General features: G+C 73.6%; 56 protein-coding genes and 1 tRNA gene (1 of these 57 only partly in view). 33 read left to right on the top strand and 24 right to left on the bottom strand.

All coding sequences use genetic code 11. The annotated features are described in order from the left end of the window. Nucleotides 1-700 carry the 5' portion of an ATP-binding protein gene (locus tag Ani05nite_RS31470; protein ID WP_203774428.1) on the bottom strand. It extends 575 nt beyond the left edge of the window, so only the first 700 of its 1,275 coding nucleotides appear in the window; its start codon is at nt 698-700; its stop codon lies off the left edge, out of view. Between the two features lie 231 nt (nt 701-931). On the opposite strand from Ani05nite_RS31470, the gene Ani05nite_RS31465 reads away from it, so the two are divergent. The 3 genes from Ani05nite_RS31465 to Ani05nite_RS31455 all read left to right on the top strand — a co-directional run bounded on the left by Ani05nite_RS31465 (nt 932) and on the right by Ani05nite_RS31455 (nt 2,633). Continuing rightward, nucleotides 932-1,007, top strand: a tRNA-Arg gene (locus Ani05nite_RS31465). An 86-nt stretch (nt 1,008-1,093) separates the two neighbouring features. Continuing rightward, nucleotides 1,094-1,969 carry a helix-turn-helix domain-containing protein gene (locus Ani05nite_RS31460; RefSeq protein WP_203774426.1) on the top strand — a complete coding sequence of 292 codons (876 nt, stop codon included), beginning with the start codon at nt 1,094-1,096 and terminating at the stop codon, nt 1,967-1,969. A gap of 106 nt (nt 1,970-2,075) precedes the next feature. Continuing rightward, nucleotides 2,076-2,633, top strand: a complete 558-nt coding sequence (locus Ani05nite_RS31455) for a hypothetical protein (protein WP_203774424.1) — start codon at nt 2,076-2,078, stop codon at nt 2,631-2,633. 115 nt (nt 2,634-2,748) lie between these two features. On the opposite strand, the gene Ani05nite_RS31450 is transcribed toward Ani05nite_RS31455, so the two are convergent. Then, nucleotides 2,749-3,624 carry a LysR family transcriptional regulator gene (locus Ani05nite_RS31450; RefSeq protein ID WP_203774422.1) on the bottom strand — a complete coding sequence of 292 codons (876 nt, stop codon included), beginning with the start codon at nt 3,622-3,624 and terminating at the stop codon, nt 2,749-2,751. Between the two features lie 70 nt (nt 3,625-3,694). Between Ani05nite_RS31450 and Ani05nite_RS31445 the strand changes: the two genes are divergently transcribed. Further along, nucleotides 3,695-4,060 carry a YybH family protein gene (locus tag Ani05nite_RS31445; protein ID WP_203774420.1) on the top strand — a complete coding sequence of 122 codons (366 nt, stop codon included), beginning with the start codon at nt 3,695-3,697 and terminating at the stop codon, nt 4,058-4,060. A gap of 14 nt (nt 4,061-4,074) precedes the next feature. On the opposite strand, the gene Ani05nite_RS31440 is transcribed toward Ani05nite_RS31445, so the two are convergent. Then, entirely contained in the window at nt 4,075-4,755 is a 681-nt protein-coding gene (locus Ani05nite_RS31440; protein ID WP_203774418.1) for a type 1 glutamine amidotransferase domain-containing protein, read from the bottom strand. 225 nt (nt 4,756-4,980) lie between these two features. Between Ani05nite_RS31440 and Ani05nite_RS31435 the strand changes: the two genes are divergently transcribed. The 4 genes from Ani05nite_RS31435 to Ani05nite_RS31420 all read left to right on the top strand — a co-directional run bounded on the left by Ani05nite_RS31435 (nt 4,981) and on the right by Ani05nite_RS31420 (nt 6,408). Then, a complete protein-coding gene (locus Ani05nite_RS31435) occupies nt 4,981-5,157 on the top strand; it encodes a hypothetical protein (protein WP_203774416.1) in 177 nt (58 codons plus the stop codon). Nucleotides 5,158-5,174: 17 nt separating this feature from the next. After that, nucleotides 5,175-5,363 carry a hypothetical protein gene (locus tag Ani05nite_RS31430; RefSeq protein ID WP_203774415.1) on the top strand — a complete coding sequence of 63 codons (189 nt, stop codon included), beginning with the start codon at nt 5,175-5,177 and terminating at the stop codon, nt 5,361-5,363. Between the two features lie 174 nt (nt 5,364-5,537). After that, a complete protein-coding gene (locus Ani05nite_RS31425; RefSeq protein ID WP_203774414.1) occupies nt 5,538-5,975 on the top strand; it encodes an ATP-binding protein in 438 nt (145 codons plus the stop codon). Nucleotides 5,976-6,036: 61 nt separating this feature from the next. Further along, a complete protein-coding gene (locus Ani05nite_RS31420) occupies nt 6,037-6,408 on the top strand; it encodes a hypothetical protein (RefSeq protein ID WP_203774413.1) in 372 nt (123 codons plus the stop codon). An 8-nt stretch (nt 6,409-6,416) separates the two neighbouring features. Here the strand turns inward: Ani05nite_RS31420 and Ani05nite_RS31415 are convergent, their stop codons facing one another. Genes Ani05nite_RS31415 through Ani05nite_RS31395 form a run of 5 tightly spaced genes read right to left on the bottom strand, consistent with a single transcriptional unit; the run spans nt 6,417 to nt 10,479 of the window. Continuing rightward, complete coding sequence (locus tag Ani05nite_RS31415; protein ID WP_239130821.1) at nt 6,417-7,361, bottom strand: quinone oxidoreductase family protein; 945 nt, start codon at nt 7,359-7,361, stop codon at nt 6,417-6,419. Continuing rightward, nucleotides 7,361-7,720, bottom strand: a complete 360-nt coding sequence (locus Ani05nite_RS31410; RefSeq protein WP_203774412.1) for a hypothetical protein — start codon at nt 7,718-7,720, stop codon at nt 7,361-7,363. The genes Ani05nite_RS31415 and Ani05nite_RS31410 overlap by 1 nt, the downstream gene beginning before the upstream one ends. Next, entirely contained in the window at nt 7,717-8,580 is an 864-nt protein-coding gene (locus Ani05nite_RS31405; RefSeq protein WP_203774411.1) for a DODA-type extradiol aromatic ring-opening family dioxygenase, read from the bottom strand. Before Ani05nite_RS31405 ends, Ani05nite_RS31410 begins: the two co-directional genes overlap by 4 nt. A gap of 13 nt (nt 8,581-8,593) precedes the next feature. Beyond that, nucleotides 8,594-9,373, bottom strand: coding sequence for a citryl-CoA lyase (locus Ani05nite_RS31400; RefSeq protein WP_203774410.1), 780 nt, complete (start codon nt 9,371-9,373; stop codon nt 8,594-8,596). Then, complete coding sequence (locus Ani05nite_RS31395; RefSeq protein WP_203774408.1) at nt 9,355-10,479, bottom strand: CaiB/BaiF CoA transferase family protein; 1,125 nt, start codon at nt 10,477-10,479, stop codon at nt 9,355-9,357. The genes Ani05nite_RS31400 and Ani05nite_RS31395 overlap by 19 nt, the downstream gene beginning before the upstream one ends. Nucleotides 10,480-10,670: 191 nt before the next feature. Here Ani05nite_RS31395 and Ani05nite_RS31390 point away from each other — a divergent pair, with 191 nt between their 5' ends. From Ani05nite_RS31390 to Ani05nite_RS31375, 4 genes are all read left to right on the top strand, one after another. Then, nucleotides 10,671-12,101 (top strand): amidohydrolase family protein, encoded by a 1,431-nt coding sequence (locus Ani05nite_RS31390; protein ID WP_203774407.1) that lies wholly within the window; start codon nt 10,671-10,673, stop codon nt 12,099-12,101. Between the two features lie 29 nt (nt 12,102-12,130). Continuing rightward, nucleotides 12,131-12,928 (top strand): IclR family transcriptional regulator domain-containing protein, encoded by a 798-nt coding sequence (locus tag Ani05nite_RS31385; protein WP_203774406.1) that lies wholly within the window; start codon nt 12,131-12,133, stop codon nt 12,926-12,928. A 70-nt stretch (nt 12,929-12,998) separates the two neighbouring features. After that, entirely contained in the window at nt 12,999-13,610 is a 612-nt protein-coding gene (locus Ani05nite_RS31380) for a GNAT family N-acetyltransferase (protein ID WP_203774405.1), read from the top strand. A 12-nt stretch (nt 13,611-13,622) separates the two neighbouring features. Continuing rightward, nucleotides 13,623-14,714, top strand: coding sequence for a DNA glycosylase AlkZ-like family protein (locus tag Ani05nite_RS31375; RefSeq protein ID WP_203774404.1), 1,092 nt, complete (start codon nt 13,623-13,625; stop codon nt 14,712-14,714). A 13-nt stretch (nt 14,715-14,727) separates the two neighbouring features. On the opposite strand, the gene Ani05nite_RS31370 is transcribed toward Ani05nite_RS31375, so the two are convergent. From Ani05nite_RS31370 to Ani05nite_RS31355, 4 genes are all read right to left on the bottom strand, one after another. Further along, complete coding sequence (locus Ani05nite_RS31370) at nt 14,728-15,027, bottom strand: DUF3040 domain-containing protein (protein WP_203774403.1); 300 nt, start codon at nt 15,025-15,027, stop codon at nt 14,728-14,730. Nucleotides 15,028-15,125: 98 nt separating this feature from the next. Then, nucleotides 15,126-16,394 (bottom strand): bifunctional glycosyltransferase family 2/GtrA family protein, encoded by a 1,269-nt coding sequence (locus Ani05nite_RS31365; protein ID WP_203774401.1) that lies wholly within the window; start codon nt 16,392-16,394, stop codon nt 15,126-15,128. 135 nt (nt 16,395-16,529) lie between these two features. Continuing rightward, nucleotides 16,530-18,662 carry an ArnT family glycosyltransferase gene (locus tag Ani05nite_RS31360; protein WP_203774399.1) on the bottom strand — a complete coding sequence of 711 codons (2,133 nt, stop codon included), beginning with the start codon at nt 18,660-18,662 and terminating at the stop codon, nt 16,530-16,532. A 73-nt stretch (nt 18,663-18,735) separates the two neighbouring features. Further along, a complete protein-coding gene (locus Ani05nite_RS31355; protein WP_203774397.1) occupies nt 18,736-19,812 on the bottom strand; it encodes a 3-deoxy-7-phosphoheptulonate synthase in 1,077 nt (358 codons plus the stop codon). A 271-nt stretch (nt 19,813-20,083) separates the two neighbouring features. On the opposite strand from Ani05nite_RS31355, the gene Ani05nite_RS31350 reads away from it, so the two are divergent. After that, a complete protein-coding gene (locus Ani05nite_RS31350; protein ID WP_203774395.1) occupies nt 20,084-20,488 on the top strand; it encodes a hypothetical protein in 405 nt (134 codons plus the stop codon). On the opposite strand, the gene Ani05nite_RS31345 is transcribed toward Ani05nite_RS31350, so the two are convergent. After that, on the bottom strand, nt 20,460-22,061 hold the full coding sequence (locus Ani05nite_RS31345; protein ID WP_275410667.1) for a sensor histidine kinase: 1,602 nt from the start codon (nt 22,059-22,061) through the stop codon (nt 20,460-20,462). The genes Ani05nite_RS31350 and Ani05nite_RS31345 overlap by 29 nt on opposite strands. Then, on the bottom strand, nt 22,039-22,776 hold the full coding sequence (locus tag Ani05nite_RS31340; RefSeq protein ID WP_203774393.1) for a response regulator transcription factor: 738 nt from the start codon (nt 22,774-22,776) through the stop codon (nt 22,039-22,041). Before Ani05nite_RS31340 ends, Ani05nite_RS31345 begins: the two co-directional genes overlap by 23 nt. Before the next feature lie 298 nt (nt 22,777-23,074). On the opposite strand from Ani05nite_RS31340, the gene Ani05nite_RS31335 reads away from it, so the two are divergent. Continuing rightward, nucleotides 23,075-24,640, top strand: coding sequence for an RCC1 domain-containing protein (locus Ani05nite_RS31335; RefSeq protein WP_203774391.1), 1,566 nt, complete (start codon nt 23,075-23,077; stop codon nt 24,638-24,640). A gap of 12 nt (nt 24,641-24,652) precedes the next feature. Here the strand turns inward: Ani05nite_RS31335 and Ani05nite_RS31330 are convergent, their stop codons facing one another. Continuing rightward, nucleotides 24,653-26,818, bottom strand: coding sequence for a hypothetical protein (locus Ani05nite_RS31330; protein WP_203774389.1), 2,166 nt, complete (start codon nt 26,816-26,818; stop codon nt 24,653-24,655). A gap of 137 nt (nt 26,819-26,955) precedes the next feature. On the opposite strand from Ani05nite_RS31330, the gene Ani05nite_RS31325 reads away from it, so the two are divergent. Together Ani05nite_RS31325 and Ani05nite_RS31320 are read left to right on the top strand one after the other, a co-directional pair. Continuing rightward, nucleotides 26,956-27,342 (top strand): tetratricopeptide repeat protein, encoded by a 387-nt coding sequence (locus tag Ani05nite_RS31325; RefSeq protein ID WP_203774387.1) that lies wholly within the window; start codon nt 26,956-26,958, stop codon nt 27,340-27,342. Next, on the top strand, nt 27,339-27,623 hold the full coding sequence (locus Ani05nite_RS31320; RefSeq protein WP_203774386.1) for a Smr/MutS family protein: 285 nt from the start codon (nt 27,339-27,341) through the stop codon (nt 27,621-27,623). The genes Ani05nite_RS31325 and Ani05nite_RS31320 overlap by 4 nt, the downstream gene beginning before the upstream one ends. Before the next feature lie 3 nt (nt 27,624-27,626). On the opposite strand, the gene Ani05nite_RS31315 is transcribed toward Ani05nite_RS31320, so the two are convergent. After that, a complete protein-coding gene (locus tag Ani05nite_RS31315) occupies nt 27,627-29,999 on the bottom strand; it encodes a M28 family peptidase (protein ID WP_239130820.1) in 2,373 nt (790 codons plus the stop codon). 100 nt (nt 30,000-30,099) lie between these two features. Between Ani05nite_RS31315 and Ani05nite_RS31310 the strand changes: the two genes are divergently transcribed. The 9 genes from Ani05nite_RS31310 to Ani05nite_RS31270 all read left to right on the top strand — a co-directional run bounded on the left by Ani05nite_RS31310 (nt 30,100) and on the right by Ani05nite_RS31270 (nt 39,923). After that, on the top strand, nt 30,100-30,447 hold the full coding sequence (locus Ani05nite_RS31310; RefSeq protein WP_203774384.1) for a hypothetical protein: 348 nt from the start codon (nt 30,100-30,102) through the stop codon (nt 30,445-30,447). A 148-nt stretch (nt 30,448-30,595) separates the two neighbouring features. Further along, nucleotides 30,596-31,792 carry a PP2C family protein-serine/threonine phosphatase gene (locus Ani05nite_RS31305; protein WP_203774383.1) on the top strand — a complete coding sequence of 399 codons (1,197 nt, stop codon included), beginning with the start codon at nt 30,596-30,598 and terminating at the stop codon, nt 31,790-31,792. Further along, nucleotides 31,789-33,384 carry a sensor histidine kinase gene (locus Ani05nite_RS31300; RefSeq protein ID WP_203774382.1) on the top strand — a complete coding sequence of 532 codons (1,596 nt, stop codon included), beginning with the start codon at nt 31,789-31,791 and terminating at the stop codon, nt 33,382-33,384. Before Ani05nite_RS31305 ends, Ani05nite_RS31300 begins: the two co-directional genes overlap by 4 nt. A gap of 28 nt (nt 33,385-33,412) precedes the next feature. Beyond that, a complete protein-coding gene (locus tag Ani05nite_RS31295) occupies nt 33,413-33,868 on the top strand; it encodes a response regulator (protein ID WP_203774380.1) in 456 nt (151 codons plus the stop codon). After that, nucleotides 33,861-34,667, top strand: coding sequence for an inositol monophosphatase family protein (locus Ani05nite_RS31290; RefSeq protein WP_203774378.1), 807 nt, complete (start codon nt 33,861-33,863; stop codon nt 34,665-34,667). The genes Ani05nite_RS31295 and Ani05nite_RS31290 overlap by 8 nt, the downstream gene beginning before the upstream one ends. A 7-nt stretch (nt 34,668-34,674) precedes the next feature. Next, nucleotides 34,675-35,448: an SDR family NAD(P)-dependent oxidoreductase gene (locus tag Ani05nite_RS31285; RefSeq protein ID WP_203774376.1), complete on the top strand. Its 774-nt coding sequence runs from the start codon at nt 34,675-34,677 to the stop codon at nt 35,446-35,448. Between the two features lie 64 nt (nt 35,449-35,512). Beyond that, on the top strand, nt 35,513-36,526 hold the full coding sequence (locus tag Ani05nite_RS31280) for a coiled-coil domain-containing protein (RefSeq protein WP_203774374.1): 1,014 nt from the start codon (nt 35,513-35,515) through the stop codon (nt 36,524-36,526). Between the two features lie 27 nt (nt 36,527-36,553). Continuing rightward, entirely contained in the window at nt 36,554-38,065 is a 1,512-nt protein-coding gene (locus Ani05nite_RS31275) for a fused MFS/spermidine synthase (protein ID WP_203774372.1), read from the top strand. Nucleotides 38,066-38,174: 109 nt separating this feature from the next. Then, nucleotides 38,175-39,923 carry a serine/threonine-protein kinase gene (locus tag Ani05nite_RS31270; protein WP_203774370.1) on the top strand — a complete coding sequence of 583 codons (1,749 nt, stop codon included), beginning with the start codon at nt 38,175-38,177 and terminating at the stop codon, nt 39,921-39,923. Between the two features lie 13 nt (nt 39,924-39,936). On the opposite strand, the gene Ani05nite_RS31265 is transcribed toward Ani05nite_RS31270, so the two are convergent. Further along, entirely contained in the window at nt 39,937-40,611 is a 675-nt protein-coding gene (locus Ani05nite_RS31265; protein ID WP_203774369.1) for a potassium channel family protein, read from the bottom strand. Beyond that, nucleotides 40,604-41,899 carry a TrkH family potassium uptake protein gene (locus Ani05nite_RS31260; protein ID WP_203774477.1) on the bottom strand — a complete coding sequence of 432 codons (1,296 nt, stop codon included), beginning with the start codon at nt 41,897-41,899 and terminating at the stop codon, nt 40,604-40,606. Before Ani05nite_RS31260 ends, Ani05nite_RS31265 begins: the two co-directional genes overlap by 8 nt. A gap of 220 nt (nt 41,900-42,119) precedes the next feature. On the opposite strand from Ani05nite_RS31260, the gene Ani05nite_RS31255 reads away from it, so the two are divergent. Together Ani05nite_RS31255 and Ani05nite_RS31250 are read left to right on the top strand one after the other, a co-directional pair. Further along, nucleotides 42,120-43,358, top strand: coding sequence for an MFS transporter (locus Ani05nite_RS31255; protein ID WP_203774368.1), 1,239 nt, complete (start codon nt 42,120-42,122; stop codon nt 43,356-43,358). A 39-nt stretch (nt 43,359-43,397) separates the two neighbouring features. Next, nucleotides 43,398-44,123, top strand: a complete 726-nt coding sequence (locus Ani05nite_RS31250; RefSeq protein ID WP_203774367.1) for an SDR family NAD(P)-dependent oxidoreductase — start codon at nt 43,398-43,400, stop codon at nt 44,121-44,123. Nucleotides 44,124-44,157: 34 nt separating this feature from the next. On the opposite strand, the gene Ani05nite_RS31245 is transcribed toward Ani05nite_RS31250, so the two are convergent. Next, nucleotides 44,158-44,493: a nuclear transport factor 2 family protein gene (locus Ani05nite_RS31245; RefSeq protein WP_203774366.1), complete on the bottom strand. Its 336-nt coding sequence runs from the start codon at nt 44,491-44,493 to the stop codon at nt 44,158-44,160. A 77-nt stretch (nt 44,494-44,570) separates the two neighbouring features. Next, nucleotides 44,571-44,972 carry a hypothetical protein gene (locus tag Ani05nite_RS31240; RefSeq protein ID WP_203774365.1) on the bottom strand — a complete coding sequence of 134 codons (402 nt, stop codon included), beginning with the start codon at nt 44,970-44,972 and terminating at the stop codon, nt 44,571-44,573. A gap of 225 nt (nt 44,973-45,197) precedes the next feature. Between Ani05nite_RS31240 and Ani05nite_RS31235 the strand changes: the two genes are divergently transcribed. The 4 genes from Ani05nite_RS31235 (at nt 45,198) to Ani05nite_RS31220 (ending at nt 49,145) form a co-directional block, all read left to right on the top strand. Then, nucleotides 45,198-47,339 (top strand): RecQ family ATP-dependent DNA helicase, encoded by a 2,142-nt coding sequence (locus tag Ani05nite_RS31235; RefSeq protein WP_203774476.1) that lies wholly within the window; start codon nt 45,198-45,200, stop codon nt 47,337-47,339. A gap of 112 nt (nt 47,340-47,451) precedes the next feature. After that, on the top strand, nt 47,452-47,757 hold the full coding sequence (locus Ani05nite_RS31230; RefSeq protein ID WP_203774364.1) for a metal-sensitive transcriptional regulator: 306 nt from the start codon (nt 47,452-47,454) through the stop codon (nt 47,755-47,757). Between the two features lie 103 nt (nt 47,758-47,860). Then, a complete protein-coding gene (locus tag Ani05nite_RS31225) occupies nt 47,861-48,073 on the top strand; it encodes a heavy-metal-associated domain-containing protein (RefSeq protein ID WP_203774363.1) in 213 nt (70 codons plus the stop codon). Continuing rightward, nucleotides 48,066-49,145 (top strand): DUF8832 domain-containing protein, encoded by a 1,080-nt coding sequence (locus Ani05nite_RS31220; RefSeq protein ID WP_203774361.1) that lies wholly within the window; start codon nt 48,066-48,068, stop codon nt 49,143-49,145. The genes Ani05nite_RS31225 and Ani05nite_RS31220 overlap by 8 nt, the downstream gene beginning before the upstream one ends. Here Ani05nite_RS31220 and Ani05nite_RS31215 read toward each other — a convergent pair. Beyond that, the gene (locus Ani05nite_RS31215) at nt 49,138-50,274 is read right to left on the bottom strand and encodes a class I SAM-dependent methyltransferase (RefSeq protein WP_203774359.1); all 1,137 of its coding nucleotides are present in this window, start codon (nt 50,272-50,274) and stop codon (nt 49,138-49,140) included. The genes Ani05nite_RS31220 and Ani05nite_RS31215 overlap by 8 nt on opposite strands. Nucleotides 50,275-50,360: 86 nt before the next feature. On the opposite strand from Ani05nite_RS31215, the gene Ani05nite_RS31210 reads away from it, so the two are divergent. Both Ani05nite_RS31210 and Ani05nite_RS31205 read left to right on the top strand, forming a co-directional pair. Further along, a complete protein-coding gene (locus tag Ani05nite_RS31210) occupies nt 50,361-51,005 on the top strand; it encodes a biliverdin-producing heme oxygenase (RefSeq protein ID WP_203774358.1) in 645 nt (214 codons plus the stop codon). Then, nucleotides 51,002-51,295: a DUF2470 domain-containing protein gene (locus tag Ani05nite_RS31205; RefSeq protein WP_203774357.1), complete on the top strand. Its 294-nt coding sequence runs from the start codon at nt 51,002-51,004 to the stop codon at nt 51,293-51,295. The genes Ani05nite_RS31210 and Ani05nite_RS31205 overlap by 4 nt, the downstream gene beginning before the upstream one ends. 51 nt (nt 51,296-51,346) lie before the next feature. Here the strand turns inward: Ani05nite_RS31205 and Ani05nite_RS31200 are convergent, their stop codons facing one another. The 3 genes from Ani05nite_RS31200 to Ani05nite_RS31190 form a co-directional block, all read right to left on the bottom strand. Beyond that, on the bottom strand, nt 51,347-53,260 hold the full coding sequence (locus Ani05nite_RS31200; RefSeq protein WP_203774356.1) for a DEAD/DEAH box helicase: 1,914 nt from the start codon (nt 53,258-53,260) through the stop codon (nt 51,347-51,349). Nucleotides 53,261-53,498: 238 nt separating this feature from the next. Then, nucleotides 53,499-53,723, bottom strand: coding sequence for a DUF3107 domain-containing protein (locus Ani05nite_RS31195; RefSeq protein WP_184997738.1), 225 nt, complete (start codon nt 53,721-53,723; stop codon nt 53,499-53,501). 36 nt (nt 53,724-53,759) lie between these two features. After that, nucleotides 53,760-54,422, bottom strand: a complete 663-nt coding sequence (locus tag Ani05nite_RS31190; RefSeq protein ID WP_203774355.1) for a TetR/AcrR family transcriptional regulator — start codon at nt 54,420-54,422, stop codon at nt 53,760-53,762. Between the last annotated feature and the right edge of the window lie 90 nt (nt 54,423-54,512).

The raw sequence follows: 54,512 nt of genomic DNA, 5'->3' as shown, positions 1-54,512 counted from the left end.
CGTCCAGGATGGCGTTGTAGGAACTGGTGGTTGCCGTTGCGGCGGCGTACGCGGCTAGCCACCCGCGCAGGGTGTCGGGGCGGCGTACCAGGTGGCCTTGCTCGGGGAAGTCTCGTTCGACGATGCGGTTCAGGTAGCCGTCGAGCTGTGCCCGGCGAGCACGCGGCGGCAGTTGACGGATGGCGGGGAATCCGGAGCGCACGATCTCCTCGGCGTAGTCGACCAGGCTCAGCGCAGTGCCTCCGCCCACGGCCGGCCGCCGTCCGGTGAGCAACTCCCGAAGGCTGACCGTCGGCTCGGCCAGGGCCCGCTCGGCCAGGCTCATCGGTCGCATCCGGAGCTGGACGATGCGCCCGGCTCCGGAATGTGTCGGCGCAGACGTGGGGGTGGCGCTGCCGGTCAACAGGAACCGGGCCGGTGCGGGATTACGGTCGACGCTGCGCCGCACAAAGTCCCAGACTGCCGGCTCGCGCTGCCACTCGTCGATGAGGACCGGCGCCGGGGCACGGTCGAGGCGTTGCGGATCGGCGGTGAGCAGCTCCCGCTGTGTCGCGTCGTCCATGGCGAAGGCGGTGGCGGCGCGCCGCTGGGCCGTGGCGGTCTTCCCGACGCCCTTCGGCCCCTCGAGACTGATGGCAGGCAAGCCGCCGAGAAGCTCATCCAGCTCTTGATCAACGGCCCGCAACTGATATGGCAACACGTTACAAGACTACCGTAGACGCATCTTGAAGACTACCGTTCACACATTACTCATGCTCCCGTAGACACGGATGTCCCGGGCACGCCGGGCCGCGTGTGCGCGGGATTGCTCCGGAGGCGCTCCGGCCAGCAACGGGAATGCCCACCGGTCGACCAGATGGCACTCGTGGGGCCCCGACGGGACGCCCGGGCACTCGTGGACATCCCCAGCTGGGTACGATGTGGGCCGCAGGCCCTCGTAGCTCAGGGGATAGAGCATCGGTTTCCTAAACCGTGTGTCGTAGGTTCGATTCCTACCGGGGGCACCACCACCGCACCAGCATCTCTTTCCCCAACTGGCCCCACCCGCCCCCCAGTGGCATGCTCAACCGAAGAAAAAGCGCGGAGGTGCGCGTTGAGCAGATCACCGGAGCGGGGTGGCCCCGGCGATGCCCCCACAGTCGTCCGTGTCCTGGTGGGCGCCTACCTGCGACGACTCCGGGAGCGCAGCGGTCTCACCCTCGCCGAGGCGGCCGCCGCGATCAACGGCGACGAGTGGCAGATCGACCGCATGGAGTTGGGGCAGTCCCGGCTCGTCGAGCGGGACGTTCTCGACCTTCTCTCCCTCTACGGCGTCTACGACGATCTGGAACGCGACGTCTTCCTGGACCGCGTACGCGAGGCCAACGCCCCGGGCTCGTGGCGGGCGTACAGCGATGTCACCCCGGACTGGTTTCCCCGCTATCTCGGGCTGGAGGCCACCGCCTCCCTGATCCGCACCTACGAGGTCCAGTTCGTCCCGGCGCTCCTGCAGACCGAGGAGTACGCCCGGGCGGTCGCGCGCCGTGACGAGGCTGCTCGCCGGGTGGAGCGTCAGCAGTTGCTCACCCGTCCGCATCCGCCGAAGCTCTGGGCCGTGGTGGACGAGGCCGCCCTGCGGCGCCCGGTCGGGGGGAGGCGGGTCATGCGGGATCAGCTCGAGTCGCTGCTGGCGGTGGTCACCAAGGCTTCGAACGTACGGCTGCAGGTCTTGCCGTTCAGCGCCGGCCGGCACGTCGCCGCCGGCGGGTCGTTCACCATTCTGCGGTTTCCGCGGCCGGAGCTGCCCGATCTGGTGTGTCTGGAGCAGCTCACCAGCGCGCTCTACCTGGGCGGTCGGCACGACGTCGACTTCTACTTCGACGCGGTGAGCCGGCTGTTCGTCCGGGCCGCGCCCCTGCGGGACACACCGCGGATCCTGGAGCGGATCATCGATGACCTGGAGGGTGCACCGCGCTCCATGGTGGACTGACGCGCGACGACCAGGAAAGACGCGCCCCTCGGCCCGCAACCCCCGGCCGGTGCCGTACGTTCTCTGAACCGTCCGTTCCCGTTCCGAGGCAGGGCGAGGGCACCGCATGAATGTGATCGACCTGGACCGGCCGGCCGTCGTACCTCCCGCTCGTTCCCGCCGGTCGCATCTGCTCGTCGCGGCCGCGCTGGTGGTCGGGGCTGTGCTCGGCGCCTGCGCCACCTACGGCTGGGCCGTGCGCCGGGAGGCCGCCGTCCGCGACCGGCCGGTCGCCGTGTTCGTCTTCGCCGAGGCCAGTCCGTTCGTCGACGGGTCGCCCGCGGACAGCGTCGTGCGTGGCGGGCGGGTCACCACCGTCACGCTCACCCGGCGGGTGACGCTGGTGAACGCCGGGCCGATGCCGATCACCATCCGTGACCTGTCCGGTTCCCGGCCGGGCGTCAGCGTGCACGGGGTGGACGAGCGGCGCTGGATCGCGCCCGGCGAAACCGTGCAAGCCGAGGCCGATGTGCGGGTCGACTGCGTACACGGGCTGCCGCTGGGCCGGCTGCCGGTCACGCTGTCGGTGCAGACCTTCGGCCAGCGGGACCGCGAGACGCGGCCCCGTGAGGGCTTCGACGGCACGCCCTGGAGCGAGCAGGCCGAGGTCGCCTGCGCGGCCTGAACCGGCCACGCGCGAGATCCGCAGCGAACCGGCCGGCCAGCACGGCGAGCCGGCACCCGCGGCGGGAAGGCAGGCCGCTGGGAGAACCGGGGCAAGGCGGGCGGTGAGCGAGAGCCTAGGCCGCGAAGGCGCGGCGGCAGTGCGGCAGCAGGGCCCGCAGCACCGCGCTCTCGCCCTTGCGCCACACCAGCGCCAGCATCGCCGGCAGCTCGACGTCCTCGATCGGCACCGACCGCAGCCCGGCCACCTCGGCCGTCATCGACGCGCTCAGGATCGCCACCCCCAGGCCGCGCGCGGCCAGGTCCAGGACCGCGCCCGGCGCGGTCGCCTGCAGCGCCACGGTCGGGCGGACCCCGGCGGCCGCGCAGGCCTGGTCGAGCACGCCGCGGATCCCGGTGCCCACCGGCAGGCAGATCAACGGGTACGCGGTCAGCCGCCGCAACGGCACCGACTCCCGCTCGGCCAGGTCGTGCCCCGGCGCGACGGCCGCGACCAGTCCCTCGCTGAGGACGGTCAGCGACTCCAGCCCGTCCGGCAGGCCGCCCGCCACCGCCACCAGGGCCAGGTCCGCGTGGCCCGCCCTCACGTTCTCGACCAGCACCTCCGAGTTGTCCTCGGCCAGGGTGATCTCGATCCGCGGGTGCCGGCGGTGGAACGAGGCCAGCGCGTCGAACAGCGGGGTGATCGTGCAGCCGGTGACCATGCCGATCCGCAGCTTGCCGCGGACCAGCCCGTTCACCTCGTCGCAGGCGGTGCGGATGGCCTGGGCCGCCGCCAGCGCCGTACGGGCGTGCGGCAGCGCCGCCGCGCCGGCCGCGGTGAGCCGGACCATGCGCGCGGAGCGGTCGAACAGGTCGGCACCCAGTTCCCGTTCGAACTGGCGGATCTGGGCGCTCACGCCGGACTGGGTGATGTGCACGCGGTCGGCCGCGCGGGTGAAATTGGCCTCCTCGGCCACCGCCACGAAGTATTCGAGCTGCCGCAGATCCATGAGTCGTGATGATAGCTACGACAAGAACCATCTGTTGGACTTGTCACTCGGGTGGGGCGAGGCTGGCCTCATGACCGAACGTGAGAAGGCCGCCCGCCCCGAGGATCTGACCCGGCTGTTCGTCGAGCGGGCCAACGCCAAGGACGCCGAGGGTATCGCGCTGCTCTACGAGCCGGACGCCGTGATGGCGTACCCGCCGGGTCAGCAGACCGTCGGGCGCGAGGCCATCCGCAAGCTGTGGGAAGAAGCGCTTCCGCACCTGCCCGCCTTCCAGCCGGAGCCGCCGTTGCCGACGTTGATCAGCGGCGAGCTGGCGCTGACCTCGACCCCGCCCCGGGACGGCGCCGGGGCCCGCGCCCAGGTGGCCCGCCGGCAGAGCGACGGCACCTGGCTGCGGGTCCTGGACCAGCCCGAGTTCGTGAACCCCGGCTCCTGACCCGGCGCGCCGGCTCAGAGCTGGGCGAGGATGGCCCGGCCGGCGGCCTCGGCCGAGGCCGGGTTCTGCGCCGTGATCAGGTTGCCGTCCACGACCACGTGCGACGCCCAGGCCGGAGCCGACTCGAAGACGGCGCCGCCCGCGCGCAGCCGGTCCTCCAGCAGCCAGGGGGCGTTGTCCGCCAGCCCGGCCTGCTTCTCCTCCTCGTCGGTGAACGCGGTCAGCTTGCGGCCCTTGAACAGCCAGTTGCCCTCGGCGTCACCGGCGGACAGGAACGCCGCCGGGCCGTGGCACAGGGAGGCGACGACCTTGCCGGCGTCCGGCAGCATCGCGGCCAGGATGCGGGCCACGTCCGGGTTGACCGCCAGGTCCTGCATCGGGCCGTGCCCGCCGGGGATGAAGACCGCGTCGTAGCCGGCCGGGTCGACGTCCTCGAGCCGGGCCGGGGACTGCAGCACGTCCCGCACGCTCTCCAGGTAGGCGCGCAGCGCGGGGGCGGACTCGTCGCCCAGGCTGGCCTCGTCGGCGACCGGGACGCGGCCGCCCGGGGTCGCGACGGTGACGTCGTGGCCGGCCTCGACCAGCAGCCGGTACGGCGCGACGAACTCCTCGGCCCAGAACCCGGTCGGGTGCTGGGTGCCGTCCCTGAGACTCCACACCCGGGCCCCGGACAGCACCACCAGAACAGCTGACATGACTACCTCCACGCATCGACGTCATGGCCACCGTATGTCGCGGGTCGCCGGGCGGCCCCACCGCGGCCGACGGTCCGGCGATGGAGAAACGGATTCGTGGTACGGTGAGTGTGTTCCCGTTTCGAAATCCGTTGACGTTTATGGCGCCCGGTGGGTATACGCACCCGTCCGGCGCTTTTTTCGTTTTCGCCGACGTCACGACACACCTGAAGACGGGCCGATGAAATGATCCAGAAGAGCGCCATCATCGCCAAGCTCCGCGAGCGCGGGCAGAATGCCCGGGCGGACTGGGTCGACCGGGAGCTTCCCGACACCCTCGATCCCTTCCTGCACAGCGGGCTGCTGTCCACGCTGCACCTCGATCTCAAAGAACTCGAGAGCCCAGCTTCTCCCACCCCATAAGAGCATCGGATCGATCAATGAACTCCACGGACAACAACGACGCCGACCTGTTCCTCGCGCCGGCCGGAAGCGCCGCGCCCGAGGACAAGTCGGAGGCGGCCGACAACAGCGCCGCGGCCATGACGCGGCTGCGTGACCCGTTCGCCGTCGAGGGCGCCGAGCCCGCCCAGCGCGGGGAACGCCAGGCCACCGCCGAGGCGCACTAGTCGCTCGGCCGGCGGCGGCCGTCGGCCGGCGCTCCGGCCGGCCGCTGAGCCGCCCGGGGCCGACCGGCCCGGAAACCGGCGGTGGCAGACTGGACGGGTGCAACGCCGACGTCCGGGGTTGTCCGCCGGGCGCCCGGGACTGCCGCGCCCGTCGTCGGCCGCTGGTCCGCTGGAATGACGTTGCCACCTGCCACCGCCCCGGAGCACCGCGCCGGCGGCTGCCTCGCCGTGCTGGCGGAGGTGCCGGCCACGGGCTCGGCCTGCGGCCTGGGACGCCGGTTCGTGACCGACACGCTGCTCGGCTGGGGCGTGCCCGACCCGGTCGTCGAGGTCGCCGTGCTGGTCACCAGCGAGCTGGTGGCCAACGCCGTCAACCACGCGCCGCCGCCGGGTGAGCTGCGCGTGCTGGCCGGCGCGGGGCGGGTCCGCATCGAGGTCGGCGACGGCAGCGCGCGGGAGCCCCGCATGGTCCGGCCGGGTGATGCCACGGCCGGTGGCCGGGGGCTGCTGCTGATCGACCGGCTGGCCAGCCGGTGGGGTTGGGATTCCCGGCCGCCGGGAAAGAGCGTCTGGTGCGAGGTGAGCCTCCCGGCCTCCTCGCCCCGAATGTAGGCTGCGATTCGTGGGTGGTTCGGACGTTCCGGATGACCGGCAGAGGGCCAGGGCTGCGAGCTTGGACGAGTGGGAACGGCGGCTCGGCGAACGAGAGCGCGCGGCCGACGAGCGTGACCGGCGTGCTGACCAGCGCGAGCGGGACGCCGACCGGCGCGAGCTGGACGCCGACGCGCGGGAGGCCGACGCCACCGAGCGCGAGCGCAAGCTCGACGAGGAGGCCGAGCACCAGGCCGAGCGCACGGTGGACCCGATCGGGCGGTTCCGGGACGCCATCGAGCGGACCTCGGCCAAGACCGAGCGTAGCAACGAGTTCCTGCAACGCTCCCGGGCGGCGGTCCAGCGCGGTGTCGACCGCATCGAACGCGTGCGCACGGAGACGTCGCGCTCGCAGGAATCGGCCCAGCCCGGGCCGGAGAGCGCCGGTGACTGACGCCGGCGCTACGGGATGACGACCATCCGGCTGTCCGTGCGGCGCCAGGCCGTCGTGACGTCGCTCAGCCGTACCGTTTCATGATCGACCGCCAGCCGCCCGGCCGCCGCATGCTCGGCGACCAGGGTGAGCGCCGCGGCCCGCTGCGCCGGGGTGAGCTCGTTGTTGGTGTAGCCGAGCACGCGCAGCGAGCCCGCGCGCAGCGTCGCCGAGTCCAGCGGGGCGGTCTCGCCGGCCGCGCTGCCCAGGTTGACCAGCCGGCCGCCGGGCCGCAGCGTCCGCAGCGCGGCCGCCGCCGGGATCCCGAACAGCGGATCCAGGACGAGATCGACCGGGCCGTCGGCGGCGGCCCGCAGGCGCGCCGTCAGCCGGGCCACATCGTCACCGTCGTGCAGCGGTACGACCACAGCCGCCCCGGCCCGCGCCGCCCGCTGCCGGGCCGCCCCGGAACGCGCCGCCGCGACGACCCGGCCGGCCCCGGCCAGCAGCGCCAGCCGGATCGCGCTCTGCCCCACGACCCCGCCCGCCCCCAGCACCAGCACGTGCTCGCCCGGCCGCAGCTCGCCGCGCCAGGTCAGCGCCAGGTGCGCGGCCACCGCGGAGAGCCCGAGCGCCGCGATCAGCCGGTGGTCGACGTCGTCGGGCAGCGCCACGGTGTCGGCGGCGCGCACGGCCGCGTACTCGGCCAGGCTGCCGTCGCCGGGGCGCATGCCCGCGCCGGTCGGGAACCAGACCGCCGTGCCGTCGTCGCGCAGGCCGACCCCCTGGACGCCGGGCACGTACGGGGTGGCCGGCACGCCGAAGTACGACGTGCCGGACGCGCACAGCCGGTCCAGCGGGGTGATGGACGCCGCGGTGACCCGGACCAGGATCTCGTCCTCGGCCGGCACCGGCACCGGCCGGTCGCCGACCACCGGCGCGGTGCCGCACGCGCGCAGCAGCGCGGCCCGCATCAGGTGGCGATGTCCGGGTACGGCAGCGCGAAGTGGGCCAGCCGCGCCCCGAACGCCTTCTGATACTCCAGCGGCCCGTGGTCGCGCTCGAACATCGCGATGAACAGGGTCAGGGTCAGGAACGGGTGCGCGCCCAGGGCGAACAGCGCCACGTGGTCGTGCGCGGCCAGCGCCTCGCGTTCCTCCTCGGTGAAGCGCAGCCAGGTGCTGGCCTCACCGGCGTGGCAGTTGAGGACCTTGTTGGCGCACTCGGCCTCCCACCAATCGACCGTCCCGCGCGGGTCCTCGCGGTAGCGTTCCACCAGTTCGGGATCCCGGTCGACGAAGTAGAGGAACTTGTCCAGCAGGTACCTGCTCATGCGTCCACCCCGTTCGGGTACCAGGTGAAGTAGGCCTCCATGGTGTGGAAGAGGTCGAGGGTGTCCACGTGGTCGGCCTTCCGGCCGGCGCCGGCGACGCCCATCATCAGCATGAAGTCCATGAAGCCGTGGGTGGCGTTGCCGGGGGAGTGCAGGCTGTCCAGGGTCACCTCGGCCAGGCAGCGCTCCAGGTCGCCGGTGGCGATCCACTCCACGGCCTTGCGGTCGAACTCGGGGTCCGGGCCGTGCGGGCCGAACTGGCGCGGGCCGCCCAGCTCCAGCGACAGGTGCCCCGTGCCGATCACCGCGACCCGCAGGTGGCTGGGCCACGACTCGACGATGTCGCGGATGGTCTGCCCGAGCTGGACGAAGCGCTTCGGCTGGGGCAGCGGCGGCGCGAAGATGTTGGTGTAGATCGGCACGATCGGCAGGTCGGCCTCGGGCCGCAGGGTGATGATCGGGCAGGTGATGCTGTGGTCGATCCGCAGCTCGTTGCTGAACGCCAGGTCGAAGCCTTCGTCGAGCCCGGCCCGCAGAATGTGGGCGGAGAGGTCCTCCTGGCCCTTGAGCAGCATCCGGGGCAGGCCGAACTCGCGTTCCTCGTTGTAGAAGTTGGCGTCGTAGAACGGCGCCTTGCCCACCAGGAACTGCGGCATGTTGTCCAGCCAGAGCTGGTGGAAGTGGTCCGAGCCGACCATCACCAGCACGTCCGGGCGGGCCCGGGTCAGCGTCTCCCGGAAGGCGGTGATCTTGCTGACCCACTCGTCGGCGAACGGCGGCCGGTCCTCGCCGGTCGCGGTGCTGGCCTTGTAGTAGAAGGGATGGTGGGTCGAGGCGATCACCGCGACGACGGTGGCCATGGCGGCTCCTTTCTCATTCCTCGTAGACGGCGTTGCGGTCGACGGTCAGGTAGACGTCCATGCCGATCGGGTTGCGGCGTTCCTCGGCCAGGTGGCCGAGCAGGCCGGCCGCCCGGGCCAGCAGCGCGAAGCCGCGCAGCAGGTCGACCGGCAGGCCCAGGTCGGCCAGCGCCGCGCCGCACACCCCGGCGCCGTTCAGCGGCAGGGTCTTGTTCAGCACCTGCGGGTGCACCCGGCCGATGGCCTCGAACAGCCGCAGGTGCGGCCCGCGCAGGCCCTCCTCGTCCGCGATGCGGATCAGCACCGGGGTACGCGGGTCCTGCTTCTTGTGCACCGGGTGGCCCAGCCCCGGCACGAACTTCTTCGCGGCGCGCGCCTCGGTGATCACGGCCAGCGCGAGGGCGTCGAAGCCCGCGTCGTCCTCCGGTACGCCGTCGGCCAGCGCCGCCGCCAGGAACCGTCCACAGTCCTCGGTCACCCCGAGGAAGCGCGAGCCGCCCCCGAGCAGCCCCGCGGCCAGCGCCCCCTGCAATGACTCGGGCGCGCTCAGGTACGTGAGCCGGGCGGCGATGGCGGTCGGCGTGAAGCCGTGGTCGGCCAGCGCGACCAGCACCGTCTCGAAGACGCGGACCTCGCCCGGGGTGGGGCGGCGGCCGGCGACCAGCCAGTAGGCCAGCTCGCCGAAGCCGACCCGGCCCATCAGGTCCGCCGCGAGGTCCTGACCCAGCAGCCGGATCTGCGTCTCGTCGGAGGTGCCGAGCCCGGTCGGGAACCTCAGTCCTTGGTCAGCCACGCGCGGATCTCCTCACCGTGTTCGTCGAGTCCGGGCGGCGGCAGCTCGTAGCCGGCCGGGGTACCGGAGAACGTGATCGGGTTGCGGACGCCGGGGACTCCGCCGGACTCGACCACCGGATCCAGCCCCAGCTCCTCGGCGAGGGCCACGCCGCCGTCGATCGTGTTGATCGGCGCGCACGGCACCCCGGCCGCGAGCAGTTCGCGGAACCACTCGTCCTTGGTGCGCTTGGCGAGCCGCTCGACCAGCAGCGGGCGCAGCGCCTCGCGGTTGGCCGTGCGGTCCTGGTTGCGGCCGAAGCGGGGGTCGTCCGGCAGCTCCGGCAGGTCGAGCACCTGGCACAGCTTGCGGAACTGCCCGTCGTTGCCGGCGATGACGATCAGCTCGCCGTCGGCGGTGGGCAGCGGCTCGTACGGGAACAGGCTGGGGTGCGCGTTGCCCATCCGGAACGGGACGGTGCCCCCGGCCACGTACGCGCTGGAGTGGTTGACCAGCCCGGACAGCGCGGAGGAGAGCAGGTTGACCTCGACGTGCTGGCCGCTGCCGGTGGCGTCGCGGTGGTGCAGCGCGGCCAGGATGCCGATGCTGGCGTGCAGCCCGGCCATCACGTCGAAGACCGAGATGCCGGCCCGGTACGGCGAGCCGTCCGGGTCCCCGGTGAGGCTCATCAGCCCGGAGACGGCCTGCACCATCAGGTCGTAGCCGGGGTAGTTGGCGCCCGCGCCGGTGCCGAAGCCGCTGATCGACGCGTACACGATCTTGGCGTTGCCGGCCGCGACGGTGTCGTAGTCGAGGGCGAAGCGCCGCAGGCCGCCGGGCCGGAAGTTCTCGATCATCACGTCGGCCCGGGCGGCCAGGCGCTGCGCCACGTCCAGGTCGGCGGGGTTCTTCAGGTCCAGCGCGATAGACCGCTTGTTGCGGTTGATGCCCAGGTAGTAGGTCGACACGTCGTCGCGGACCGGGGGCATCCAGGTGCGGGTGTCGTCGCCGGCCGGGCCCTCGACCTTGATCACCTGGGCGCCGAGGTCGGCGAGCAGCATCGTCGCGTACGGGCCCGCCAGGATCCGGGAGAAGTCCGCGACCAGCAGTCCGCTGAGGGGTCCCATGTGCCGCCTTTCGAGGTGTTGACCGCTAGGCGGACAGACGTCCGCGCTTTTGTCAGTCTCGGCGCAGGGCAATGAGCTGTCAACCGTCGCCGCGCCGAAACATCTCCTTGACACGTCTGGTGAGCCGCAACACACTGACGCCGAGGCAGTGACCGCTAGACGGACGTCTGTCCGGAGGGAGTCGACGGCGAATGACCGACAGTGTTCTGTTCCGCAACGGCACCGTGCTGACCATGGACGACCGGCACACCGTGCTGCCGAACGCCGACGTGCTGGTGATCGACCGGCGCATCGCCGAGGTCGGCGTGGGGCTCACCGCCCCCGAGGGCGCCACGGTGATCGACGCGACCGGCGGCATCCTGATGCCCGGCATGATCGACACTCACCGGCACATGTGGCAGACGGCGATGCGCGGCTACGGCGCCGACTGGACCCTGACCCAGTACTTCGTCTGGTACTACCTGGAGTCCGGCAAGCTGTTCCGCCCCGAGGACGTCCACGCCGGCAACCTGCTGGCCGCCATCGAGGCCATCGACGCCGGCGTCACCACCACCGTGGACTGGTCGCACGGCCTGCAGACCCCGCAGCACGCCGACGCCGCGGTCGACGCGCTGCAGGCGGTGCCCGGGCGGTTCGTGCTCGCGTACGGCAACATCCAGCAGGGCCCGTGGGAGTGGTCGGCCAGCCCCGAGTTCCGCGACTTCGTCCGCCGGCGGATCACCCCGGGCGACGACATGCTCGGCTTCCAGATGGCCTTCGACGTCACCGGCGACCCGGCGTTCCCGGAGAAGGCCGCCTTCGAGGTGGCGCGCGAGCTGGGCGTGCCCGTCACGACCCACGCCGGGGTGTGGGGCGCGACCAACGACGACGGCATCCGGCTCATGCACGAGCACGGCTTCATGACCCCGCAGACCGTGTACGTGCACGCGGCGACGCTCACCCACGACTCGTACCACCGCATCGCCGCCACCGGCGGCTCGGTCTCGGTCTCCACCGAGAGCGAGCAGAGCGCCGGCCAGGGCTACCCGCCCACCTGGATGCTGCGCGACCACGGCATCGGCGTCTCGCTGTCGATGGACACCAGCGTGTGGTGGAGCGGCGACCTGTTCTCCGCGATGCGCACCACGCTCGGCGCGGACCGCTCCCGCGAGCACATGGAGGCGCACGCCCGGGCCGACACCGTGACCCACGTGCACCTGCGCGCCGAGCAGGTCGTCGACTGGGCCACCCGCGGCGGCAGCAAGGCCCTCGGGATGGACTCGGTGATCGGCAGCCTGGAGGCGGGCAAGAAGGCCGACGTCGTGCTGCTCAGGAACGACGACTCCCCGGTGATGTTCCCGATCCTGCACCCGTACGGCCACGTGGCCTTCCAGGCCCAGCGCGGGGACGTGGACACCGTGCTGGTCGACGGCCGGATCGTCAAGCGCGACCACAAGCTGGTCGGGGTGGACCTGGCCGCGGCCCGCGCGCAGGTCGGCCGCACCATCGAGCACCTGCGCGCCACGATGGGTGAGGAGGCCTGGCAGCGCGGGATGAACCCGGACGTGCCCGAGACGAAGGTGCGGGACAACCCGTACACCTACACCGAGTGGGACGCCGGCTCGGCGCAGTGGAAGCATTAGCCGGTCGGACGATCACGTCAGGGGGCTCGATGGCACGGGAGACCGGTCCGGACTTCATCGAGGCCCTCGCCCGCGGGCTGGAGGTCGTGCGCAGCTTCCGGCCGGGCCGCCGGGTGTCGACGCTGAGTGAGATCGCCGCCGACACCGGGCTGGCCCGGCCGACCGTACGCCGGATCCTGCTCACGCTCACCGAGCTGGGCTACGTGCGGGCGGTCGAGCGGGGGTACACGCTGACCCCGCGGGTGCTCGAGCTGGGCATGGCCTACGTGAACTCCCTCGACATGTGGGACGTGGCCCGCCCGCACATGGAGCGCCTGGTCGCCCGGACCGGGGAGTCCACGTCGATGGCCCAGCTCGACGGCTCGGACATCGTGTACGTGGCCCGGGTCGCCGTACCGAAGATCGTCACGCTGGCCGTGTCGATCGGCACCCGCTTCCCGGCCGCGGCCACCTCCATGGGCAAGGTGCTGCTGGCCGCCCTGGAGCCCGCGCAGCTCGACGCGGTGCTCGCCGAGCCCGGCCGGTCCGGCATCAGCGCGCGCTCGCAGCCGGACCGCCCGGCGCTGGAGGCCGCGCTGCGCGAGGTCCGGGCCAAGGGCTGGGCCCTGGCCGACCAGGACCTCGCCCTGGGCATCCGGTCGATCGCGGCCGGCGTGCGCAACGGCGACGGCAAGGTCGTCGCCGCGCTCAACGTGACCGTGCACGCGGCGGAGACGTCTGTCGATAAATTGACAGGCGAGTACCTGCCGTTGCTGCTGCGTGCGGCGGCCGACATAAGCCATGACTGGTCATTGCTGGATACCGCGCCGATGGTCGTGCGGGGCTGAGCCACCCGCCCGCGGCTTTGTCGGGCTCACCTACTGGCAGGAACCGGTCGCTTACGGGCAGGATCGGCCCATGACGACCGCCGGCCGCCTGCCCTACCCGATCGCGCTGACCGGAGACGGCGTCACGCTGCGCGAGTGGCGCGACGAGGACCTCGACGATCTGGTGGAGCTGCTCGACGAGCCCGACATCGCGCGCTGGACGCCGATGCCGTCCCCGTTCGACCTCGAGGCCGGCGTGGCCTACCTGAAACGGGCCCGGCAGAGCCGCGCCAGCGGCCAGCGCATCCAGCTCGCGATCACCCTCGACGGTGGCCGGCCGATCGGTGAGGTGCTGCTCTTCGGCGTCGATGCGGGCCTGCGTGAGGCCGAGCTGGGCTATCTGGTGGGGGCCGCGCACCGCCGGCGCGGCCACGCCTCGGCGGCGCTCTCGCTGTTGTCCGGGTACGCCCGCGGCAGCCTCGGCCTGAGCCGCCTGCTGCTGCGCATCGACCCGGCCAACACGGCCAGCTGTGCCGTGGCCCGCCGCTGCGGCTACCGGCTCACCGGCGAGCCGCCCATCCTCCAGGAGGGCCCGTACGGCCCGAGCAGCCTCGACACCTGGGAACTCGTCTCGGCCGGCGGCGGCGCCCGCCTCGAGCGACTGAGAAACGTCGCCGCCCGGCGATACGGTCGCCGCGGGTGAAGGATGGCTCCCATGGACGTGGACCGCGGCCAGGTGCTGGCCTACCGGATCGCCGCGCTGGGGCTCGCCGAGCGCGGCCGGGACCGCCCGGCCGACCTGGACGTGCTCGATCTGGGCGTGCAGGAGTACACCCCCGGCTCCGTACGGGTGGCGCTGGCCGCCCGCACCGAGGCCCCGCTGGAGGACGACCGCCTCCTGATGGTCTGGGCGGCCCGGGGCGCACCCCACCTGCACCGCCGGCGTGACCTGAAGAACCTGGTCAAGGCGCTCTGGCCGGTCAGCGACGCGGATGCGGCGGCCCGGATCAAGAGCGGCCAGATCCCGGCGGCCGGCCGGCTCGGCATCGAGGCGTTCGCGGTGACCGCGCGGGCGTTCCGCGCGGTGGTGCGCTCCTCGATGCCGCGCGGCGAGGTCAGCACCCAGGTCAGCGCGCGGGTGCCGGCGGAGTTGACCTACGACTGCCGGAGCTGCGGCGCCCGGCACATCGCCGGCAACGTGTGGCAGCACTCCGGGCTGGCCGGCGGCATCCAGGTCGAGTCGCGGGGCCGCGACGCGATGCTGGGCCCGATCCGCGACGCGCCGGCCCAGCCCACCGGGAACGAGGGCATCGGGGCGCTGATCACGACGTACCTGCGGCTGCTGGGGCCGGCGACGCCGGTCGAGCTGGGCAAGTACCTCGGCAGCTCCACCGCGGAGATGAAGCAGGTCTGGCCCGCCGGCCTGGCCGAGGTGCGCGTCGCCGGCCGCCGGACCTGGCTGCCGGCCGGCTCGCTGCCGGCGTTGACGGCGGCGGAGCCGATGTCCGGGGTGCGGCTGCTGCCGGCGATGGACCCGTTGCTCCAGGCCCGCGACCGCGACCTGCTGGTGCCGGAGCGGGCCCGGCAGAAGGAGATCTGGCGGCTGCTCGGCAACCCGGGTGCGCTGCTGGTGGACGGCGAGATCGCGGGGGTGTGGCGGGCGAAGATGGCCGGCCGGCGGCGGGTGGATCTGACGGTCACGCCGTTCGGGACGCTCACCGCCCGGGCCCGCAAGGCGGTCGAGCAGGAAGCGGCGGCGGTGGCCCGGGCGCGGGAGGCCGCGGACGCGACGGTCACCTTCACGTAGTGGCCCGCGGTGGTCACCAGGGCGGGGGGAACATCTCCGGATCAGCGGGGTCGCGGCCCGGACGGCAGCGGTAACCCAGCGCCGCCACGATGACCGTGCCCCACACCCCGGCGACCACCGCCGCCCCCCACCAGCCGAAGACGGCCAGGATGAGGGCCGCGGCCCAGATCACGCACCCGGTCAGCACCAGGGAGAGCGGCAGGCGCCGGCGGGCCGGCGAGTCGCCGCGCATGCGCGCGCAGAAGTCCGGGTCGTCGCGGCGGAGCTGGCGTTCCAGCTGCGCCAGCCTGCGGCTGTCTTCCTTGCTGAGCATGCTGCCACCTCCGGCGGGGCCCGGACTCCCAAGGCACATCGACCGGGGCCGTTTCCGCGGCCCCGATCCCTGCCATTGTTACTCGCCGGTCACCGATTTCATACCGTTGGGGGACTTGCGTTCACATCTGCTTCATGCAGGACCGGCCGGCCGGGCCGGGTGCGGAAGACCCAGCTGCGCATCAGCAGGAAACGGACCCCGGTGGCGACCAGGTTGGCGACCACCAGCACGCCCAGCTCCACCGTGGTCGGCGGGTCGCTCAGCGCGTGCAGCAGCGCCAGCGAGCCACTGGTCAGGCCCAGCCCGACGGCGAAGACGGCCAGCCCCTGGGCCTGGTGCCGCCACGCGCCGTCGGCGCCGCGTACCCGGAAGGTGACCCGGCGGTTGGCCGCCGTGTTGGCCACGGCCGTCACCAGCAGCGCGATCAGGTTGGCGGCCTGCGGGCCGGCGCCGGCCCGCAGCAGCGCGTAGAGCAGCAGGTAGGCCAGGGTGCTGGCCGCGCCGACCGCGGCGAAGCGCAGCAGCTGGCCGGTGAGGCCGGCCGGCACGCCGGCCACCGGCAGAGGGTTGCGGCCCAGCTGCTCGCGCAGGGCGGCCAGCGGCAGCCGGCCGGTGCCCAGGGCCCGGGTGAGCCGGGCGATGCCGCGCAGGTCGGCCAGCGCGGTGGCGACGATGTCGACCCGGCTGTCCGGGTCGTCCACCCAGTCCACCGGCACCTCGTGGATGCGCAGTCCGGCCCGCTCGGCCAGCACCAGCATCTCGGTGTCGAAGAACCAGCCGGTGTCCTCCACGATCGGCAGCAGCCGGGACGCCACGTCCGCGCGGATCGCCTTGAAGCCGCACTGGGCGTCGGAGAACCGTGCCGCCAGGGTGCCGCGCAGCAGCAGGTTGTAGCCGCGGGAGATGAACTCGCGCTTGGCCCCGCGGACCACCCGGGAGCCGCGGGCCAGCCGGGAGCCGATGGCCAGGTCGGAGTGCCCGGAGATCAGCGGGGCGACCAGCGGCAGCAGCGCGCCGAGGTCGGTGGAGAGGTCCACGTCCATGTAGGCCAGCACGGTCGCGTCGGAGTGCGTCCACACGAACTTCAGCGCCCGGCCGCGGCCCTTCTCGCGCAGGTGCACGGCGGCGACCTCGGGCAGCGTCGCGGCCAGCCGGTCGGCCACCTCGGCGGTGGCGTCGGTGCTGGCGTTGTCCGCGACGGTGATCCGGAACCGGTACGGGAACTCGGCCCGCAGGTAGTCGTGCAGCCGGCGGACGCACGGCTCCAGGTCGGTCTCCTCGTTGTAGACCGGCACGACCACGTCGAGCACCGGAGCGACGACCCGTACGTGCTCGGCGGCGGGCGTGGGCAGCGTGGAAAGGCTCATGCCAGCAAGGTCGGCTTCCGGGCTTTGCCCGGATTGTGGCGACCCTGTGGCGGGCCTGTGAGTGTCGTTCCCCGGCGCCGGCACGCCGGCCGGGCGGCCCCCGAGATCGAGGGCCGCCCGCTGGTCGGTCGTCATCTACTGCGCGGTGAGGTCGTAGACGGTCACGCCGTCGACGGTCTGGGCGGTGAAGGTCGCGGTGACCCACGCGGAGATCTGCGAGCTGGTGTTGCTGCCGCCCGAGCCGGCGCCGCCCCGGCCGCCGCCGAAGCCGCCGCCGCTGCCGATGAAGTAGTGGATCTTTCCCTCGGCCACGTACTGCTGGAACTGGGCGAGGGTGGGCGACGGGTCGCTGCCGTTGAAGCCGCCGATCGCCATCACCGGGTCGCCGGTGGCCAGCTGGTAGCCCGAGGCGTTCTGCGAGCCGACCGCGGCGGCCACCCAGGTGTACCGGTCGGCGTTCGCCTCCAGCAGGGCCTTCATCCGGTCGCTGACCGTGGCCGCGTTCAGCAGGCCGCCCATGCCGCCACCGCCGCGCATCCCGCCGCCGGTCGCCGTGCCGCCGGGGGCGGCGCCGCCCGGGAGGGTGCCGGTCGTGCCGCCCGGCGGGGTGCCGCCGCCCGGGAACCCGCCGCCGGGGAAGCCACCAGCGGGGAAGCCGCCGCCCGGGAAGGCGCCGCGCTGGCCGCGCCCGCCGGCGCCGCCGGGACCGCCGCGGCCGCCGAAGCCGCCGCCCTGCGAGGCCGGGCCGGCCGACGGGATGGACCCGGTGTGCGGCGTGGCGGCCGTCTGCACCGCGTACGCGGCGGGGCCGGCGAGCACCGCGGCGACGGCCAGGCCCGCGGTGGCCAGCGCGATCCGGGCCGGCAGTCGCAGCGTGGCGAGCACGCCCAGCGCCGCCAGGACGCCGCCGGCCAGCACCACCCAGCGCAGCCAGGGCAGGAAGTCGGCGCTCCGGCCGAGCAGGTGGTACGACCACCACGCGCTCACCCCGATCGCCGCGGCCAGGGTCAGCGCCGCGAAGACGTTGCGCCGGTGGCGCCACAGCAGCACCGAGCCCATGCCGACCACCGCGCCGATCGCCGGCGCCAGCGCCACGGTGTAGTACGCGTGGAAGATGCCCTGCATGAAGCTGAACACGCTGGCCGTGATGACCAGCCAGGAGCCCCACAGGATCAGCCCGGCCCGCAGCCGGTCGGTGCGCGCCGCGCGGGCCGTCAGCACCAGCCCGGCGACCAGCGTGATCAGCGCGGCCGGCAGCAGCCAGGAGACCTGACCGCCCTGCGAGCCGTCGAACATCCGCAGCAGGCCGGTCTCGCCCCACATCCCGCCGCCCGCGCCGCCGGCCCCGCCGCCGCCGACGCTGCCGGTCTCCTCGCCGTTGAGCCGGCCCAGGCCGTTGTAACCCAGCGTCAGCTCGAGCAGGCTGTTGTTCTGCGAACCGCCGATGTACGGGCGCATCGACGCCGGCACCAGCTCGACGACGGCGATGTACCAGCCGGCCGCGACGACGACCGCCAGCCCGGCCAGCAGCAGCTGCCAGATCCGCTTGCCCAGCTTCGGCGGGCCGGCGAACAGGTACGCCAGCGCGTACGCGGGCACCACCAGCAGCGCCTGGAGCATCTTGGTCAGGAAGCCGAAGCCGACGAACACCCCGGCCAGCACCAGCCACTTGGTGGCGCCGTTCTCGATCGCCCGCACGGTGGCGTACGCGCCGGCCACCATCAGCAGCACCAGCAGCGCGTCCGGGTTGTTGAACCGGAACATCAGCACCGCGACCGGGGTCAGAGCCGACACGGCCCCGGCGAGCAGGCCGGCGGCGGGGCCGTACCAGCGGCGGACCGTGGCGTACAGCAGGCCGGCCGTCGCGACACCCATCAGCGCCTGCGGCACCAGGATGCTCCACGAGCTCAGCCCGAAGATCCGGACGGACAGCGCCATGATCCACAGGGACCCGGGGGTCTTGTCGACCGTGATCGAGTTCGCCGCGTCGGACGAGCCGTAGAAGAAGGCCTTCCAGCTCTCCGAGCCGGCCTGCACGGCCGCCGAGTAGAACGCGTTGCCCCAGCCGGAGGCGCCCAGCCCCCAGACGTAGAGGACGCCGGTGAGCAGCAGCAGGGCGAGCAGCGCGGGCCGTACCCAGGCGGCGTCGTCCCCGCGGCCGCGCCAGAACGCCGACCAGCGGGACCGGGGACGGTCCGCCGGTGGCGGCGCGGCGGGCGGGGGGCCGGCCGGCGACACCATCGGCGGTACGGGCAACGTCGAGGTCATCGGGGTTCCTTAAGGCAGGCGGAAGCACTGACCTGGTTACTGTCTTCCGCCCGCCTGTCGGCCCCTTATGCCGTTACTGTGCGCCGCCTGTGAGTGCCCGGCGCTTCGCGGAGGCGGTGGCGAGCCGGTCCAGCACGCCGACGGTCGGCTCCCAGCCCATGCACGCGTCGGTGACGCTCTGCCCGTACGCCAGCTCGCCGCCCAGGTCCTGCCGGCCCGGGATCAGGAAGCTCTCCAGCATCACGCCCTTGATCCCCCGCTGGCCGGCCTCCAGCTGGCCGGCCACGTCGTCGGCGACGATCGGCTGGCGCAGGTGGTCCTTGTTGCTGTTGCCGTGCGAGCAGTCGACGATGAGCCGCTCCGGCAGCCCGGCGGCGCGCAGCTGGGCCAGCGCCGCGTTGACGTCGGCGGCGCTGTAGTTCGGGCCCTGGCCGCCGCGCAGCACCAGGTGGCAGTCCGGGTTGCCGGTGGTGTGCATGATCGCCGGGGTGCCGGAGACGTCGATGCCGGGGAAGACGTGCTGGGCCGCGGCGGCGTTGATCGCGTCGATGGCGGTGGCGATGCTGCCGTCGGGCCGGTTCTTCATGCCGATCGGCATGGACAGCCCGGAGGCCAGCTGGCGGTGCACCTGCGACTCGACCGTACGGGCGCCGATCGCGCCCCAGGCCACCGTGTCGGCGATGTACTGCGGGGTGATCGGGTCCAGGAACTCCACGCCGACCGGCAGGCCCCGGCCGAGCACCTCGAGCAGCAGCGCCCGGGCGACCCGCAGGCCCTGGCCGACGTCGCCGGTGCCGTCCAGGCCGGGGTCGTTGATGAGCCCCTTCCAGCCCACCGTCGAGCGCGGCTTCTCGAAGTACACCCGCATCACGATCAGCAGGTCGTCGGCGAGCCGGGCGGCCTGGTCGCGCAGCCGGTCGGCGTACTCGGTGGCGGCGACGGGGTCGTGCACCGAGCACGGCCCGACGACCACGAGCAGGCGGGGATCTCGGCCGTCGAGCACGGCCTCCACCTGCCGGCGGCTGTCCAGCACGGTCGCCGACAACTCGTGGGTCAGCGGCAGCTCGTGATGCAGCAGCGCGGGGCTCATCAGCGGCACGACGGTCTCGATGCGCTGGTCGCTGACCCGCTGCACCTCGGGGATGGTCACGGCTGTCTTCTCCTCCGCCGGGACCGGGGGCCGGCGGCCCCGGTGTGACCGGCTTTCGTGCAAACGAAAAGGCAGCGACGAATGTCGCTGCCTCGGCCGGCCCTACGGGGGTGTCTCAGGTCATGGGATCATGGCCGAGGCACCGGCGGGAGCCGGCCTCGTAAACCACTGATACGCCCAGGACACGAGCAGAGCTTAGCCCATCGCGGCGGGGGAGTGTCCGTCAGCCGGGGTATGGGCACGTGCAAGTTGCTGTGCTGCCATTGAGGACATGAACAACGCGAGCGCGCCGTACCTGCTGGACGGCCTGGCCGACCTCGAGCCGGCCCGGCGCCGGCAGGCCGTGGCGGCGGTCGTGCTGCGGGTCTGGGAGACGCCGTCCGTCCTACTGCGTGAGATACCGCCGACGCAGGCGCTGACCGCGATCGCCGCGATCGCCGCCGGGCTGCCCGGCGCGGCCAACCGGCCCTGGCTGGACGACCGCCTGCAGGCGGCGGCCTGCCCGGACGTGACGAGCGAGCTGGCCGGGCGGGCCCTGTGCGCGCTGGACGTGCTGGTCGGCCGCGACCGCGAGTCGGTGCCGCTGGAGCTGCACGTGACCGACGGCGAAGCCGCCGGCGCCCTGCTGGACGACCTGCGCGACGTGCTCATGGACGGGCTGCGGCAGGGACGCTGAGGGTGGCGGCCGGCGGGAGCGCGGCGGTCATCGGCAGCCGTACGGTGAACTCGGTGCGACCGGGCTCGCTGCGTACCGCGACCGTGCCGCCGTGGGCCGTCACCACCGCGTGCACGATCGAGAGCCCGAGGCCGGTGCTGCCCGCCGCCCGGGACCGCGAGCTGTCCCCCCGGGCGAACCGCTCGAAGATGTGCGGCTGGAGGTCGGCCGGGATGCCGGGCCCGGCGTCGGTCACGCTCAGCACCGCCGCGCCGCCGCTCTCGCTGACCCCGACCGTCACCGTCGTGCCCTCCGGCGTGTGGGTCCGGGCGTTGGCCAGCAGGTTGGCCAGCACCTGGTGCAGCCGCTGGGCGTCACCGGTGATCGTCACCGGCTCCGCGGGCAGGTCGAGCTGCCAGTCGTGGCCCGGGCCGGCCGCGTGCGCGTCGCTCACCGCGTCCACCACCAGCATCGTCAGGTCCACCGGGTCCTGGGCCAGCGGGCGGCCGGCGTCCAGGCGGGCCAGCAGCAGCAGGTCCTCGACCAGCGCGGTCATCCGGGTCGCCTCGGACTCGACGCGCCGCAGCACGTGGCCGATCTCGTCGGGCACCGGCTGCCGGCTGCGCCGGCTCAGCTCGGCGTAACCGCGGATCGCGGCGAGCGGCGTGCGCAGCTCGTGGCTGGCGTCCGCGACGAACTGCCGGACCTGCAGCTCGCTGGCGTGCCGGGCCTCCAGGGCGTTGCCGACGTGGTCGAGCAGCCGGTTGAGCGCCGCGCCGACCTGACCCACCTCGGTGCGCGGGTCGGTGTCGGCGGCCGGCACGCGCTGGGCGAGCTCGACCTCGCCCCGGTCCAGCTCCAGCTCGGCGACCCTGGTCGCGGTGGCCGCGACCCGGTGCAGCGGCTGGAGGGTACGGCGAATGATCACGGCGCCCGCCCAACCGGCCGCGACGAGCGCGAGCAGCACGACGCCGCCGGTGACGCCCGCGACCGCGTACAGCGTGTTCTGCGTGTCCGCCAGCGACAGGCCGGTGACGACCAGGGTGCCGTCCGGGGTGAGCCGGCCGGCCACACGGTAGGCGCCCAGCTCGTCGCCGAGATCGACGTCGGTGTGCACGTCGTCCGGAACGACCCGGCTGAGCGCGGTGATCGCGGAGACGGGCAGGGCGGTGTATCCGTTGCGCGGCCGGCCGTAGTCCTCGGTCGAGCCGGCCTCGGGCGCCTGATAGGCGACCAGGCCGCCACCGGCCGAGGTGATCGTGCCGGTCTCCGACAAGGTGAATGCCTGCACGATCGAACCCTCGGGGGCGCTGGGTGGAGCCACGGTGGCCCAGAGGAAGCCCGCGCGGTCGAAGCCGCCGCCCGGGATGCGCCCGCCCGGGCCCTGGCCGAGCGCCCGCTCGCCGGCCTCGACGAGCTGGCTGTCGACCCGGTCGTAGAGCACCTTGTGCAGGTAGATCTCGGCGGTGCCGCCGACGGCCAGCCCGAGGATCACCAGCAGCACGATCATGATGGCGACCAGCCGGGTCCGTAGCGGCCAGCCCGCCGGGTTCCAGCCGGCCGGCCGGGTCTCAGTCAGCCGGCTTGAGGACATAGCCCGCTCCGCGCATGGTGTGGATCATCGGGTTGCGGCCCGCGTCGATCTTCTTGCGCAGGTACGAGATGTAGAGCTCCACCACGTTGGCCTGCCCGCCGAAGTCGTAGTTCCACACCCGGTCCAGGATCTGGCTCTTGCTGAGCACCCGGCGCGGGTTGCGCATGAGGTACCGCAGCAGCTCGAACTCCGTGGCCGTCAGGTTGACCAGGTCGCCACCGCGGCGCACCTCGTGGCTGTCCTCGTCCAGGCTCAGGTCGCCGACGATCAGCTGCGATTCCGTCCGCAGGGGGGAGTGACCCATCCGGCGCATCAGGCCGCGCAGCCGGGCCACCACCTCCTCCAGGCTGAACGGCTTGGTGACGTAGTCGTCGCCGCCGGCGGTGAGCCCGGTGATGCGGTCCTCGACCGAGTCCTTCGCGGTCAGGAACAGCACCGGCACCTCGGGCGTCTCGCCGCGCAGCCGGCGCAGCACCTCGAGGCCGTCGATGTCGGGCAGCATCATGTCGAGCACGACGGCGTCGGGGCGGAAGTCGCGGGCGGTCCGGACGGCGGTGTGCCCGTCGCCGGCGCTGCGCACGTCCCAGCCCTCGTACCGCAGGGCCATCGACAGCAGCTCGGCGAGGGTGGGCTCGTCGTCGACCACGAGGACCCGGACGGGACCGCCGTCGGGGCGCCGGAGCTCCGTGCTGCTGTCTGCGTTCGCCATCGTCATGCCCCTACTGTCGCGGGCCCCGCTTTGCGCCGCCTTTCCGCTTCCTGTGTAGCACCTGTGCGTACCGGACACAGGCGCACCATGGTTTTCGCACAGCGCGGTGACACGCGCGGTCGACACAGTCATCGCCATGACGGACAGGACGATCTTCCGGACCGCCCTCCCGCGATCACCAGCAGCGACGTGCTCGCCGAGGTTCCGGCCGCGGGCCGCGGCCGGAGCGTGTCGGAATCGGACTAAGTCCTCGAAACTCCGCATAATGGCGCGCGTTGTGGCGGCGTGATGAGCGGAGGACTGGGTGCGGCTGGGTCGTCTCGGAGGGGTCGTCGCGGCGCTCGCCCTCCTCGTGCTGCCGGCGGCGCCGGTGGCCGCGCAGGGGCAGTACCCGCCCGGCATCGACGCCGACACGATCACGACCGCCGGCCCGGGCACGGCCACCATCGCCGCGGGTGGCGCCCACTCCTGCGCCCGGACCAGCCTCGGTGAGCTCTACTGCTGGGGCGACGACTCGTCCGGGCAGCTGGGCGACGGCGGCGCCGCGCACCCCTTCGGCCGGCCGGTGCTCGCCCTGCACGACGTGGTCCAGGTCGACGCCGGCCAGGCCCACACCTGCGCGATCGACGTGCGCGGCACCGCGCGCTGCTGGGGCGACGGCACCGCCGGGCAGCTGGGCGACGGCGCCCGTACCGACCGGGACACCCCCGTGGCGGTGACCGGCCTGGCCGGGCGCAACCTGGTCGGGGTCACCACCGGCGCCCGGCACACCTGCGCCGTGGACGACGAGGGCGGCGCCTGGTGCTGGGGCGACGGCGCCCACGGCCAGCTCGGCGTGCCGGGCCGGCGCGGCTCGGCGGCGCCGGTGCGGGTGGGCGGGATGGGCGGCCCGGTCGTCGACATCGCCGCGGGTCGCGACAGCACCTGCGCCGTGACCGCCGGCGGGGCGGTGTTCTGCTGGGGCTCGGACGCGTACGGGCAACTGGGTGTCGGCCGGCCCGGCGACCGTGACGAGCCGGTGGCCGTCCCCGTGCGCGGCCAGTTCCGCGAGGTCACGGTCGGCGGGAGGCAGGCGTGTGCGCTGGCGGTGACGGGACGGGCGTACTGCTGGGGCGCCGGGAAGGCCCGTCCGGTCCCGGTCGACCTGGCGGCGCCGCTCGGCGAGGTGACCGCCGGCGGGAAGCACACCTGCGGGCTGGAAAGGGGCGGGCGGGCGTCCTGCTGGGACCGCTCGGCGGCCCGGGCCGTACCGGTGCCCGTGGCGGCCGGTGGCGCGCTGCGCGACCTGGACGCCGGCGAGGAGCACACCTGCGCCTTCGACGTCCGGGGGTACGCGTCCTGCTGGGGTGCCGGGGCGGCCGGCCAGCTGGGCGCCGGCAGTACCGCGGCGAGCGCTGTGCCCGTACCGGTGGCGGGTCTGCCCCGGCCGCCCGGCGCCGCGACCGGCGTCCGCGTGCGGGCCCTCGACGGCGGCCTGCGGGTCGACTGGCGCCCGCCCGCGGACCTCGGCTCCGGGCCGTTCGGCTACTACTGGGTCACCACCGCCGGCTACGAGTCCGGGTGCACGCTCACCGTCGTCACCGCCGCCGGCTGCGAGCTGACCGGGCTGCGCAACGACCGCGAGTACGACGTCTCGGTGGTGGTGCGGACCGGCGACGGCATCACCGTCGGCGAGTTCGTCACCGCCACGCCGGCCGCGGCCGCGCCGCTCCCGTCCGGTACGCCCGCGCCGCGCCGGAAGGCCGCCTCGGTGCTGCCCGGGGCCGGGGCCGGGCTGCCGGTCACCGGGCTCAGCCCGGTGGCCCTGTTCGCGCTCGGCACCCTGCTGATCGGCGGCGGGCTGGCCGCCAAGCTCGTCCGCCGCCCCTGACCCGGCCGGCGGTCACGGGCCGCCAGTCTCCAGGGCCGCGTCGCGGAACTGGTCGGCGCCCTGCTTGAGCCGCTCGGTGTGGTACGGCCGGTTCCAGTTGACCCACGTCACCGGCGCGGTCGCCTGGTCGGTGCCGGTCGAGGACACGGTGACGCCGATCCCCGGGGACACCTGCAGGGTCAGGCCGCGGCCCGCCGGCACGCCGACCGAGTGCCTCGACGGGTCCGCGAAGCCCAGCATCGCCCACGGCACGCGCACCAGGAGATCGTCGCCGTCGCGTTCCCACAGCGACCGGCTGTCGGCGGCCGGGCCGCCGTACCGGAGCATCCCCGCGTTCTGCAGCTCGGCCGGCAGCTTCTCGCCGGTGCCCGGCGCCGTCCCGGCCCGGTTGGTGACCAGCTCGAACCGCTGCCAGCCGAGGGCCCCCGGGCCGCGCGCCGCGACCGGCACAGTGACGTCCAGTGGCAGCGGATCGAGCTGGGTGCGCAGGTAGGACTGGCCGGTGCGGGTGGTCAGGTCGAGGAAGAACGCGGCGTCCGCGCCGCGGTTCGCGGTGCCGGGCGCGGGCGGCCCGGTCAGCCCGGGCAGCACGTCGAAGCCGAGCGTCAGCGTGGCCGGCGCTGGATCGCCCAGCCCGACCCGCAGCCGCACGAACGCCTCGTCGACCCGGGCCGTGACCCGCCGGGCCGGCCACCCGTCCTCGTCGTCCAGCAGGTACGCCGTGGTCGCGTCCGGCGCGCCGGCCGCGTCCATGGCGATCAGGCCGAAGTGCTGCTCGGAGGTGAGCGGATCGTGCCAGAGCTGGCGGCGCTCCGGGTCCTGGTGCCGGCGGGTGTTCCAGGCGGACCTGAACCACTCGTCCGTCCAGGCGGCCAGGAAGCCGCCCGCCAGCCCTTCGCCGCGGATCAGCCGCAGCAGCTCGGCGTCGATCCGCAGGGCCTCGCGCTCGCTGTGGTCACCCTGGCCGCGCCCGAGCGGTCCCTGGTGCGCCGAGCCGATCGACGAGGGCACGCCGAACTCGGTGATCAGTGTCGGCACGGCGCCGTGGTGCCGCCTGAGGGCGGCCAGGTAGCCCGCGTACGGGTCGGGCCGGCCGGCGTACCGGTGGGCCAGCAGGCCGGGCTCCCGCCGCTGGAAGTCGGGATAGTACGGGTACGCGTGATAGGCGGCGAAGATCCCGGCCGGCCAGGCGCCGGTCGCCGTCACGTGGTTCGCGTCGAGCTGGACGCGGTCCTGCTCGGCCAGCGGCTCCTCGGGGTGCCGCAGCGGGTCCGTGGCCGCCCCGTTCACGAAGGCCAGCGGGCGGCTCAGCCCGGCGGCCGCCTGCCGGGTGGCCAGCTCGTCGAGCCGGGCGGCCAGCCAGCGTTCGGTCGGCGTCGCCCGCGGGGTGCTGCGGACGTACCGGCCGCGGACCGGCGGGGCGGCGGCGTTGCGGGCGTCCGAGCGGGCGGTCGCGCCGGGGTCCAGCTCGGCGCCGATGATCCAGCCGGCCAGCCACGGCGTCACGTCGGTGTCCCAGGTGCCGTCGGCCCGTCCCGGTTGCGGCATCCGGGTGAGGTCGCCGCGCACCGCCCGGTCCGCGTCGCGCAGCTCCTGCCGGAAGGCGGTGGTGACCGCGGGGTCGTAGAGGTCGTTCTTCTCGATGTACGACTCGTCCGGCAGATAGACGCCCTGCATCAGGTAGAGCGGCCGGCCGGGGTCCGCCCGGTTGTGCGCCGCCAGCTCCCGGTAGAAGGCCGGCGGGTGGATGGTGGCGATCCGGACCACCCGGATGCCGAGCCAGGTCATCGCCGCGAACCAGGTCCGGTACTGCCCGGCGGTGATGGCGAGCTCCCCGGGCTGGTGTCCCGGCGTGGTGCCGCCCAGGTTGACCCCGGGCAGGAAGGTGACGTCGCCGCCCACCGTGTGCAGGGCGAACTCGCCCCGGCCGGCGGTCGCCAGGCTGCTCAGGCCGCCGGCCGCGCGCGGCGCCGGGGCCCACGAGCGGCCGGCCGGCGGCGAACCGATGGCGGTCATGCCCGGGATCGCGAAGGCGGCCGGGCGTACCTGCGGGCGGGCCGCCGCCCCGGCCAGGAACAGGCACATGGCCAGCGTGACGACCCCGATCGCCAGGGCCTTGACGCGACCGAAGGCCGGGCGCGGCGGCGCCTGCACGAGATGGAGCGGGAAGTCCCCCACCCCGGCATTCTGGGCCGCCAGGGTTGCGGAATGGGGGGAATTGTCGGGAAGCTCGGGGCGGCGGAACACTCGCCGTTCGACGGATGTTGTGCCAGCGTTGATCGGAGTCGTCGGCGCGAGGCTGTGGGGAGCGGGTCGTGGATCTTCTTGAGGAGTACCGCAGGGCCACCTTCTTCTTCGAGTCCGGCGACCCCCTCGGGGCGGCCCGGTTGCTGGAACCGATCGTCGCGGCCGAGCCGGGCAACGCCGCCGTCCGCCAGCTGCTGGCCCGGGCCTATTTCAACTCGGCGCAGCTGGCCGGGGCGGAGGCGCAACTACGGGCGCTGATCGAGCACGATCCCTCCGACCACTACGCGCACCACGTCCTCGGCCGGACCCTCGAGCGGGCCGGCCGATTTCGTGAGGCCCTGCCGCACCTGCGCCTGGCCGCGGCGATGAACAATCATGGCGACTACGCCGACGCGCTGCGGCGGGTCGAGACCTGGCTGGGCAAGAACGACGACGGACGGGGACCGCAGGCGTGAAGATCAAGCTGGACCTGCACGACATCTTCAACAAGGGCACCCAGATCGACAAGGCCCTGCGCGATGTCATCGACGAGGCCATCCAGAAGAAGGCCACGCTCGTCGAGATCATCCCGGGCAAGGGTTCGGGCGCCCTGAAGAAGAAGGTGATCCGCTTCCTCGACCAGAAGGAGATCAAGCAGCTCTACCACCGGGTCGAGAAGGACGGCGACAACTGGGGACGGCTGTTCGTGCACTTCAAGTTCGAGTCCTCGCAGGGCAAGGGCCGGCGCGGCCGCTAGGGCTCACAGCGGATAGGTGTGCGCGACGGCCAGCATCTCCGAGCTGTGTGAGCCGCGCACACCGACGTCCGCCGGGCGGGCCCGGAAGCCGGGCACCGATGAGAGGCCGTCGGTGGCGTCCATCACCCGCAGCTTGAGCGGGACCCCGGCCGGCACGGTCAGGCTCACCTGGACGCCGTCGGCCGGCGGCGCGTGGAAGACGAAACCGAAGCCCCACGGCCCGCCCGCCTTCGTCCCGGTGGGCACCTCGCGGCCGGCGACCGTGGCCCTGGTGACCGTCGCCTCCGCGTTCACGTGCAGGGTCAGCAGGCGGGCCCGGCGCTGCGTGCTCAGCCGGAAGGTGACGGTGCGCAGCTCGCCGGCGGTGGTGTCGGTCCCCGGGGTCAGGGCCGGCGCCGGCACCTGCGCCGGCTGGGCCGGGCCGGTGAGCAGCTCCTCGGTGCCGAAGGCGGGCAGCGTGTCGGTGACCGGCGTGCGGGCGCCGGAGACGTACTGGGACGTCCACCGCTGGGGCCGGGCCTCCTCGCTCAGCCAGCGCGCCTGGCCGGTGTCCGTGTCCAGGGCGTACATCAGGTGGGTCGGGGCCGGGTGCGCCGCGTCGAAGCGGTCCACCGCCAGGCCGGTCGCCAGGCAGGCCAGCGTGGTGAGCACCGCCAGCAGTGTGGGCGCGGCGCCGAGCCGGCGGGCGCGTGCGGCTGCCATTCCGCGCTGGCCGCCGGCCTCCGGGTGCAGCAGGTCGACCACCGGCAGCAAGGCCAGGGCCAGCAGCGTCGTGATGAAGGCGCCGGCCCCGCCCAGCACCAGGCCCAGCGCGGGGAAGAACATGACGACCGTGGGGAGCAGCACCACCACGGCGACGGCCGCGCCCACGGTCACGGCCAGCACGGACCACCAGCCGCGCAGCAGCACCGCGGCGATGCCCGCGAGCGCGCCGGCCAGCGCCGGCAGCGCCGCCAGGTAGGAGCCGCCGGGCGCGACGGCGGCCAGCACCAGGCCCAGCACCGCCAGCCAGCCGAGGCCGCCCACGGCCAGCGCGGCCGGGGTCAGCCGGCGGCGCAGCAGCGCGTACCAGGCCAGCACGATCGCCGCGGTCAGAGCCACGATGGCCAGCCTGTACCAGAGCGGCCGGTACGGGTCGATGAGCTGTTCGGCGTACCCCGGCCGGATGAGTTTCAGCATCGCCCAGAGCAGCTGGGCCGCCACCGGCGCCGCCAGGACGGGCACCAGGGCCAGGACGAAACCGCCGGCGAGCCGCCCGGACGTGGTGCGCCCGCGGCGGCGCGCCAGCCAGGCCAGCGCCAGCACGGCGACCAGCGCGAGCGCCGCCAGCGGCCAGGTCAGGTCGCCGGGGTAGGCCGCCAGCCCGCCCGGCACCGGGAAGTAGGTGGCGTCGCCCCGCGCGCGCAGCCCGGGCAGGTCGCGGCCGCCCAGCTCGCGGGTCAGGGCGAGCGCGTTGGCGCCCAGGTGCTGCAGGCTGTCGCGATCCATCCGCGCGGGGGTGTCGGTCGGCGCGTGGTAGACCGCCGCCCCGTCGATGTACGCGCTGTTGAACCCGGTGAACCCCGCCTCCCGGAACGGGGTGAAGTCGGTGTCGTTGGGCAGCAGCCGGTAGATCTCCACCGCGAACGACGTGCCGACCGGCTTCGGCGCGGTGGCGAACACCCCGGTCAGCCCGGCGTTGTCGGCCGCGGTCTCGAACATGATGGCCGGCCCGGCGCTGCCGCGGGCCTCCAGGTTGAGCACGACGCCGCCGGCGCGGGCCAGCGGATGCTGGTCCACGAACGCCTTCGCCCCGCACAGGCAGGCTTCCTCGGCGTCGGTGAGCACCAGCACGACGTCGTTGCGCAGCCGCGGCCCGGCCGTCAGCGCCCGGGCGGTCTCGAGGATCGCCGCCGTGCCCGCGCCGTCGTCGTTGCCGCCCGGCGACACCTGCGCCGAGTCGTAGTGCGCGACCAGGAAGATCCGGCCGGTCGACGCCGTGCCGGGCAGCAGCGTCACCACGTTGCGGACCCGGGCCAGGCCGGTGCCGCCGGCGCTCGACGACAGCCGGCCGCCCTGCACCGTCACCGTGTCCTGCACCTCGGGGGTCAGGCCCAGGCCGCGCAGGGTGGTCAGCAGGTGCTCGCGGACGGCGTCGGCCGGCGCGCTGCCCGCCACGTGCGGCTCGGCGCCGATGGTGCGGACCAGCTGGAACGCGCGGCCGGCGCTGAACTCGCCGGCCGGGGCGCCGGAGCCCGAGGCCGCCGGCGGGCGGACGGACTGCAACGCGGCGCCGGCCACGAACAGCAGCAGCGCGACCGCGGCCAGCGCCGCCCCCGGCCGGGAGGTGGGCCGGGCCAGCGCCCGGGATGCGGCCTCGATCCGCGGTGCGCCCACGTGAGTCTCCTTCGCGACGGTCTCGGATGCCCATCTAAGCGGCTGCGGCCCGGCCCGGGTACCCCGTGGATCTTTCCGGGCGGTGACATAACTTGGTGCGGTGACCGCGCCGCTCGACCCGCCTGCCGTGTTCGCCGAGTTCATCGCCCGGGTCGCCTGCTACGACCCGGCGCCCGAGGGCGGCCCGGCCGCCGTGCTCGGCCTGCGTACCGCCCTGGGGGAGGCGACGTTCCAGGTCAGCGACCACGTCGTGCGGGCGATGTGCCGGGCCCTGGAGGCGTACCGCGACCCGGCCGACCGGGGCACCTGCACCGGCTGCGGCAGCCGCCGCCTGGACGAGAACCTGCACTGCGGCGACTGCGGCCGGCTGCACGGCATCCTCGGCCAGGTGATCGCCGAGCACGCCCGCCGGGTGGCGGAAGGTCAGCCGTTCGGGCCGCCGGCGTGAGCCGCGCCGCTGCCGGGGGTGTCCGGTGTTGTGCGTCCGCATCCGGTGGTGGACTATCAGCGGGTCACGCCCGAAGGAGTCGAGCCATCAAGCCCTACCACCGCGCCGGAGCCGCCGTTGCGCGCACCCCGTCGTGCGGGGTGGCGTGGTGAGCGAGCGCGCTCTCACCGTCGCGCCGGCAGCCCTGAAGGCCCCCGAGCGGTTGCGCGTCCTGCTGGTCGAGGACGACGAGGGCGACGCCTTCCTGGTCAAGGAGCTGCTGGCCGAGGCCGGCGCGCTGTTCGACCTGCGGGTGGCGACCAGCCTGCGGGAGGCCCGCCCGATGATGCGCGGGGTGCAGTGCGTCCTGCTCGACCTCGGCCTGCCCGACGCCGAGGGCATCGACGGGCTGCGCAAGCTGCTCGCGGTGGCCGGCAGCGCGGCGGTTTGCGTGCTCACCGGCCGTTCCGACGAGCACCTGGGGGTCGCCGCGGTCGCCGAGGGGGCCCAGGACTACCTGGTCAAGGGCCAGGTCGACGGCGTCCTGCTGGTGCGGGCGCTACGGTACGCGGTCGAGCGCAAGCGGGCCGACGAGAACACCCAGCGGTTGCGTGAGGTCGAGCTGCGCCAGGCCGAGTCGGCCCGCCTCGAACGCGGCCTGCTGCCCCAGCCGCTGATGCAGACCGACGAGGTCGAGGTGCACACGTTCTACCGCTCCGGGCGGGCGATGGGCCTGCTCGGCGGCGACTTCTTCGACGTGGTGCAGGTCGGCCCGCACCGGCTGCACGTCATCGTGGGCGACGTCTGCGGGCACAGCGTGGACGAGGCCGCGCTCGGCGTGGAGCTCCGGGTGGCCTGGCGGGCCCTGGTGCTCGGCGGCGTGCCGGAGGACCAGATCCTCGGCGCGCTCGAGCAGGTGCTGATGAGCGAGCGCCGCGCCCGCGAGGTCTTCGCCACGGTGGCGTCGGTGGTGCTCGATCTGAGCGCCAACAAGGCCACCGTGCGGCTGGCCGGTCATCCACCGCCGGTGCTGCTCCGGGACGGCCGGGCCGAGCCGGTCGCGGCCCGGCGCGGAATCGTGCTGGGCGTGCGGCCGACCCCCACGCCCGCCACCGACGTGGAGCTCTCCGGCGATGACTGGTCCCTGCTGATGTACACCGACGGATTGATCGAGGGACACACCGGCGTGGGCAACGAACGACTCGACGTGGACGGGCTGTGCGGCGTGCTGGCCGAGCCGGCCGCCACCCAGGTGCCGTTGGCCGCGCTCCCGGCCTGGCTGGTGGGCCGGGCCGAGCAGGGCAACGGCGGCCCGCTGGCCGACGACGTGGCGATGCTGCTGATCTCCCGGGGCGGCGGCCGATGAGCCTGCTGAGCCTGGGCTCCTGGACCCTGCGCCGCCGGGTGGTGGCCCTGTCGGTGACCGTCGCGCTGATGCTGACGATCCTCGGCACCTTCGCCGCGATCACCGCCGCGAACAGCAACGAGCACATCGACGTCATCCTGAACAAGACCGGCCCGATGCGGGCCGCCGGGGAGAGCCTGAACACCGCGGTGGTCGATCAGGAGACCGGCATCCGCGGGTACGCGATCAGCGGCGCGCAGGACAACCTGCGGCCGTACAACGACGGTGTCGCCGCCCAGAACCGGCTGCTCGCGGAGATCGACCGGCTCAACGGCCCCGACGGTGACGCCGCCGTCAGCGCCTCGCTCGAGCGGGTCCGGCAGCGGGCCCAGGAGTGGCGGACAGCGGTCGCCGAGCCGGTGATCAACGCGGTCCGCGACCAGGGCCCGGAGGCCGGGCAGGCGCTGGTGGAGGCGTCCGACACCCGGCGGTTCGACGAGCTGCGGTCCTCGATCATCGTCCTGCAGCAGGACATCCTGGTGGTCCGCAACGAGGCCGCGGCGGCCGCCAAGCGCACCGGCACGGTGCTGGTAGCGCTGGAGATCTTCGCCGCGGTGGTGGTCATCCTGGCCGGCGCGGCCCTGTTCCTGCTGCTCGACCGCCTGGTCAGCCGGCCGGTGACCGAGCTGGCCGAGCAGGTCCGCGAGGTGGCCGGCGGCGCCTACGGCAAGAACATCACCAGCCGGGGCTCGCCCGAGCTGCGCACCCTGGCCGCCGACGTCGACGGGATGCGCCGCCGGATCGCCGCCGAGCTGACCGAGGTCCGCGAGGCCCGGGAGCAGATCGAGTGGGTCAACGACCAGCTCAAGCAGCAGGCCGAGGAGCTGACCCGGTCCAACCGCGACCTCGAGCAGTTCGCCTACGTGGCCTCGCACGACCTGCAGGAGCCGCTGCGCAAGGTGGCCAGCTTCTGCCAGCTGCTGCAGCGCCGGTACGCGGGCCAGATGGACGAGCGTGCGGACCAGTACATCGCCTTCGCGGTCGACGGCGCGCAGCGCATGCAGCGCCTGATCAACGACCTGCTGGCGTTCTCCCGGATCGGCCGGCTCACGGCGGGCTTCACCGACGTGGACCTGGACCGGGTGCTGACCGAGGTGAAGTCGCAGCTCGAGACCCGGGCCGGCGACGACGCCGAGATCACCTGGGCCGACCTGCCGACCGTGGAGGGCGAGGAGCCGCTGCTCACCACGCTCTTCGTCAACCTGATCGGCAACTCGCTGAAGTTCCGCCGCCCCGACGTGCCCCCGGTGATCCACGTGTCGGCCGAGCGCCTCGACGAGGAGTGGCAGATCAACGTGCGGGACAACGGCATCGGCATCGAGGCCGAATTCGCCGACAAGGTCTTCGTGATCTTCCAGCGGCTGCACGCCCGGGACGCGTACGAGGGCACGGGCATCGGGCTGGCGATCGTCAAGAAGATCGTCGAATACCATGGCGGACGGATCTGGCTCGACCTGGACGTCGCCGAGGGCACGTCGATCTACTTCACGTTGCCCCTGCTCGCCGGCATCCCGGTGGCGGAACCACGGAAACAGGATGAGGTAGCGGCATGACGCGCTCGCGCGCTGAAGGAGGCTCGTCATGACGGGTGCGGTGCGGCAGGACGGCACGCCCATCGAGGTGCTGCTGGTCGAGGACGACCCGGGCGACGTGCTCATGACGCAGGAGGCGTTCGAGGAGCACAAGGTCCGCAACCGGCTGACCGTGGTGTCCGACGGCGCCGAGGCCCTGGCCTACCTGCGCCGCGAGGGCGCGTACGAGAACGCGCTGCGGCCCGACCTGATCCTGCTCGACCTCAACCTGCCCCGCCGCGACGGCCGGGAGGTGCTCGAGGAGATCAAGAAGGACGACGACCTGTGCCGCATCCCGGTGGTCGTGCTGACCACCTCGGCCGCCGACGAGGACATCCTGCGCAGCTACCAGCTGCACGCCAACGCCTACGTGACCAAGCCGGTCGACTTCGAGCGGTTCATCTCGGTGATCCGGCAGATCGACGAGTTCTTCGTCAGCGTCGTGAAGTTGCCGCCGCGTGCGTGACGATCTGATCGACGAGGTCACCGCCCTGGTCCGCGAGGTGGCGCAGACCGTCGTGCTGCCCCGGTGGCGGCACCTGAGCGACGCCGAGATCCAGCAGAAGTCGCCCGGCGACCTGGTCACGGTGGCCGACCAGGAGGCCGAGGAGGCGCTCACCGCCGGCCTGACCGCCCTGCTGCCCGGCTCGCAGGTCGTGGGCGAGGAGGCGGTGGCGGCCGACCCGGGCGTGCTGGGCCGGGTCGGGGACTCCGGCGCGGTCTGGATCGTCGACCCGGTGGACGGCACCAACAACTTCGCCGCCGGCAAGACCCCGTTCGCCGTGATGGTCGCGCTGGTGCGCGACGGCGAGCCGGCCGCGTCGTGGATCCTCGACGTGGTCGCCGACCGGATGACGGTCGCGGAGGCGGGCAGCGGCGCGTTCCTGGACGGGATCCGGGTCAAGACCCGCACGGACGACCCGGGGGCGGCCGGGCTGACCGGTTCGCTGTCGCGCAACTACTTCCCGGACGACCTGCGCGAGCGGATCGAGGGGCGGGTCGGCGCGCTCGGCACGGTGACCGGCGGCCGGCACTGCGCGGGCTACGAGTATCCGGCCGTCGTGTCGGACGAGCAGCAGTTCGCCACGTTCTGGCGGATCCTGCCCTGGGACCACGTGCCGGGCTCGCTGATCGTGCGCGAGGCCGGGGGCACGGTCCTGCACCTCGACGGCTCGCCGTACCGGCCGACCGACTCGGACCGGGGTCTGCTGGTGGCCGCGAACGAGGACATCTGGCGCACGGCGCACGGCGCCCTGTTCGCGTAGGGCCGGCATGTCCGCGTACCTCTCCGGGCTCTTCGGCCTGACCGGGCGGACCGCCGTCGTGACCGGCGGCAGCTCCGGGATCGGCCGCGCGATGGCCGGCGCGCTCGGCCGCGCCGGCGCGCAGGTCGTGCTGCTCGCCCGGCGCCCGGAGCCGCTGGCCGAGACCGTCCGCGAGCTCGCGGCCGACGGCGTCCGGGCCGGCGCGGTCCCGGCGGATCTCGCCGACCGGGCGGCGCTGGCGGCCGCGACCGACACGATCGTTTCCCGGTACGGCGAGCCGGACATCCTGGTGAACGCGGCGGCGGTGAACCGGCGCCCGCCGCTGGACGAGCTGACCGACGACGACTGGGACGTCACGCTGGCGGCCAACCTGACCGCGCCGTTCCGGCTGGGCCAGCGGTTCGGGCCGGCGATGGCCGCGCGCGGCTGGGGCCGGATCATCAACGTGGTCTCGCAGCAGGCCTTCCGCGCGTACGGCAACAGCGGCGCCTACGGCGTCTCGAAGGCCGGTCTCGTCGCCCTGACCCGGTCGCAGGCGGAGGCGTGGTCGGCGCGGGGCGTCTGCTGCAACGCGGTCGCCCCCGGCGTGGTGCACACGCCGCTGACCGAGCCGGTCTTCGCCGACCCGGAGAAGGTGGCCGCGCATGCCCGGCGCGCCCTGATCGGCCGCAACGGGCTGCCGGCCGATTTCGCCGGATGCGCCGTTTATCTGGCGAGTGATGCCAGCGCTGCGGTGACCGGCCAGACACTCTTCGTCGACGGTGGATATTCGGCGACGTGAGCGCGCTGCCGTTGCGACGTGCGACGCGGTAGAGTCACCGCGCTCACGACTTGGGAGGTAGACCGTGGCGGCGACTCTCCTGCGCCGGCTCCAGCCTGTCCTGGCCCTGCTCGCTGCCCTCACGGTGCTGCTCGTCGCCGCCCCGGCCGCGCACGCCGAGCCCGACGACGAGGGCGGCTCCAAGACCCTGCGGGCGGCGCTCGAGTCCGCGGCCAAGGGCCACGTCGAGGCCAAGAACAACCTCGACAACTCCAAGAAGCGACAGAAGCAGCTCACCATCACCCTGGGCCAGGCCCGGCAGAAGACCGCCGAGCTGCAGACCCGGGTCAGCGACATCGCCAACCGTGCCTACCGCCAGGGCCGCTTCAACACGATGACCCTGCTGCTCAACAGCGTCTCGCCGGACTCGTTCATGGAACGCGCGCTGCGGCTGGACCAGATGGCCCAGCTCGACGGCAAGGCGCTGACCGGCTACCGCGACGCCCTGACCACCACCGAGCAGGCCAAGCGGGCCATCGACCTGGAGGTCAAGGAACAGGCCAAGCAGGTCACCATCATGGCCAAGAAGAAGCAGCAGGCCGAGCAGGCGCTGGCCGCGGCCGGTGGCGGGGCGGTGGCCGGCGGCTTCATCAGCGCCAGCTCGCCGCTGGCCAAGGCGGCCCCGCGCAACTCCGACGGCTCGTGGCCCAAGGAGTCCTGCACGATCGACGACCCGTCCGAGGGCGACGGGTGCATCACGCCGCGGCTGCTGAACGCCTACCAGCAGGCCCGCGCGGCCGGCTTCAAGCGGTACACGGCGTGCTTCAGCCAGCGCTCCTCCGGCGAACATCCGAAGGGCCGGGCCTGCGACTTCTCCGCGGCCGCCGGCGGCTTCGAGAACGTCAACGCGTCCGGCGGCGACCGCACCTACGGCAACAACCTGGCCGCGTACTTCGTCAAGAACGCCTCGCGGCTCGGCGTCATGTACGTGATCTGGTACCGGCAGATCTGGATGCCCAGCACCGGCTGGCGGTCGTACAGCGGCTCGGGCGGGCCCGCGGCCACCCACACCAACCACGTGCACCTGTCAGTCCTCTGACAGGTTCGCGCCGGTAGCATCCGCGCGATGGAGACCTCCCCGTCGCGTGCCCTGCCCTCCGGACTGGCCACCGGGCTGGTGTTCTTCGCCAGCGGGGCGGTGCTGGTGCTGGAGATCGTGGCGCTGCGGCTGGTCGGGCCGTACGTCGGGGTGACCTTGCAGGTCAGCAGCTCGGTCATCGGGATCTCCCTGGCCGCCATCGCGTACGGCACCTGGCTGGGCGGCCGGCTCGCCGACAAGTACGACCCGCGGCTGCTGCTGGCCCCGGCGCTGCTGCTGGCCGCCATCGGCACGGCGATCACGCTGCCCCTGGTGCGCTGGGGCGGGGAGATCCTGCGCGGCGGGTCGGCCCCGGCCGTCCTGCTGCTGGCCGCCCTGGCCGTCTTCCTGCCCGCGTTCCTGCTCGCCGCGATCACCCCGCTGACCGTGAAGCTGCAGCTCGGCGATCTGCGCCGGACCGGCCAGGTGGTGGGCCGGCTGTCCAGCTTCGGCACGCTGGGCGCGATCACCGCGACGCTGGGCACCGGCTTCGTCTTCGTGGCCGCGATGCCGAGCAGCTGGATCGTGCTGACCCTGGCCGGGCTGCTGGCCGCGGCCGGCTTCGGCCTGGGCTGGTGGCTGCACCGCCGGGACCCCGGGCTGCGGCTGCCCGGCAAGCCGCGCACCCGGGCGGTCGTGGTGACCATCGGGCTGTTCGGGGCGGGGCTGGGCGCGACCGCGCCGACCCCGTGCGACATCGAGACCGCCTACCACTGCGCGCGGGTGGACGCCGACCCGGACCGGGCCGGCGGGCGCACGCTGATCCTCAACTCGGCGCGGCACTCGTACGTCGACCTGGCCGACCCCACCCACCTGGAGTTCGCGTACGTGCAGTGGATCGGCGCCGTGGTGGACGTCGCCGCGGCCGGGGGCGCGCCGATCGACGCGCTGCACCTGGGCGGGGGCGGCTTCACCGTGCCCAGGTACGTGGCCCGGACCCGGCCGGGCAGCGACCAGGTGGTGCTGGAGCTCGACGGCGGCCTGGTCGACCTCGACCGGCGGCAACTGGGCCTGCGTACCGGCCCGAACCTGCGGGTCCGCGTGGGCGACGCCCGGGTCGGCCTCGCCGCGCAGCGCACCGCCGGGTACGACCTGGTGGTCGGCGACGCGTTCGGGCACCTGGTGGTCCCGTGGCACCTGGCCACCCGCGAGATGGCCGCCGACATCGCCCGCGTGCTGCGCCCCGGCGGCGTGTACGCGCAGAACGTCATCGACTACCCGCCCAACCGTTTCATCCGGGCCGAGCTGGCCACGGTGGCCGACGTCTTCCCGCACGTGGCCCTGGTCGCGCCGCCGGCCGCCCTGGCCGGGGAGACCGGCTCCAACTTCGTCATCCTGGCCTCGGAGTCCCCGCTGGCCCTGGACGAGCTCCGCACACACCTGGACCTGGTGGACGAGCCGGTGCGGCTGCTGTCCGGCGCCGAACTCGCCGGCTTCATCGACGACGCCCGGGTGCTGACCGACGACTACGCGCCCGTGGACCAGCTGCTGGCCGGGTGAACCGCCGGTTCCGGACAAAGCGCGTTGCGCTGGTCAGACCACACCGGCGGCCCCGGATGATTTCCGGGACCCCCGGTGGGCGGGCCGTCCCTCGGGCCACAATCGGCACATGGGTTGGCTGGCGACCGGGGGACAGGGCAGCCTCGTCGGCGACCGGTACCGCCTGATCGAACGGCTCGGCGCCGGCGGCATGTCCGTCGTGTGGCGGGGCCACGATCTGGTGCTGGGCCGGGCCGTCGCGGTGAAGGTGCTGTCGCCGCAGCTCGCCGGGGACACCGCGTTCCGCGACCGGCTGCGGCAGGAGGCGCTGGCCGCCGCCCGGCTGTGCCATCCGCACATCACCGGCATCTTCGACTTCGGCGAGTCCCCGTTGGACCAGCACCGCACCGTGCCGTACGTGGTGATGGAGCTCAACGACGGCGAATCGGTGGCCGCCCGGCTCGGCCGGCGCGGGCCGCTGCCCTGGCGCGAGGCGGTGGCCGTCGCCGCCGAGGTCGCGTCGGCGCTGGCCACCGCGCACGCCCGCGGGGTGGTGCACCGCGACGTCACCCCGGCCAACGTGATGCTCACCGGCACCGGGGCCAAGGTCGTCGACTTCGGCATCTCCGCGCTGATCGGGCAGCGCGACGCGGCGCCGGACGGCAGCCTGCTGGGCACCCCGGCGTATCTGGCCCCGGAGCGGCTCGGCGGTGGAGCGGTCGCCCCCGCCGCCGACGTGTACGCCCTGGGACTGCTGCTCTACCGGGCGCTCACCGGGCGGCTGCCGTGGCCGGCCGGGAACACCACGCAGGCGTTGCGGGCGCACCTGTTCGCCGACCCGGAGCCCGTACCGTCGCTGCCCGGCATGCCCGCCCAGGTGGCCGACCTGTGCCTGCGCTGCCTGGCCAAACAGCCCGAGGACCGGCCGGCCGCGGCGACGGTGGCGGCGGCGCTGGCCGCCCTGGTCGGGCTGCAGCCGATCATCCCGCCGGTCGTCCCCGGTCCGCCGCCGCCCGAGGCCGGAGCCGTTCGACAGGGCCGGCCCGGCCCGCGCCCCTCGCCGCATCCGGTGCCCCGCCCGGCCCGGGCCTCCGGGCTGCGCGTGCGCGCCGGCCTGCGGGCCGCCCGGGCGCTGCGGCTGGGCAGCCCGCAACCGCTCGGCGGCGGCCTGTTCCGGGCCGGGGGCCTGCTGCACGACCTGGTCCCGGCCGGGCGGCTCAGCCAGGCGGTGCTGGCCGGGCGGCACCGGTTGCAGGCCGGGGTGGCCACCCTCGTCCTGGCGGCGTCGCTGGGCCTGGCCTGGTCGTCGACCCGCGAACCGGTCGACGTGGGCACGGCGCAGGCGGCCGCGGCCGGCGCCGGGCCCGGCGCGGTCGCCCCGCACGGCGCCGGGTGCAAGGTCCGGTACCGGGTGCAGCGCGACTCCGGCTCGGACTTCGGCGCCCAGCTCACCGTGATCAACACCGGGGAGCACGTCATCACGGGGTGGTCGCTGGAGTTCGCGTTCGCGGGCGGCCAGCGGCTCACCGACGCGCCCAAGCGGCTGACCCAGCGGGGCCGCAAGCTGATGCTGCGGGCCAAGGACGGCGTGAAGCTGGGCCCGGGCCGGTCGGCCAGCGTGACGTTGAGCGGCAGCTACCGGGTCAGCAACCCGCTGCCGGTGGCGTTCACGCTGAACGGGCGGGTGTGCCAGGCGGAGGTGCTCGGCGCGGTGGGCGAGGCGGCGGCGGAGATCGCGGGCGGGTCACCGGCCTCGGACGTCCGCAAGAAGCAGCTGCCACGCCGGAAGGACAAGGCGCCCGCCCCAGCCCCCACGCCGCCCCCGGCCAGACCCGGCAAGCCGCCGGAGAAGAAGTCGGGCTTCTCCGTCACCGTCTGAGCCCGTCCCACCCTCAGGTCGCGGCGGCGAACTGCTCCACCTTGGTGGTGTCGCCGGCCACGATCAAAAGGCAGCCCTGCGGCACCACCGTCTCGGGGCGGGCGTACGTGAAGTCCTCGCCGGGCAGCTTGGTGCCGACCACCGTGACGCCCCACTTGCTGCGCAGGCCGATGTCGGCCAGCGTGCGGCCGACCGCCTCCCGGGGCGCCCGGACCTTCGCGATGGCGAAGCCGTCGTCGAACTCGATGAAATCCAGCATCCGGCCGGTGAGCAGGTGGGCGACCCGCTCGCCCATCTCCGCCTCCGGGTAGACCACGTGCCGGGCGCCCACCGCGGAGAGGATCTTGCCGTGCTTGACGTTGATCGCCTTGGCCCAGATCTCCGGCACGCCGACCTCGACGAGCGTCAACACGGTCAGCACGCTGGCCTCCAGATGCGTGCCGATGCCGACGACCGCGCGGGAGAAATCCGGCACGCCGAGCTGGCGCAGCGTGTCGGTGTCGGTGGCGTCCGCCTCGACGACGTGGGTGAGCCGGTCGGACCAGTCCTGGACGATGCGTGGGTCGGTGTCGATGCCGAGCACCTCGTGGCCGAGGTTGACCAGCGAGGCGGCGACCTGCCCGCCGAAGCGGCCCAGCCCCACGACGACGACGTTGTCCGGGCTCGCGGTGGAATTCTTGTCAGCCAACGAGGGGTCGCTCCTCCGGGTAGCGGTAGTTGCGGCGGCGGGTGTTCAACGCGATCGCCGTGCCCACGGCGATCGTGCCGACCCGGCCGACGAACATCAGGATGACGAGCACCACCTGGGCCGACGGCGGCAGGGTGGCGGTGATGCCGGTGCTGAGCCCGACCGTGGCGAAGGCCGACGTCACCTCGAACAGCGCCCGGTCGAACGGCACGTCCTCGGTGAGCGCGATCAGCGCCAACGTGCCGGCGGAGACCAGCGCCACGCCGAGCAGCGCGACGGTGACCGCCTGCCGTTGCGTCTCGTCGGCGATCCGGCGCTTGCTGATCACCACGTCCGGCTCACCCCGGATCTCGGCCCAGATCACGTAGGCCAGCAGCAGGAATGTGGTGATCTTGATGCCGCCGGCGGTGCTGGCGCTGCCCCCGCCGATGAACATCATCCCGTTCGTGACGGCGACCGTCTCGGTGTTCATCCGGCCCAGGTCGATGCTGTTGAAGCCGCCGGACCGGGTCATGACGTCCTGGGTGAAGGCGGCCAGCACCTTGCTCGGGGTGCTGAGCGGCCCGAGGGTCCCGGGATTGCTCCACTCGAACACCAGGAAGGCCAGGAAGCCGACCCCGCTGAGCAACACCGTGCCCCACACGGTCAGCCGGGTGTGGGTGGACCAGAACCCGGGGGTACGCCACTCGCGGGCCAGCTCGAACAGCACCGGGAAGCCCACCGAGCCGGTCAGCACGCCGAGCGACAGCGGCACGCAGATCCACCAGTCGCCCACGAACCGCACCAGGCTGTCGGGGTAGAGCGCGAAGCCGGCGTTGTTGAAGGCCTGCACGGCGTGGAAGACGGCCTCCCACACGGCCCGCCCGAACGGATAGTCGTACGCCAGCCAGAACCGCAGGGCGAGCACGACGCTGATGACCGCCTCCGAGGCGAACATGACGATCGCCACCCGGACGAGCACACCCCCGATGTTCCCGCTGAGCAGTCCCGCGCTCTCGGCCTGGACCAGCAGCCGGCTGCGCAACCCGAGCCGCCGCGACACCAGCAGGCCGAGCAGCGTGGCCAGCGTCATGATGCCGAAGCCGCCGATCTGCGACAGCACGGTCAGCAGCACCTCGCCGAACCCGGACCAGTAGGTCGGCGTGTCCACCACGGAGAGCCCGGTGACACAGACGGCGCTGGTGGCGGTGAACAGCGCGACCACGAACGGCGCGTGCCCCGGCTCGGCCCGGGCGGCGGGCAGCATCATCAGCGCGGTGCCCACGGCGATGGCCCCGAGGAACGCGATCGGCACCAGGCGCGCGGGATACCGCCACGGCGAACCACCCCGCACCCGTACCTCCCCGTTTCGATCTAGAGTGCATCATCAGCCGGCAGAAAGGGTGCGTGATGCAACTCGACATGGCAACGGTCTTCGCCCCGACGCGAGGACGCGCCGCTTAGTCTCCCGCGGCCCGTAGCTCCTCGCCCGGGGCGGTCGTCGACCGTCACCCACGTCTCGAGGAGCAATGTTGCGTGTCCTTTTCCCGCGCGCCCTTTTCGGCGCCGACTTCGCCCGGCTGTGGACGGCCGCGGCGGTCGCCAACCTCGGCGACGGCATCACGATGGCGGCCGGCCCGCTGCTGGTCGCCTCAATCACCACGGACCCGGCCGCGGTGGCCGGCGCCGTCTTCGCCCAGCAGCTGCCCTGGCTGCTGTTCGCCCTGCTCAGCGGGGCCTGGGCGGACCGCCTGGACCGTCGCCGCCTGGTGGTCACGGTCAACCTGGTCCGGGCCGCGGCGCTGGCCGCCCTGGTGGCAGCGGTGGCCGGAGACGCCGTCACCGTGCCACTGATCTACGCCGTCTTCTTCGTGCTGGGCACGGGCGAGACGCTGGCGGACACGGCGGCGTCGGCCTTCGTCCCGGCGCTGGTGCCCGCGGACCAGCTGCCGACGGCCAACGCCTGGCTGGGCGCCACGTTCACGGTGCTCAACCAGTTCGCGGCCAAACCGCTGGGCGCCTGGCTGTTCGTGGTGGCCGCGGCGGCGCCGTTCGGGGTGAACGCGCTGTCGTTCGCCGCCTCGGCCGCGCTGGTCGCCGGCATCGGCAGCCTCCCGGCGACCCGGCCCCGCCCCCGGACGTCGCTGCGGGCGGACATCGCGGAGGGCCTCCGCTGGCTGTGGCAGCACCGCCTGCTGCGCGCCCTGGCGGTGACGATGGCGTTCGGCAACGTGGTCTTCTGCGCGGCCTTCGCCATCTTCGTGCTGTACGCCTTCGAGCGGCTGGGCCTCGGCCAGCTGGGTTACGGCGTGCTGCTGACGGCGTTCGCGGTCGGCGGCCTGGCCGGAACGGTGGCGGCTCCGCCCCTGCTCCGCACGGTGAGCGCGACCGTGCTGTTGCGTACCGGGCTCGTGGTGGAGGCGGCGCTGCACGCGACCCTGGCGCTGACCCGGACGCCGTGGGTGGCGGCGGCGATGATCGTGGTGTTCAGCGTCCACGCCGCGGTCTGGGGCACCGTGGTGACCACCCTGCGCCAGCGTTCGGTGCCCGGGCCCATCTACGGCCGGGTGAGCAGCGTGTACTCCCTGTTGGAGCTGGGCGGGGCGGCGCTGGGCTCGCTGCTGGGCGGATTGCTGGCCCGGGCCTACGGGATCACCGCGACGTTCTGGACGGCGGCCGCTGCGATGGCGGTGATCCTGCTGCTCGCCTGGCGTCCCCTCGCGACGGCAACGCCGGTCTTCCGCCGGCCGGCCGGCGGCGACGGCTGATCCGCCACCACCGCGGGCAGTTCCTCTAGAGTCGGGATCATGGCGAGGCTTGCGGTGGTCAGTGGGGGCGGCACGGGTATCGGACGGGCGACGGCCGGAATGCTGGCGGGTGAGGGCTACGACGTCATCATCGCCGGCCGGCGCCCCGACGTGCTGGCCGACGCGGTGAAGTGGATCGGCCCGCAGGCGACGGCCGTCACCGCCGACCTGGCCGTTCCCGGCCAGGCCGCCGCGGTGGCCGACGCCGTCGCCGGACGCCCGGTGGACGTGCTGGTCAACAATGCGGGCGCCTTCGTGGCCGGCGACGACTCCACCCCGGAGGGGCTGGCGGCGCACTGGCGGGCGAATCTGGACTCGAACGTCCTGACCGCCGTCCTAATGACCACCGCCCTGCTGCCGCTGCTGCGCCGCCCGGGCGGCCGGATCATCCTGACCAGCTCGATCGCGGCCCAGCGGGGCGGCGGCGGCCCGTACTCGGCGGCGAAGGCGGCCCTGCACGGCTACGCGCTGGACCTGGCCACCCGGCTCGGCGCCGAGGGAATCACGGCGAACGTGATCGCCCCCGGTTACGTGACGGACAGCGAGTTCTTCGCGGGCCGGATGACCGAGGAAGGTCACGCCCAGCGGGTGGCGGCGACGTTGGTCAAGCGGGCCGGCGTGCCGGACGACATCGCGGAGGCCGTGCGCTGGCTGGCCGGCCCCGGCGGCAGCTTCGTCACCGGCCAGATCATCAACGTGAACGGCGGCACGGTGCTGGGCCGCTGAGCCGCTGCCTCGGGCCCGCTGCGCCGGTCAGCGCTCAGGCGATCTTGCTGAGCACGTCCTTGGCGACGATCAACCCGTTCCGGACGGTGTAGACGTCGACACCCCGCAGGGTGGTCCCGTCGGCCGCGGCCGGGTACGAGAAGTAGCCGAAACCCCGGTCACCCACCACCGCGACCGGCGCGACAGTGAGGTCGGGATCGCCGCCGAGCTGCTCCGCGAAGACGGCGGAGACCGCCTCCCGGCCCCGGACGACGCTGCCGTCGGACCCGCAGTAGGTGACATCGGGGTCGAGGCAGTAGACGACACCTTCGAGGTCCCGGCTCAGCCAGGCAGCCAGAAACCGGTCGAGGACCGCCGCGCTGTTCGACATGGCCGCGACCGTAATGCTCCGTCGCCGGCCGTGGCGACCGCTTTACGGCCTTCCGGTCTCGCCGTCCGCTGTGATCCTCAGGTCGAGGCCCCGCCCGCGAAGCGGCCCTCGCCCGGCCTGTTCGGGCGGAAGCGCATCGCCGACCAGCGGTCGTCGATCGCGACCTGCCCGTTCGGGCGCATGTCGAAGTCCGCCACGATCGGCCAGAGCGTGTCGCGGTTGATGTCCGCCTTGTTGGCCTTCGGATAGGCGATCCACAGCACCGCGGGCTTGGCCAGATCGTCGGCGTGCTCCTCGAGCAGCTTGCGCGCACCGGCGGCATCGTCGACGAACAGCACCGCCGTGCTGGCCGTCGCCAATGCCTCGCTCTCGCGCACCCCCGTGGGCATGGGGGTGAGCAAGGGCAGGTACGCCGGCTGGGAAACCCAGACGGTGGTGTGCGGCTTGATCAGCAGCTTCTCGGCGAGCGTCTTCGTCATGCCGCCCACGCTGCCACCGACAAATTTAGTTGTCAAGGAACGAACCATCGCGCCCCCGCTGCCGGGCTCGCCTGCGGTCCAGGGTGCCAGCGCCGCCCGGCCCGGCGCGCGGGCAATCGCCGGCCTGTGGACAACGGCCGCGACCGGCTGAGCCTGTGGATAACCCCGGCCCTGTCGGTGCCGGCTGGTAGACATGCTGGCGTGGTGGACATGACGCGGTCAGCAGTGGGCGAAGCCGAGCGGATGGCGGTGCGTGAATGCGCCGAGGAGGTGTTGCGCCGACTTGCCGGCGAGCATGCGGTGCTCCGTGAGGATCAGTGGCGGGCCATCGAGGCCCTCGTGGTCGATCGCCGGCGGGTGCTCTGCGTGCAGCGCACCGGGTGGGGCAAGTCGGCGGTCTACTTCGTGGCCACGGCGCTGCTGCGGGACGGCATCACCGCCGAGCCCGGTGATCCGCCCGCCGGGCCGACGGTCATCGTCTCGCCGCTGCTCGCCCTGATGCGCAACCAGGTGGAGGCCGCGGCCCGGGCCGGCATCCGGGCCCGCACGATCAACTCGGCCAACCTCGACGAGTGGAGCGAGATCACCGCCGAGATCCGGGCCGGCGAGGTCGACGTCCTGCTGATCAGCCCCGAGCGGCTGAACAATCCCGACTTCCGCGACAACGTCCTGCCCGGCCTGGCCGCCAGCACCGGCCTGCTGGTGGTCGACGAGGCGCACTGCGTCTCCGACTGGGGCCACGACTTCCGCCCCGACTACCGGCGGCTGCGCACGTTCCTGGCCGGTCTGCCGGCCCGCACGCCGGTGCTCGCGACCACCGCCACGGCCAACTCGCGGGTGACCGCCGATGTCGCGGAGCAGCTTGGCGACGCGCTGGTGCTGCGCGGCTCGCTGGAGCGCGACTCGCTGCGGCTGGCCGTGCTCGACCTGCCCAATCCCGCGCACCGGCTGGCGTGGCTCGCCGATCACCTCGATCGGCTGCCCGGTTCCGGCATCGTCTACACGCTGACCGTCGCCGCGGCCACGGAGACCGCCGAGTTCCTGCGGTCGCGCGGGTTCGCGGTCGCGTCGTACACGGGGCAGGTCGAGGATTCCGCCCGCCGCGCCGCCGAGCAGGACCTGCTGGACAACAAGATCAAGGCGCTGGTGGCCACGTCGGCGCTGGGCATGGGCTTCGACAAACCGGACCTGGGCTTCGTCGTCCACCTCGGCGCCCCGCCCTCCCCGATCGCCTACTACCAGCAGGTCGGCCGGGCCGGCCGAGCGGTCGAGCACGCCGAGGTCATCCTGCTGCCGGGGCCCGAGGACGTCGCGATCTGGCGCTATTTCGCATCCCTGGCGTTCCCGCCGGAGGGGCAGGTCCGCACGGTGCTGGAGGCGCTGTCGCCGGAGCGGCCACTGTCGACGCCGGCGTTGGAGCCGATCGTCGACCTGCGTCGCACCCGCCTGGAGCTGATGCTCAAGGTCCTCGACGTGGACGGCGCGGTTCGCCGCACCCGCGGCGGCTGGCTCGCCACCGGCGAGCCGTGGACCTACGACACCGCGCGGCTGCGCCGGGTCGCCGAGGCCAGGACCGCCGAGCAGCAGACCATGATCGAGTACGCCGGGACGGCGGCGTGCCGGATGGAGTTCCTGCGCCGCTGCCTCGACGATCCCGAAGCCACCCGGTGCGGCCGCTGCGACAACTGCGCCGACCCGCTGTTCGACGCGGAGGTGTCGACGGGGGCGCTGGCCGCGGCGCAGACCTTCCTCGGCCACGCCGGCGTGGAGATCTCGCCGAAGAAGCTCTGGCCCACCGGCCTGGCCACGGTCGGCGTCCCGCTGAAGGGCAAGATCGGCCCGGGCGAGCAGATCCTGCCGGGTCGCGCCGTGGGGCGGCTGTCCGACCTCGGCTGGGGCGACAGGTTGCGGGCGCTCGTGGGTCCGGACGCGGCGGACGGCCCGGTAACCGACGAGATGATGGGCGCCGTCGTCGAGGTACTGAAGGGTTGGGCACACGGCGACGACGCCTGGGCCCAGCGCCCGGCGGCGGTGGTCTCGGTGGGGTCGCACCGCCGGCCCGAGCTGGTCGACAGCCTCGCCGAGCGGATCGCGGCCGTGGGCCGGCTCCCGCTGCTGGGGACGCTGACCTCCACGCACGCGGGCGACGACGGCCCGCGGGGGAACAGCGCGCAGCGGGTTCTCGCCCTGCACGACGCGTTCACGGTTCCGCCGGAGGTGGCGCGGTCCCTGCCGGACCTCGACGGGCCGGTTCTGCTGGTGGACGACATGTCGGACTCGGGCTGGACCATGGTCCTGGCGGGCCGGGCGCTCCGGCTCGCCGGCGCCCCGGCCGTGCTGCCCCTGGCCCTGGCCGTGGCGGGCTGACCGGAGGGAGGGGAGTGACGCGACTTTCGGGGCCGTACGGCGAGACGAAGCGCACAGGAAACGCGCCGCCGCGGCGCGGATCGATATACGGGTGGGGGGTATGGTGGGTGCCATGACGACCGACCACGACGACCATCCCGGACCGCACGGTTACTCGGGCGACAAGGCGGCCCTGCTCGGGCGGCTGCGTCGCATCGAGGGCCAGATCCGCGGCCTGCAGCGGATGGTCGATGAGGACACGTACTGCATCGATGTCCTCACCCAGATCTCCGCGGCGAAGAGCGCCCTGCATGCCGTCGCCGTCGGTCTGCTCGAGGACCATCTCGCCCACTGCGTCGTCGACGCGGCCCGGGCCGGCGACCCGAGCGCCAAGGTCAAAGAGGCGTCGGACGCCATCGCCCGGCTCGTTCGCTCCTGACCGAGCCGCCGTCGGCGCCCGCGCGAGAGCAGGACAAGCGCGGGCGGGACGACAAACCAAAGAGTCGCCGGGCCCCGCCGGCTCGCCCGAGGAAGGGAAGACCATGTCCGTCACCAGCACCTACACCGTGACCGGGATGACCTGCGCGCACTGCGTCCAGGCCGTGACCAGTGAGATCTCCGAGCTCCCCGGCGTCGACGCCGTCGAGGTCGACCTCGCCTCCGGCGCCGTCACCGTCACCAGCGCGGCGCCGCTGGCCACCGAGGCCGTCCGGGGCGCCATTGACGAGGCCGGGTACGAGCTCGCCGATGCCTGACACCCTCGAGCAGGCGCCGCCCGAGGCCGCGTCCGACCGGGCCGGCTTCCGGCTGGCCGCGTTCGCCGCCGTCGTCGTGGTGGTCCTGTTCGCCGGCTACGGCATCGGGCGCCTCAACAACTCGGTCGAGCAGGCCCGCTCGGCGCCGGCCGCGGCGAACGGCGGGCACGACATGGAAGGCGCGGCGGGCGCCGGCACGTCACACGACGACTCCGGCGCACCGCACGGTGCCGCGCTCCCGGGCGACACCGGCGCTGCGCAGCCCGGAGCCGCACAGCCGGGCGTCGCGCCGCACGACGACTCCGGCGCCGCGCCGCACGTGCACAACGCGGACGGCACCGTCACCCAGGTCGCCGGTGCGGCCGGCGGCGGCGTCGGTGGCCTGGCGGTCACCACGGCCGGGCTGACCCTCGTGCCCGGGACCGGCGTGCTCAAGGCCGGCCCGGCTCAGCCGTACCGCTTCCGGATCACCGGGGCCGGTGGCGCGCCGATCACCACCTACGCCGTCGTGCACGACAAGCCGCTGCACCTCGTGGTCGTCCGGCGCGACCTGACCGGCTACCAGCACCTGCACCCCACGATGGCGCCCGACGGCACCTGGAGCGTCGACCTCGCCCTGGCCGCGCCGGGCAGCTACCGCGCGATCGCCGACTTCACCGCCGTCGTCGGCGGTCAGCAGACGCCGGCGACGCTCGGGGTCGACCTCACGGTGGCCGGGGACTACCGGCCGGTCGCGCTCCCCGCCCCGCTCAGCCGGGCGAGCGTGGACGGCTTCGTCGTCTCGTACGCCGGCACACCGCGGACCGGCGCCACCCAGCCGCTGCTGCTGACGGTGACCGGCCCGGACGGCCGGCCCGCCGCGCTGGAGCCGTACCTGGGTGCGTTCGGGCATCTGGTGGTGCTGCGCGAGGGGGACGTGGGCTACGTGCACGTGCACCCCGAGCCGCGACCGGTCGACGGGGCCGTCAAGTTCTGGCTGGCCGCGCCCGGACCGGGCCGCTACCGGATGTTCTTCGACTTCCAGGTGGCGGGCAAGGTGCGCACCGCCGCCTTCACGGCGACCGTCAGCTGAGCAGCTTCTCCAGCGCCGGCGTCACGCCCCACTGGGCGGTCAGCGCGTCGTACTCGGCGCGCTGGCCCTCGGCCGGGGCGGCGCCGGTGCGGCGGGCGCGCAGCAGCAGGTTGCGGGGCGTGTGCGCCGAGTCGACGAACTCGACGACCTCGACCCGGTAGCCGTGCAGGCGCAGCAGGGCCGAGCGCAGCGAGTCGGTGAGGACGTCGGCGAAGCGTTCCCGCAGGATCGCGTGCCGGGTCAGCTCCCCGTACGGCGCGGGGGCGGGGTTGCCCTTGAGCTGGGCCGCGATGTCGTGGTGGCAGCACGGCGCCGCCAGCACCCACTTCGCGTCCCAGCGCACCGCCCGGGCCAGCGCCTGATCCGTGGCGGTGTCGCAGGCGTGCAGGGCCAGGACCAGGTCCGGGGCCTCCGTGACGACGGCATCCTCGATCGTGCCGGCTACGAAGGTCACCGCGTCGGCGCAGCCCAGCTGCTCGGCGACGGCGCTGTTGCGGACCCGCTGGTCCTCGCGGACGTCGACCCCCACGACCCGGACCCGGACGCCGCGATCGGCCAGGAACCGGTAGGCGGCGAAGGTCAGGTAAGCGTTTCCGCAGCCCAGGTCGACCACGCGCAGGTCGGCGGGCAGCTCGTCCGGCAGGGTCGCGGCCAGGGCCCGCAGGAAGGCGTCGACCTGCCGGCGCTTCGCGGCCGTGCCGCCGACCACGGTGAACAGCGGGTCGCCCGGGTCGAGCAGCCACTGCTTCGCCCGGTCGTGGCCCTTGGCCACGGTGGGCGCGGTCGCCCCGGCCCGGTGCACCTGGGCGTCGCCCTTCTTCGTCACCCGGACCTGCACGGTCGCCGCTGCCGTCTCGACGTGCCAGTTGCCGAACGGCTCCGCGAGCAGGGCGTCGACCGCCGCGGCAGCCTCCGGGCCGGGCTCGACGTTACGGGTGTACGGCCGGGAGCCGTCGTCGGTGACGATCTGCAACCGGTTGCCGCCCTTGAGGGCCACCGGCCGCAGCTCGGCGCGGGCGACCGAGGGGGTGAGGCCGCGGCGCCTGCCGGCCGCGACCGCCCGGGTCAGCGCGGGGTCGAGCAGCAGGTCGCGTACCTCGGCGAGGACGGCATCCAGGGATTGGGGCATCCCACCATTCTGCCCCGCGGGATTTTGCCGGTCTTCGGAGCCTTTGCCTTTGTTAGGCTCGCCTAACGATCACGGAGGTGCAAGCGATGACCCTGGCCGACCCCTCCACCGGGAGGCTGTCCGTCCGGCTGCGCGAGGGCACGCGGCTGGACCACGACGCGGCCCAGGGCAGCGGGTTCCTCGACGCGCTGGTCGCCGGCAAGCTGCCCCGGGAGGCGTACGCGGACCTGGCGGCGCAGCACTGGTTCATCTACGAGACGTTGGAGCAGGCCGCCGCGGTGATGGCCGGCGACCCGGTCGCGGGGGCCTTCGTCCTTCCCGAGCTGACCCGCCTCCCGGCCCTGCGCGACGACCTGGCCACGCTGCTCGGCGCCCGGCCCCGGCTCGGCGCGCTGCCGGCGACCAGGGAATACCGGGCCCGGCTGCGCGCGGTGGCGTTCGAGCACCCGTGGGCCTTCATCGCCCACCACTACACCCGCTACCTGGGCGACCTGTCCGGCGGGCAGTACCTGGGCCCGGCGATCGCCGAGGCGTACGGGCTGACCGGCGCGGGCCACCGGTTCTTCGTGTTCGAGGGCGTCTCGCCGCCGGCCTTCCGCGCCCGGTACCGGGAATTGCTCGACGGCCTCGCCTTCTCCCCCGCGGACGAGCAGAATTTCCTCGCCGAGGTGGGGGAGGCCTACCGGCTCAACATCGCTGTGCTGCGCGAGCTGAAGGAGCGTTGGGCATGACATTCACCCCGGAGGTGGTGGCGCAGATCGCCCGCCACATGAACGACGACCATGCCGAGGACAACGTGCTGATCGTGCGCGGGCTGGGCGGCATCTCGACGGCCAGCGCGGCCCGCATGTCGGGGCTGGACTCCGACGGGATGGACTTCGAGGCCACGGTGAACGGGATCGCGGTGCCGGTGCGGATCCCGTTCAGCGAGCGGCTCACCGAACGCCGCCAGGTCCGGGGCGAGACGGTCCGGATGTATCAGCAGGCCTGCGCCGCCCTGGGGGTCGCCCCGGCCCACTGACGCGAATGGGTGCCCGGCCGGCCGGGCACCCATTCGCGAGGTGAAGCAGGGTCAGTCCTGAGCTCCGGCGCCGACCCCGGCGTCCGAGCCGCCGGTCATCTCGGCCGGAGCCGAGCCCGCGCCGGTCGAGCCCGCGCCGGTCGAATCCGGGCCGGTCGAAGTCGGGCCGGTCGAATCTGCGCCGAAAGAATCCGGGCCGGATGCCGGCTCCCCGTCCTCCGACGTCACGTCTGCGCCGCCCGCGCTGCGGGTGCCGCGGCCACCACGACGCCGGCGGCGCCGCGGACGGCCCGCCGCGTCGCCGTCACCGTCGTCGGACTGGCCGTCGGGGTCGCTGTCACCCGCGGGAGCGAGCTCCGGGGCCGCCTCGGAGCCGTCCGAGAACAACGGAGCGGGCGACGTGCCCTCGGCGATCGTGGCCTGCTCCGTCTCGGTCAGCGGGTCGCCCGCGCGGCGGCGGCGACGCTGCCGGCGCGGCCGGTCGCCGGCCTCCTCGCTCACCGGGGCCGAGGCCTCCGGCGCCGCTTCCTCACGACGCGGTCCCCGCGCCGGCCGGTCGCTGCCGCCGCTGCCGCCGCGACCGCCCCGGCCACCGCTGCGGCCCGCGTCGCGGCCGCCGTCGCGGCTGCCCCGGCGGCGGGTGCCGCCCAGGTCCTCCTCGATCTCGGCCGACAGGCCCACCCGGGTACGCCCGGCGGTCGGCAGCGTGCCCGAGATCTCGGCAGGAATGTCCAGATCGGAGTAGAGCGCCGGCGACGTGTGGTACGTCTCCGGCGGCTGCGGCATGTTGAGCCCCATCGACTTGTCGATGAGCACCCAGCGCGGCATGTCCTCCCAGTCCACGAAGGTCACCGCCACGCCCGTCGCGCCGGCCCGGCCGGTGCGGCCGATGCGGTGCGTGTACGTGTCCGGGTCCTCCGGGCAGTCGTAGTTGAGCACGTGGGTGACGCCGGAGACGTCCAGGCCGCGGGCCGCGACGTCGGTGGCCACGAGCACGTCGATCTTGCCGGTGCGGAACGCGCGCAGGGCCCGCTCGCGGGCGCCCTGGCCCAGGTCGCCGTGGACGGCGGCGACCGCGAAGCCGCGGAAGTCGAGGTCCTCGGCCACCCGGTCGGCGGCCCGCTTGGTGCGGGTGAAGATCATGGTCAGGCCGCGCTCGCGGGCCTGCAGGATCCGGGCCACCATCTCCAGCTTGTTCAGCGGGTGGGTGCGGTAGACGACCTGCTTGGTCAGCGGCGACGGGCCGCTCTCCGAGGTGTGGCCCGCGTGGATGGTCACCGGGTGGTGCAAGAAGCGGCGCGACAGGGCGACGATCGGGTCCGGCATGGTCGCCGAAAAGAGCATCGTCTGACGCTCGCTCGGGAGCATCGCCAGGATCTTCTCGACGTCCTCGAGGAAGCCCAGGTCGAGCATCCGGTCGGCCTCGTCGAGCACCAGGGCCTTGATCGAGCCCAGCTTCAGCTGCTTCTGCTTGGCCAGGTCGAGCAGGCGGCCGGGGGTGCCGACCAGGATCTCGACGCCCTTCTTCAGGGTGTCGACCTGCGGCTCGTACGCCACGCCGCCGTAGATCGGCAGCACGCGCACGCCACGGGTGCTGCCGGCGGCGGCGATGTCGCGGGCGACCTGGAGGCCCAGCTCGCGGGTCGGCACGACGACGAGCGCCTGGGGCTGGCCGTCGGCGCCCTCGCTCGGGGCGAGCACCCGCTCCAGCAGGGGCAGGCCGAAGCCGAGGGTCTTGCCGGTGCCGGTCGGCGCCTGGCCGATGAGGTCGGTGCCGCGCAGGGCGATGGGGAGCGCGTACTCCTGGATGGCGAACGCGCGCGTGATGCCGGCCGTGGCCAGCGCTTCCACGGTCTCCGCGCGGACGCCCAGCTCGGCGAAGGTGGGGCTGTCCGGGCGGACGGGGGCCCGGGTCAGGACGGGGACCAGGGCCGGTTCGGTCTCGTTGTTCTCGATGTCGGTCATGGAGTTCTGCGGGTGCCTCTCGTGGTGCGCCCGTCGAATTCCTGGGGCGCGGTCTGGGTAGAGCGCGGGCCACACGCGAGATGATCGCGGGCCGCACGCGCGTCGCCGCGGCGACTCGATATCGAGCCGACGTCGACGGCGACATCGGCAAGTCTACCCGACCGAGAGATTTCGCACCTCAACGCCGGAACGGCAGGATCCCGGGTGGGAAGCCTGCCGTTTCGGTGCTGCTCGTCCGTTATCGCGTGGTGAAGCCGAACGGCCGCTCGGACTTCTCGGCGATCTCCACGTAGGCCACCTTGGCGATCGGGACGATCACCTTGCGGCCCTTCTCGTCGGTCAGAGTGAGAACGCTGTCCTTGGCCATCGCCTCGGTCACGGCCTGCTCGACCTCGGCCGGCGTCTGCGCGCTCTCCAGCACCAGCTCGCGCGGGGCGTACTGCACGCCGATCTTGACCTCCACGGGGTCCTCCTCCTCAGATGTCTTCCGACATGAAGGCTAGCCGATTTCCCCGGGCGTACCGGTCGTTGACTCACCCTGCAGCGGGAAGCTGGCGATGCCCCGCCAGATCAGGGCCGCGACCAGGGCCTCCGCCTCGGCCTTGGGGGTCTGCCGGCCGCTCGCCAGCCAGTACTGGGCCGCCTGGCCGGCCGCGCCGACCAGGCCGGAGGCGAGCAGCTCGGCGTTCGCCTGGTTCTGGCCGGTGTCCGAGACCACCGTGTCCGTGATCGCGGCGATGCAGCCCTGCTCGACGCGCTCCACCCGCTCGCGGACCTGGGGGTCGTTGCGCAGATCGGACTCGAAGACCAGCCGGAAGGCCTCGCTCTCGTGGTCCATGAAGTCGAAGTACGCCCGTACGGCGCCCTTGACCCGCTCCTTGTTGTCCGGAGTCGCCAGCATCGCGCCGCGCACCTTGGCGATTATCGCGTCGCAGTGCGTGTCCAGCAGGGCCAGGTAGAGCTCGAGCTTGCCGGGGAAGTGCTGGTAGAGCACCGGCTTGGAGACGCCGGCCTGCTCGGCGATCTCGTCCATCGCGGCGGCGTGGTACCCCTGTGCCACGAAGATCTGCTGCGCGGCGGCAAGCAGCTGCTTACGGCGCGCGGAGCGCGGCAGGCGCGTCGGGCGCCCCGCCGTCTGTGCCCCGCCGGACGCAGCGGTCATGTGAACCTCCGAGATTGTTTCCCCCGCGGTAGGGCGCGGATTGCCCGGTTCGCCATCTGTCGCTTGCCGGGCGGGCAATTGTCGCGACGC

It is taken from the genome of Actinoplanes nipponensis (assembly GCF_016862275.1).
In the GTDB taxonomy this organism is placed as follows: domain Bacteria; phylum Actinomycetota; class Actinomycetes; order Mycobacteriales; family Micromonosporaceae; genus Actinoplanes; species Actinoplanes nipponensis.
Note: the sequence above shows the minus strand (reverse complement) of the source record. Positions and strands in the feature narration are given on the sequence as shown.

Excerpts from the sequence above, each read along its gene's own strand:
- Ani05nite_RS31215 (WP_203774359.1), bottom strand. The coding sequence starts at position 50,274 with ATGCCCCAATCCCTGGATGCCGTCCTCGCCGAGGTACGCGACCTGCTG.
- Ani05nite_RS31370 (WP_203774403.1), bottom strand. The coding sequence starts at position 15,027 with ATGCTCAGCAAGGAAGACAGCCGCAGGCTGGCGCAGCTGGAACGCCAG.
- Ani05nite_RS31415 (WP_239130821.1), bottom strand. The coding sequence starts at position 7,361 with ATGCGGGCCGCGCTGCTGCGCGCGTGCGGCACCGCGCCGGTGGTCGGC.
- Ani05nite_RS31220 (WP_203774361.1), top strand. The coding sequence starts at position 48,066 with ATGCCTGACACCCTCGAGCAGGCGCCGCCCGAGGCCGCGTCCGACCGG.
- Ani05nite_RS31410 (WP_203774412.1), bottom strand. The coding sequence starts at position 7,720 with ATGAGCAGGTACCTGCTGGACAAGTTCCTCTACTTCGTCGACCGGGAT.
- Ani05nite_RS31225 (WP_203774363.1), top strand. The coding sequence starts at position 47,861 with ATGTCCGTCACCAGCACCTACACCGTGACCGGGATGACCTGCGCGCAC.
- Ani05nite_RS31295 (WP_203774380.1), top strand. The coding sequence starts at position 33,413 with ATGACGGGTGCGGTGCGGCAGGACGGCACGCCCATCGAGGTGCTGCTG.
- Ani05nite_RS31450 (WP_203774422.1), bottom strand. The coding sequence starts at position 3,624 with ATGGATCTGCGGCAGCTCGAATACTTCGTGGCGGTGGCCGAGGAGGCC.
- Ani05nite_RS31230 (WP_203774364.1), top strand. The coding sequence starts at position 47,452 with ATGACGACCGACCACGACGACCATCCCGGACCGCACGGTTACTCGGGC.
- Ani05nite_RS31350 (WP_203774395.1), top strand. The coding sequence starts at position 20,084 with ATGAACAACGCGAGCGCGCCGTACCTGCTGGACGGCCTGGCCGACCTC.
- Ani05nite_RS31375 (WP_203774404.1), top strand. The coding sequence starts at position 13,623 with ATGGACGTGGACCGCGGCCAGGTGCTGGCCTACCGGATCGCCGCGCTG.
- Ani05nite_RS31435 (WP_203774416.1), top strand. The coding sequence starts at position 4,981 with ATGATCCAGAAGAGCGCCATCATCGCCAAGCTCCGCGAGCGCGGGCAG.
- Ani05nite_RS31210 (WP_203774358.1), top strand. The coding sequence starts at position 50,361 with ATGACCCTGGCCGACCCCTCCACCGGGAGGCTGTCCGTCCGGCTGCGC.
- Ani05nite_RS31340 (WP_203774393.1), bottom strand. The coding sequence starts at position 22,776 with ATGACGATGGCGAACGCAGACAGCAGCACGGAGCTCCGGCGCCCCGAC.
- Ani05nite_RS31345 (WP_275410667.1), bottom strand. The coding sequence starts at position 22,061 with ATGTCCTCAAGCCGGCTGACTGAGACCCGGCCGGCCGGCTGGAACCCG.
- Ani05nite_RS31440 (WP_203774418.1), bottom strand. The coding sequence starts at position 4,755 with ATGTCAGCTGTTCTGGTGGTGCTGTCCGGGGCCCGGGTGTGGAGTCTC.
- Ani05nite_RS31190 (WP_203774355.1), bottom strand. The coding sequence starts at position 54,422 with ATGACCGCTGCGTCCGGCGGGGCACAGACGGCGGGGCGCCCGACGCGC.
- Ani05nite_RS31405 (WP_203774411.1), bottom strand. The coding sequence starts at position 8,580 with ATGGCCACCGTCGTCGCGGTGATCGCCTCGACCCACCATCCCTTCTAC.
- Ani05nite_RS31245 (WP_203774366.1), bottom strand. The coding sequence starts at position 44,493 with ATGTCGAACAGCGCGGCGGTCCTCGACCGGTTTCTGGCTGCCTGGCTG.
- Ani05nite_RS31285 (WP_203774376.1), top strand. The coding sequence starts at position 34,675 with ATGTCCGCGTACCTCTCCGGGCTCTTCGGCCTGACCGGGCGGACCGCC.
- Ani05nite_RS31385 (WP_203774406.1), top strand. The coding sequence starts at position 12,131 with ATGGCACGGGAGACCGGTCCGGACTTCATCGAGGCCCTCGCCCGCGGG.
- Ani05nite_RS31300 (WP_203774382.1), top strand. The coding sequence starts at position 31,789 with ATGAGCCTGCTGAGCCTGGGCTCCTGGACCCTGCGCCGCCGGGTGGTG.
- Ani05nite_RS31455 (WP_203774424.1), top strand. The coding sequence starts at position 2,076 with ATGAATGTGATCGACCTGGACCGGCCGGCCGTCGTACCTCCCGCTCGT.
- Ani05nite_RS31240 (WP_203774365.1), bottom strand. The coding sequence starts at position 44,972 with ATGACGAAGACGCTCGCCGAGAAGCTGCTGATCAAGCCGCACACCACC.
- Ani05nite_RS31425 (WP_203774414.1), top strand. The coding sequence starts at position 5,538 with ATGACGTTGCCACCTGCCACCGCCCCGGAGCACCGCGCCGGCGGCTGC.
- Ani05nite_RS31395 (WP_203774408.1), bottom strand. The coding sequence starts at position 10,479 with ATGGGACCCCTCAGCGGACTGCTGGTCGCGGACTTCTCCCGGATCCTG.
- Ani05nite_RS31270 (WP_203774370.1), top strand. The coding sequence starts at position 38,175 with ATGGGTTGGCTGGCGACCGGGGGACAGGGCAGCCTCGTCGGCGACCGG.
- Ani05nite_RS31200 (WP_203774356.1), bottom strand. The coding sequence starts at position 53,260 with ATGACCGACATCGAGAACAACGAGACCGAACCGGCCCTGGTCCCCGTC.
- Ani05nite_RS31275 (WP_203774372.1), top strand. The coding sequence starts at position 36,554 with ATGGAGACCTCCCCGTCGCGTGCCCTGCCCTCCGGACTGGCCACCGGG.
- Ani05nite_RS31390 (WP_203774407.1), top strand. The coding sequence starts at position 10,671 with ATGACCGACAGTGTTCTGTTCCGCAACGGCACCGTGCTGACCATGGAC.
- Ani05nite_RS31380 (WP_203774405.1), top strand. The coding sequence starts at position 12,999 with ATGACGACCGCCGGCCGCCTGCCCTACCCGATCGCGCTGACCGGAGAC.
- Ani05nite_RS31445 (WP_203774420.1), top strand. The coding sequence starts at position 3,695 with ATGACCGAACGTGAGAAGGCCGCCCGCCCCGAGGATCTGACCCGGCTG.
- Ani05nite_RS31205 (WP_203774357.1), top strand. The coding sequence starts at position 51,002 with ATGACATTCACCCCGGAGGTGGTGGCGCAGATCGCCCGCCACATGAAC.
- Ani05nite_RS31430 (WP_203774415.1), top strand. The coding sequence starts at position 5,175 with ATGAACTCCACGGACAACAACGACGCCGACCTGTTCCTCGCGCCGGCC.
- Ani05nite_RS31250 (WP_203774367.1), top strand. The coding sequence starts at position 43,398 with ATGGCGAGGCTTGCGGTGGTCAGTGGGGGCGGCACGGGTATCGGACGG.
- Ani05nite_RS31360 (WP_203774399.1), bottom strand. The coding sequence starts at position 18,662 with ATGACCTCGACGTTGCCCGTACCGCCGATGGTGTCGCCGGCCGGCCCC.
- Ani05nite_RS31365 (WP_203774401.1), bottom strand. The coding sequence starts at position 16,394 with ATGAGCCTTTCCACGCTGCCCACGCCCGCCGCCGAGCACGTACGGGTC.
- Ani05nite_RS31255 (WP_203774368.1), top strand. The coding sequence starts at position 42,120 with ATGTTGCGTGTCCTTTTCCCGCGCGCCCTTTTCGGCGCCGACTTCGCC.